We start from the raw sequence: 57,671 nt of genomic DNA on the forward strand, positions 1-57,671 counted from the left end.
TGCAACAGGGCTACAATTTCATTTTCCCAACTGGGCAACACGACTCGCTCTGCCATGAAATCGCAAAAGTCTGCAGTCAAAACCGTGAAAACCAAGCCCGCCACGGCGGAAACCCAGCTTGTCCCGGCAACTGGTTTCTCGCTGGAACCGGTGTACACGGCCTTGCGCAAGCGATACCCCGCGGCCGGGCAGGCCGAGGCAGTAGCGTTCGCCGCCGACTTCTACAAGCGCATGGAAGCGGACGAGTTCCCGCACCACAGCGTGGAAGAATGGGCCGCGCTGGCCGCTGACACGCTGGAGTTCGCGCGCAACCGCAAGATCGGCAAGGCCAACGTGCGCGTGTTCAACCCCACCGCCAAGGGCAATGGCTGGGAATCGCCGCATACCGTGCTGCAGATCGTCAACGACGACATGCCGTTCCTGGTGGACACGGTGACCATGGCGCTGGCCGAGCAGGGCATCGGCGTGCATGTGCTGGGCCACCCGGTGATCCGCTTCAGCCGTGACAAGGCCGGCAAGCTGGCCAAGGTCGGCGAGGGCGAGATCGAATCGGTGATGCTGCTGGAGATGGACCGCCAGAGCCCGGAAGCAATGGCCGAAGTCGAGCAGGGCATCGTCAGGGCGCTGGAAGAAGTGCGTTCGATCGTGCGCGACTGGCAGCCGATGCGCGACAAGGCGCTGGCCGTGGCCGACGACCTGGGCAGCCGCCAGCTGCCGGTCGACGATGCCTCGCGCAAGGAGGCGCAGGAGTTCCTGCGCTGGGCCGCCGACAACCACTTCACCTTCTTCGGCTACCGCGAATACCGCGTGCAGAAGGACGGCAAAGAGGACGTGCTGGCGCCGCTCAACGACACCGGCCTGGGCCTGATGAAGGGGCGCGACAAGTCCGCCGCGCGCCCGGTCAAGACGCTCGCCGCGCAGGGCCTGAACACCACCACGGGCCTGAAGGATGCGCTGATCCTGACCAAGACCAACGCGCGTTCGCGCGTGCACCGCGCCGGCTACATGGATTACATCGGCGTGCTGGAATTCGACGCCAAGGGCAACATCATCGGCGAACAGCGCTTCCTCGGCTTGTTCACCTCCAGCGCCTACAACCGCCGCCCGTGGGAAATCCCGCTGGTGCGCCAGCGCTATGAACACGTGATGCAGCGCTCGGGCCTGTCGTTGTCCAGCCACAGCGGCAAGGCACTGCGCCACATCCTGGAAACGCTGCCGCGCGAAGAACTGTTCCAGTCCAGCGAAGACGAACTGTTCCGCACCGCGATGGGCGTGCTGGGCCTGCAGGAGCGGGTCCGCAGCCGTCTGTTCCTGCGCCGCGACAAGTATTCCCGCTTCATTTCCGCGCTGGCCTTCCTGCCGCGCGAACGCTTCAACACCGACGTGCGCCTGCGCATCGAAGCGATGCTGCGTGACGCCCTGCACGGCGAGCACGTGGACAGTTCGGTGGTGCTGGGCGAATCGCCGCTGGCCCAGGTGCACCTGATCGTGCGTCCGAAGGCCGGCCCGGTGGTCGACGTGGACACCAACGCGCTGGAACAGAACCTGGCCCACCTGCTGCGCAACTGGCAGGACGACCTGCGTGAAACGCTGGTATCCCGCCACGGCGAGACCGAAGGCCTGCGCATCGCCTCGCGCATCGGCAAGGCACTGCCGGCCGGCTACATCGAAGACAACAGCACCGCCGTGGCGGCCAGCGATGTCAGCCAGCTCGATGCGCTGACCGGTCCGGACGACCTGCGCCTGAGCCTGCAGGCGGTGCCGCGCGAAAACGGTGATGGCCTGCGCCTGAAGCTGTATCGCCAGCTGGATGACATCCCGCTGTCGGACGCGCTGCCGATGATGGAAAACATGGGCCTGCGCGTGATCTCCGAGCGTCCCTACCGCCTGACGGTGGATGATGCCCCGGTGTACGTGCAGGACTTCGAGGTCGAATCGGTGGCCGGTGCCATCGACGCGGCCAGTGTCGATGAAGCATTCGGCGAGACCTTCGCCCGCGTGTGGCACGGCGATGCCGAGAACGATGGCTTCAACCGCCTGGTGCTGGCCGCGGGCCTGCACTGGCGCCAGGTCGCGATGCTGCGTGGTTACTGCAAGTACCTGCTGCAGACCGGCGTGCCGTTCTCGCAGGCGTATGTGGAAGGCACCTTCACCCGCTATCCGCTGCTGGCCCGCCTGCTGGTGGAACTGTTCGAAGCGCGCTTCGACCCGGCGACCGGCAACGAGAGCAAGGACGACATCGCACACGGCCAGGCCACGCTGAAGGCGCACCTGGACGTACTGGCCGCCGGCGACGAGGCGACCCTGAAGGTGCTCAAGACCGTGGTCGACGCGCGCAGGGGGCATCGCGACGGTCAGATGCAGGCCGCGCGCGATGCACTGTTGAAGCTGATGGACCGCGTCTCCAGCCTTGACGAAGACCGCATCCTGCGCAGCTTCATGGGTGTGATCGATGCCACGCTGCGCACCAGCTACTACCAGACCGACGCCAACGGGCGTCCGGGCCATGTCATCAGCTTCAAGTTCGATGCCGCCCTGGTGCCGGACCTGCCCAAGCCGCGTCCGTATCGCGAGATCTTCGTCTACGGTCCGCGCGTGGAAGGCGTGCACCTGCGTTTCGGTGCGGTGGCCCGTGGTGGGCTGCGCTGGTCGGACCGTCGCGAAGACTTCCGTACCGAAGTGCTGGGTCTGGTCAAGGCGCAGATGGTCAAGAACACGGTGATCGTCCCGGTCGGCGCGAAGGGCGGTTTCTTCGCCAAGACCCCGCCGGCCAGCGGTGACCGCGATGCGGTGTTCGCCAACGGCGTGGCCTGCTACAAGCTGTTCATCCAGGGTCTGCTGGACATCACCGACAACATCGTCAACAACAAGATCGTGCCGCCCATCGACGTGGTCCGCCACGACATGGACGACCCGTACCTGGTGGTGGCCGCCGACAAGGGCACCGCGACCTTCTCCGACATCGCCAACGGGCTGGCCGTGGCGCACGGTTTCTGGATGGGCGATGCGTTCGCCTCCGGTGGCTCGGTCGGCTACGACCACAAGGGCATGGGCATCACCGCACGCGGTGCGTGGGAATCGGTCAAGCGCCATTTCCGTGCGCTGGGCCATGACAGCCAGAGCCAGGACTTCACCGCCGCAGGCGTGGGTGACATGTCCGGCGATGTGTTCGGCAATGGCATGCTGCTGTCGCGCCACATCCGCCTGGTGGCTGCGTTCGACCACCGCCACATCTTCCTGGATCCGAATCCGGATGCGGCCAGCTCGTTCGTCGAACGCGAGCGCATGTTCACCGTGCCGCGTTCCAGCTGGGCCGACTACGATGCCAAGCTGATCAGCAAGGGCGGTGGCATTTTCCCGCGTACGCTGAAATCGATCGAGATCACCCCGCAGGTGCGTGAGGCGCTTGGCCTGGAAGATACGGTCAAGGCGCTGTCGCCGAACGACCTGATGAGCGCGATCCTGAAGGCTCCGGTCGACCTGCTGTGGAACGGCGGCATCGGTACCTACGTCAAGGCCACCAGCGAGCAGCACAGCGATGTCGGCGACCGCGCCAACAACGCGCTGCGCGTCAACGGCAGCGAACTGCGCTGCAAGGTGGTGGGCGAGGGCGGCAACCTCGGCATGACCCAGTTGGGACGCATCGAAGCGGCCCAGGCCGGCGTGCTGCTCAACACCGACTTCATCGACAACTCCGCCGGCGTGGACACCTCCGATCACGAGGTGAACATCAAGATCCTGCTCAACGACGTGGTGCGTGCCAAGAAGCTCACCGTCGATCAGCGCAACAAGCTGCTGGCGTCGATGACCGACGAAGTGGCCGCGCTGGTGCTCAATGACAACTACCGCCAGAACCAGGCCCTGAGCCTGATGGAGCGGATGGCGGTCAAGCGCCTGGGCTCCAAGCAGCACTTCATCCGCACCCTGGAACAGCAGGGCCTGCTGGACCGGCAGATCGAGTTCCTGCCGTCCGATGCCGAGCTGTCCCAGCGCAAGGCGCGCGGCCAGGGCCTGACCCGTCCGGAGCTGTCGGTGCTGCTGTCCTACTCCAAGCTGGTGGCCTTCCAGCAGCTGCTGGAATCGGACATCCCGGAAGATCCGTACCTGTCCAAGGAGCTGCAGCGTTACTTCCCGCAGCCGCTGCAGAAGAAGTATGCCGATGCCATGGAACGCCACCGCCTGAAGCGCGAAATCATCGCCACGGCAGTGACCAACCAGACCATCAACCGGATGGGTGCCACCTTCCTGATGCGCATGCAGGAAGACACCGGCCGTTCCATCGCCGAGGTCGCCAAGGCCTATACCATCAGCCGCGAAACGCTGGATGCGCGCGCGCTGTGGGCGCAGATCGACGCACTGGACGGACAGGTGCCCGAATCGGTGCAGGTCGATGCGCTGGAAGTGATCTGGAAACTGCAGCGTGCCTTCGTGCGCTGGCTGCTGTTCCGCCCCGGCCCGATGCCGGGCATCACCGAGGCGGTCAACCGCTACCAGGGTCCGTTCAACGACATCCGCGTGGCTTCCGGCGTGCTGCCTGATGCGCAGCGTCCGACCTACGAAGCGCTGGTGCAGCAGTGGGTCGAAAAGGGCCTGCCGGCCGGCCTGGCGCAGCAGCTGTCCGAGCTGCACTTCCTGGCCCCGGCGTTCGACATCATCGAACTGGCACGTACCCGCAAGCTCAAGCCGGTGGATGTGTCCAAAATCCACTTCCGTCTGGGCGAGGCGTTGAGCCTGCCGTGGCTGTTCGAGCAGGTCGATGCGCTGGAGGTCAACGGCCGTTGGCATGCGGTGGCACGCGGCGTGCTGCGTGACGAGCTGGCGGCCCACCACCGCAACCTGGCCGGCCAGGTGCTGGCCACCAAGGGCGGCACCGCCGAAGCCAAGGTGGCTGCGTGGGTCGGTCGTGACGACAACAGCCTGCGCTTTACCCTGGCCATGCTGGGCGAACTGGCCGAGCAGAAGACCCTGGACTACCCGACCGTCTCGGTCGCGGTGCAGCGCCTGGGCCAGCTGGCCTCGCACGGGGGGTAAGCCCCCCGGTGACCTGGCTCAAGGTGGGCGACGACCGTTGGTCGTCACCGCCCCGCATCAGCCAACGTGGCGCGGATTCCGCGCCACGTCCGGTTATGCTCTACCGGTACCCGCGCACCACCGGACATCCTGCATGAGCGATTCCCCCCGCATTGCCTTCCTGGCCAGCAACACCGAGCCGGCACGGCTTGCCCTCGCCGCCATGGTGGCGCGCCACGGCGAGCATGCGCCCGACGCGGCGGACGTGCTGTGTCCGCTGGGCGGCGATGGCTTCATGCTGCAGACCCTGCACCGGTATGGCCACCTCGGCCGGCCGGTGTTCGGCATGAAACTGGGCACGGTGGGCTTCCTGATGAACCAGTACCGTGACGCGGACGACGTGGCCGCGCGCATCGCACTGGCCGAGCCGGCCCACCTGCGGCCGCTGCAGATGACCGCGCTGACCGAATCGGGGACCTCGACCGGATCGCTGGCCTACAACGATGTCTCGCTGCTGCGCCAGACCCGGCAGGCCGCGCACATCGGCGTGGACCTCAACGGCCAGGAACGGGTGGCTGAACTGATCGGTGATGGCGTGCTGGTGGCCACCCCGGCCGGCAGCACTGCCTACAACTATTCCGCGCATGGCCCGGTACTTCCGTTGGGCTCGGCCACCATCGCGCTGACCCCGTTGGCGCCGTATCGGCCCCGCCGCTGGCGTGGGGCGATCCTGAAGGCCGATACCGAAGTACGCTTCCGCGTGCTCGATCCTTACAAGCGCCCAGTCAGTGTCACCGCCGACTCGCACGAGACCCGCGACGTGGTGGAAGTGACCATCCGCGAGTGCCGCGACCGCCAGGTGACCCTGCTGTTCGACCCGGAGCACAACCTCGAAGACAGGATCCTGTCCGAACAGTTCGTGTTCTGAGCGACAATAGGCCGCCGGCAACCGCCGGTTGCTGCAAGGAATTCCCCGATGGGCGACAACACTCCCCGATTGCTGACCGTCGCGGTGACCTCGCGCGCCCTGTTCGACCTGGAAGAGAGCCACGCGCTGTTCGAAAGCGATGGCGTGGATGCCTACGCCAAGTACCAGCGCGAGCACGAAGACGACGTGCTGGGCCCCGGCGTGGCGTTCCCGGTGGTGCGCAAACTGCTGGCGCTGAACCAGGGTGCCGGCCCGGAGAATCCGCGCGTCGAGGTGATCCTGTTGTCGCGCAATTCGGCCGATACGGGCCTGCGCATCTTCAATTCGATCCAGCACTACGGGCTGGGCATCATCCGCGCCACGTTCACTGCCGGCGAGCCGACCTGGCCCTACGTGAAGCCCTTCGGCACGGATCTGTTCCTGTCGGCCAATCCCGAATCGGTACGCAGCGCGCTGCGCCACGGCATCGCCGCGGCCACCATCCTGCCCAAGCCGCCGGGCGAGACCGCGGCCGCCGCCGCCGACCAGGTAGTGGATACCCGGCGCCCGGCCGGGCAACTGCGGATCGCTTTCGATGGAGATGCGGTGATCTTCGGCGATGAAAGCGAGCGTATTTCGCGCGAGCAGGGGGTCGAAGCCTTCGGCCGGCATGAGCGCGAGCGCGCCCGCGAAGCCTTGAGCGGGGGCCCGTTCCGCGGCTTCCTGTCGGCGCTGCATACGTTGCAGGAAGTGTTCCCGTCGGGAGAAGACGCGCCGATCCGCACCGCGCTGGTGACCGCGCGCTCGGCGCCTGCGCATGAGCGGGTGATCCGCACGCTGCGCGAATGGGGCGTGCGCCTGGATGAAGCGCTGTTCCTCGGCGGCCGCCACAAAGGCCCGTTCCTGCAGGCCTTCGGCGCGGACATCTTCTTCGACGATTCGCAGCACAACATCGACAGTGCCCGCGAACACGTCGCGGCCGGCCACGTGCCGCACGGCGTCGCCAACGAAACCTGACCGGACGGTTCATGGTAGCGCCGAGCCATGCTCGGCGAGCGCGCAGCGCGGGTGTCGCAGCCGCCGACCGTGGGTCGGCGCTACCCGTTTATTGCGGCACCGCGTTGCGCAGGTCGACGACCTGCCAGCGCAGGCCCTGCGGCTCCAGTACAACCTGCAACGGTGGCTGTCCGGGTCCACGGTCGACGTCCACCACGAAGCGGTCCAGCCGCTCGAAGCGACCCTTGGCCTGCTTCAACGGCTGCGCAGGCTGGGTCGGTGCCCACGAGTCGTTCCCCTGCAGTTCGTTGCGGCCGCGTTTGTACAGCGCGTGGCCCTGCAGCAGCGCACCGATCCCCATCGGGGTGATCATCGTATCCACCGCAGCGCCGCCCAGCTGGTCGCCGAGGCCATACAGCAGCGCGCCGAACGGACTGCCGGCCACGTCCGGACCGGCCTGGCGCACCATGTAGTCACTGACCTGCGCGCGCAGGCTGAGGCGCACGCGCGGGAAGTCCACGTAGCGCTCCAGCCGCGTCGTGTCGCGCTGTTCTATCGCCTGGGCGAGTCCATGCACGGTGAGGTAGGGGCCACTGAACCACCAGCCGGCCAGTGCCAGCAGCAGGACCAGCACGAAAGCGACGAATTTCTTCATGGCAGCAGGGGGTTTAGGGACAGGCCCACAGCGTGCCGCATCACGCGCGGACGTGGGTTAAGCCTCAGTGACTGGGTGAGCCGCTGCCATCCCCAAACGCCGCGACCAGGCGCGCGCGATCGGCCTCGCCCAAGCGCTCCGGCAAGGTGTGCAGCACCTCGTCCAGGCTGCCCACGCGGGTGGTGCCGAGGATGCCCGCGGCTACCCCGGGATGCTGCAGCACATAAGCGAACGCGGTCTGTGCCGGACGCTGTGAACGGATCGAGGCCACTGCCGCGCGCATCGCGCGGGCACTGCGCATCAGCCGCCGGCTGCTCGGCTTCAGCCACGCCCGCGCGAGATACCAGGCATCGGCGGGCCGTGGCAGCCGCGGTCGCGTCGGCAGCAAGTGGCCCTGGGCCAGCACGGTGCCTGCCAGCACGCCGATGCCGGCCGCATGCAGGCGGCTGATGTGTGATGCGCGATCCTGCTGCAGGGCGTTGTAGTCCAGCAGCACCACGTCGAAGGCCTGCGGTCGCGCCAGCATCCAGTCCAGCGTCACCGCCGAATGGGTATTGATGCCGGTGCTGCGGATCAGTCCGCGCTGGCGCAGCTGTTGCAACGCGTGCAGCAGCTCCTCGGTGACCTCTTCGCCCGCGATGCCGTGCAGCTGGTACACGTCCAGATAGTCCAGGCCGAGGTTGCGCAGCGAGGCTTCGCAGCTGGCGGTGATCGCCCCGGGTGAGAAATCGCGCTGCTCGGCGCCGCTGAGGCCGGCCTGGCCGGTCAACGTTCCGCCTTTGCTGGAGATCACCAGCGAGTCACGCGGGAAGCGCGACAGCAGCGGCTTGAGGATGCGCCCGAGTCGCGGTTCGGCGTTGAACGCGGAATAGTTGTGGCCGGTGTCCAGCAGGTTGACTCCCTGCTCCAGCGCATGCGCCACCACCCGTGCCGCGTCGGATTCGGGAAAGCGACGATGGCCCCAGAAGCCGGAGCAGCCCAGCCCGATCGGCGACACCTGCAGTCCGCTGCGTCCCAGCGTGCGGCGCTGTTGCGGCAGCGGCGTTGCCATCCGGGTCAGAACTCCAGATCCAGCGCCGCGCACAGGTAATCCACGAACGGACCCAGCGCGACCAGGTCCTTGCCCAGTGTGGACAGCAGGCGCGGCCCGGTCATGGTGGCGTCGTCCAGCTGGCGCCACATCACCCAGTTGCGGTGCTTGAGATCGTCGATGAACTCGAAATCCGCCGGGAAGCCGCGCGGCGGGCGCACCAGCTTTTCGGTCTGCTCCATCTCGAAGCGACGGCGCAGCGCCGGGGCATGCGCGGCCTGCTTCCAGCTGCCGGGATTGTCCAGGATGAAGTGGCGGATGCGGCGCTGGGTATCCGGCTCGGGATGCCACACACCCGCACCAACGAAGCTCGCACCGGGCTGCAGGTGCACGTAGAACGAGGGCGCGGCGACTTCACGACGGCGCTCATGGAACAGCCGCGCGCCCTGCCAGTTCTTGTACGGCGATTTGTCGTTGGAAAAGCGCGCATCGCGGTAGATGCGGAACAACGAACCGCCCACGGTGCGCGTATCGGCACGGAACTTCGGGCTGACCTCGGCCAGCGCGGGTTGCAGGTCGGCGAGCATGCGCAGGAACGGCTGCCGCACGTGGTCTTCGTACTGCTGCTTGTGGTCAGCGAACCACGCCTTGTCGTTGTGCAGTGCCAATGCTTTCAGGAACTTGAAGCTGGCATCGGAAAAATACGCGGTCACAGGCTGTCCTCCAGCTGCTTGCCCCAATCGCGCAGCGCCTGCAGCAGCGCCGGGCGGCGCAGGTCGTCGGACGGCTCGGCGGCAAGCGTATCGATCTGTTCGTTGTACTCGGCCAGGTTCACTTCGCCGAGCTTTTCATCACCGCGCAGGCGCCGCTGGCGGTAGGCCTGCCAACGCGCGCGGGCGGCGGCATCCAGGCTGCCAGGATGGTTGCGCGCGCGATAGCGCAGCAGCAGTTCGGGCAGGCGGGGATCGTTGAACTCACCTTCCAGCGCGCCCAGCGCTTCCGGCGGAGTGGTGCGGACGCGTGCCAGCAGGGGCTTGTCGCCGGCGCCGAGGAAGCCATCGTAGATCGAGGCGTCGACATCGGATGGGCCGCCTTCGCGTGGCCGGGCGTAGATCTGGCGCGCCTTTTCGGCCAGCTGCGCGGCATGCGGACGCAGCTGTTCGACCTTGGCTTCGATGGCAGCGATGTCCAGCCCAAGGCGCTGGTGGTCATCGGGCCGCAGGTGGTTCCAGGCCACCAGCGCGGGCACCTTGTTGGCGTGTACTTCCTTCAACGGAATGCGCTGCACGCCTTCAGGCAGTTCACTGGCGCGCAGGTACAGGCGCTCGGCGATGGTCTCGGCCGGCAACTGCAGCAGCGCATCAACATCGCCGTCCAGATCGAACACGATGTAGCGGTTGGCGATGTGCGGATGCACGGTCAACGGCAGCACCGGCGCGGCGCACAGGCGGCTGGCCGGGTAGCGCATCGAGATGTGCAGCAATGGCCGCAGGGCGGTGACATCCAGCAGGCTGGTGACAAAGCGCTTGTCACGCAGGCGCAGCGCATAGTCCCACAGGCGCGGCTGCGCATCGCGGAACAGCCGGGCCATGCCGATGGTCGCACGCACGTCGGACAGCGCCTCGTGCGCATCGCCATCGCGCACGCCGTTTGCATCGGCCAGGTGCTCCAGCTTGAACGAGGTGGCGCCATCTTCGCGCTTGGGCCAGGTGATGCCATCCGGACGCAGCGCATGCATCAGGCGCAGCATGTCCAGCAGGTCCCAGCGCGAATTGCCGTTGCGCCACTCGCGCTCGTACGGGTCGAAGAAGTTGCGGAACAGCCCATGGCGGATGAACTCGTCATCGAAGCGCAGCGTGTTGTAGCCCAGCGCGCAGGTCCCGGGGCGGCTCATCAGGTCATTGATCCGCGCCAGCGCCTCGGCCTCGCTGATGCCTTCGGCCAGCGCATGCTGCGGGGTAATGCCGGTGACCATCGTGGCATAGGGCGAAGGCAGCAGGTCATCGGCCGGGCGCACGTAGAAGCTGACCGGCGTGTCGATCTCGTTGAGCTGTGCATCGGTGCGGATGGCGGCGAACTGGGCGATGCGGGTGCGGCGCGGATCCTGGCCGAAGGTTTCCAGATCGTAGAACAGGAAGCTGTCGGCCATCAGTGCGCGCCCTCCAGCACCGCCAGCTTGGCGTGGACTTCGGCTTCCAGCGCGCGCCAGTCCACCTGCTGCAGGGAATCCAGGCCTTCGGTGGCGTTGCGCAGGATGCGGCGCTGTATCCGCGTGCGCTCCAGCGCGACGGCGTAGGGCGTGTGCAGGAAAGTAACCATGGTGTAGTGTGGCACGAACCGCGTGGGCCACCGCTGCTGCAGCGCCAGCTCCAGTTCACGCTGCAGCAGGAACCCCGGGTCAGCCACCTGGTCGCGCATCTCCGTGTAGTTTTCCAGCGCCATCTGCTGGATCGCCCAGGCATTGGGCGAACGCTCGATCTCAAACGCCGAATACGCGCTGCGCAGGTCGCTGGCGGTTTCCAGGTGCCGGGCCAGCGCGACGCAGTCTTCAAAAGCACAGTTCATGCCCTGGCCGTGGAAAGGCACCATGGCGTGCGCGGCATCGCCGATCAGCACGGCCTTGCCATCGGTATGCCAGCGCTCCAGGTACAGGGTGCCGAGAAGTCCGGGCGGATGCGCATCCCAGTCAGCGCGCAGGTCCGGTATCAGCGCCAGGGCATCGGGGAATTCGCGGGCGAACAGGGCTTCGGCCTGTTCGCCGGTGGTGACCGTGTTGAACCCCGGATCGCCCTTGTTGGGCAGGAACAGGGTGACGGTGAACGTGCCTTCGTGGTTCGGCAGGGCGATGCACATGAAGCGACCGCGCGGCCAGATGTGCAGCGCGTTGGGGTCGATGCTGAATGCACCACCCGGGCCCGGCGGGATCTCCAGCTCCTTGTAGGAGTGGTCCAGGAATTCGATGCGCTCACCCAGTGGCTGGCGGCGGTTCATCGCCGCGCGAAGCGCCGATCCGGCGCCGTCCGCGCCCACCAGCGTGACGAAGCGGATGTCATGCGGGGTGTCATCGCGGTCATCGATGAAGCGCGCATGCTGCGCGTCGAAGTCCACGGTATGCAGGCGCCGGTGGAAATGCACGACGGCGCCGGCCTCTTCGGCCAGCTCCAGCAGGGTGACGTTGAGCTCACGGCGATGGATCGACCAGATCACTTCGCTGTCGTCGCGGCCGTAGCGCTGCAGCGCGGGGGCGGCGTCGTCGCGCAGGTGGACCATCCGCCCGCGCATCATCACGGCGCGTTCCATCACGGCCGCCTCGACGTGTGCGCCGGCCTGGCGCAGCGCGTTGCGCCCACGTTCGGCCAGTGCCAGGTTGATCGAGCGGCCGCTTTCATAGCCACTGACGCGCGGGTCCCCACGGCGCTCGTACACCGTGATGTTCCAGCCCTGCCGCGACAGCAGGATGGCCAGCAGCGAGCCGGCCAGTCCCGCGCCGACGATGGTCAGCGAACGCGGGGCGGCAGTGTTCAGCGATGTGTCCTGCACGGCGTCAGTGCCCGGCCCAGGCATCGACTGCATCAACGAAGTGGTGCAGGTCCTGGTAGCGGTTGTACAGCGGGGTCGGCGAGATCCGGATCACGTCCGGTTCGCGCCAGTCACCGAGCACGCCGACCGCGCGCAGGTGCTCGAACAGGGCCCGGCCGCGCTCGCGCCCGCCGATCACCCGCAAGGACAGCTGGCAGCCGCGGCGCTCGCTGTCGGCCGGTGTGATGCGTTCCAGCACGTGCGGCAGGCGGCTGCGCACCAGCGCATCCAGCATCCCGGTGAGGGCCAGGGACTTGTCCCGCAGTGCGGCCATGCCGGCGCGTTCGAACAGGTCCAACGACGCCCGCAGCGGCGCCAGGCCGAGGATCGGGGGGTTGCTGAGCTGCCAGCCTTCGGCGCCGACGGACGGCACGAACTGCGGCGCCATCTGGAAGCGGGTCGCTTCTTCATGGCCCCACCAGCCGGCGAAGCGCGGCAGGGTGGTGTCGCGATGGTGGCGTTCGTGCACGAAGGCCCCGGCAACCGCGCCCGGGCCACTGTTGAGGTACTTGTAGTGGCACCACACCGCGAAGTCCGGCGCCACCTCATGCAGCTGCAGCGGCAGGTTGCCGACCGAATGCGCGAGATCGAAGCCGATGTTGGCGCCCTGGGCGCGTGCCAGCGTGGTGATCGCCTGCAGGTCGAACGCCTGGCCGGTGCGGTACTGCACGCCGGGCCACAGCACCAGCGCAAGGCGCGCGCCGTGGCGGGCGATGGCCTGCTCGATGGCCTGCAGCGAGATCGTGCCCTCTGCTTCATCCGGCTGCACTTCGACCAGGCACTCGGCGGGATCGAACCCGTGGAAGCGGATCTGCGCTTCCACCGCATGGCGATCGGTCGGGAAGGCGCCGGCTTCCATCAGGATCACCGGGCGCTGCGCGGTGGGACGGTAGAAGCTCACCATCATCAGGTGCAGGTTCACGCTGAGCGTGTTCATCGCCACGACTTCGCTGGGCAATGCGCCGACCACCTGCGCCAGTTGTTCGCTGACCAGACGGTGGTAGCCCAGCCATTGGGTCGGGCCGGTGAAGTGGCCCTCCACGGCCAGCGTGGCCCATTGCCCCATGACCTCCTGCACCGCGGCCTGCGCACCACGTGGCTGCAGGCCCAGTGAGTTGCCGACGAAATAGGTCTGCTCGCCGCCTTCGTGGCGGGGGATCAGGAATTCGCCGCGCAGGTCGCGGAGCGGATCATTGGCATCCAGGGCCAACGCGTGGGCACGGCTGAGCGGTTCGGACATAGTGAAAGCGACACGATTTGACGTGTTCGAAGTGTACCGCGCGCCATGCCTGCACCGGGGCAGAGCGTGACGACCAACGGTCGTCCCCCACCAGGGCAGCACGCCCTCCGGTAGCGCCGAGCCATGCTCGGCGTGTCTCTGTCAGGGCGAGGCTCAGCCGCCGGGCAGCGGATCCACGTGACCGCAGTTACTGCAGGTGCGCAGCTGCAGGTCGCCCTGGTAACGGGCAAACATCTTCGGCAGGTCGGTTTCGATGTTCTGCAGGGTGAACCACTCTTCGTGCAGCTTGTGATTGCAGCGCTCGCAGTGCCAGACCACGCCATCGCGTTCGTGCGGCAGGCGCTTGCGTTCCACCACCAGCCCGATGCCGCCCGGCGGGCGGCGCGGTGAGTGAGGCACGTTGCCTGGCAGCAGGAAGATCTCGCCCGCACGGATGGGAATGTCCCGTACCTGGCCGTCTTCCTGCACCTTCAGCACCATCTCGCCTTCGAGCTGGTAGAACCACTCCGGGCCTTCGTCGATGTGGAAATCGGTGCGCGAATTCGGGCCGCCGACCACCATCACGATGAAGTCGCCGTCCTCGATCATCTTGTTGCCGACCGGCGGCTTCAACAGGTGCCGGTGTTCTTCGACCCAGCCCATCAGGTTGATCGGTGAAGCAAGCATGCGGACGCTCCGGTTGACGCTCAGTCGCGCTTGCCCTTGCGCGGGACGAAGGACAGCGCTTTCTCATAACCCGGCTGCAGCGCTTCCGGGCTGTCGACGTCGATGCCCATCTCGCGCACGCGCCCATCGCGCAGGCTGTAGACCCAGCCATGCACGGTCAGCTTCTGCCCACGTGCCCAGGCATCGCGCACGATGGTGGATTGGCAGGCGTTGGCGACCTGCTCGATCACGTTCAGTTCGCACAGCCGTGCGTGGCGCAGGTCCGGATCATCGATCGCATCGAGGATGGCGGAATGCTTCTGGGCCACGTCGCCGACATGCCGCAGCCAGTTGTCGGCCAGGCCGACGCGGACGTTGTTGAGGCTGGCATGCACGCCGCCGCAGCCGTAGTGGCCGACGATCAGGATGTGCTTCACCTTCAGCTGGTCCACCGCGTACTGGATCACGCTCAGGCAGTTGAGGTCGGTGTGCGCCACCACGTTGGCCACGTTGCGATGCACGAAGACCTCGCCCGGGGCCATGCCGATGATCTGGTTGGCCGGTACGCGCGAATCGGAACAGCCGATCCACAGGTATTCGGGATGCTGCTGCGTGGACAGCCGGTCGAAGAACGCGGGGTCTTCCTGCTGGATCCGGTCGGCCCAGTCGCGGTTGTTCTGCAGCAGCTTTTCAACATCTTTCATGTGGGGTCCCTGACGTGGTGGGGGGCAAGGCGCGGCGGGCAGAGCCGCGTCGTCGCGGGAATCAACGGAATATTTCAGTCGCGCGCGGTGTCCGCCGCGTCCAGGAAACGGCGCATCCACTGCGCCAGCTCGTGCGAGGCGGGGGAGGGCAGCCGTTCCAGTTCGGTGATGACCGCCTGCTGGTTGGCCACCGAGTGGTTCTGGCTGAGCTTCATTTTCAGCTGCACGGTGTCCGCCACGAAGCGGAAGCCGATGATGCCGCGCAACTGGCTGCGGTGGTCATCGCGCTGCGCCTCGAACTGCCAGTCACGGCCTACCTTCGCTTCGTACAGATCGCCGGTATCGGCGACCACCGCCGCCAGCGCGTCGGTGTCCTCGAAGCGGTGCAGCTGGCCGCGCAGTTCAGCGGCGGCATAGTTCCAGGTCGGCACCCGTGCCATGGCGTCTTTGTCCGGATACCAGGAGGCGGAGACATACCCGTGCGGGCCGTCCACCAGCACCTTGGCGGGCCCGTCGCGGCGCGATTGCGGATTGGCCCTGGCCCAGTGCCCGCGCAGCTCGATCACCCGCCCTTGGCGGCGGTACAGCACCGGCAGCCGGGTCAGCTCTGGCAGGCCATCGTCACCAGTGGTGAGCAGGGTGATGAACGCATCGCGGGCAAACAGCGCGTCCAGCCACTGCAGGTCGGTTTCAGCGAAGGCGCGCGGGGTGAACATGCAGCTAGACCGTGCGGCCCAGCGACTGCACCATCAGGCCACGCAGCCCTTCATCCGAGCTGGCCCGGGGCGGCTGCACCTCATGCAGCGAGAAGCCACGCACCAGCGCGTCTTCTTCGTCCAGCCCGTCGTATTCCACGAACTCGGCGTCGAACAGCTGCGCGCGCGCGGTGTCTACACCGTCGTAGCTCAGCGTGTTGCCATCGCTGTCCAGCACTTCGGCGGTGCCGGCCGGGCGGATGCGCAGGCGTGCCCAGATCAGCGTGTTGCCCAGGCTGGCCAGCCACCAGGTGTCCTGCGGAAGGGAGTCGTCATTCATTTCGTGATTACCAGATCGACGCCAGCCAGAGCAGGGCGGCCATGCCCAGTCCGGCCAGCAGGGTCAGCAGCGATACCCAGGCCGGTGTCGCCAGCCCGGACAGCGAGCGGTCCGGCTGCGCGCGATAGTCGCGGCGCAACAGCCAGGCCAGTGCTTCGGGCTTGAGGAAGGCACCGCTGCCAAAGCGCTGCGACAACGCCGGATGGCGGTCGCGCAGGTGCACCAGGGTCAGCGGCCAGAAGATCACGAAGGCACTGAACCCGGCGATCGCCACGCCGAAGAAACACAGCGCGAAGAACAGGGTCATGGGGTCGGTACCTCCGTGGATGGAAGGGGATCAGAAGTCGGCGTTGCCCGGCGCGCGCGGGTAGGCGATGGCATCGCGGATGTTGGACAGCCCGCAGACGTACACCACCAGCCGCTCGAAGCCGAGCCCGAAGCCGGCGTGCGGCACCGAACCATAGCGGCGGAAGTCGCGGTACCAGCCGTAGTGCTCGCGGTCCAGGCCGAACTGCGCCATGCGCGCATCCAGCACGTCCAGGCGCTCTTCGCGCTGGCTGCCGCCGATGATCTCGCCGATGCCCGGGGCGAGCACGTCCATCGCCGCGACGGTCTTGCCGTCGTCGTTCAGGCGCATGTAGAAGGCCTTGATGTGCTCGGGGTAGTTGGTCACCACCACCGGGCGGCCGATGTGTTCTTCGGTCAGCCAGCGCTCGTGCTCGGTCTGCAGGTCCAGGCCCCATTCCACCGGGAAATCGAACTTCCGGCCGGAGTTCTGCAGCAGCTTCACCGCTTCGGTGTAGTCGATCTGCTCGAAGGGCGCATTGATGAAGTTCTCCAGCTTGCTGATCGCGTTCTTGTCCACGCGTTCGGCCAGGAAGGCGAGGTCGTCGCCGCGCTCGTCCAGCACCGCGCGGAACAGGTACTTCAGGAATTCCTCGGCCAGCCGCGCATCTTCGGCCAGGTCGGCGAAGGCGATTTCCGGTTCGATCATCCAGAACTCGGCCAGGTGGCGGGTCGTGTTGCTGTTCTCGGCGCGGAAGGTCGGGCCGAAGGTGTAGACCTTGCTCAGTGCCAGGCAGTACGCCTCCACGTTGAGCTGGCCGGACACGGTCAGGAAGGTTTCCTTGCCGAAGAAGTCGCGGCTGAAGTCGACCTCGCCACGCTCGGTGCGCGGCAGATTGACCATGTCCAGCGTGGAGACACGGAACATCTGGCCAGCACCTTCGGCGTCGGAGGTGGTGATGATCGGGGTGCTGATCCAGTTGAAACCGTTCTGGTGGAAAAACCGGTGCACGGCCTGGGACAGGCAGTTGCGGATGCGGGTGACCGCGCCGAACAGGTTGGTGCGCGGGCGCAGGTGCGCCACTTCACGCAGGAACTCCGGCGACATCGGCTTGGGCTGGATCGGGTAGGTCAGGGGGTCTTCGACCCAGCCGACCACTTCCACGGTGCTGGCCTGGATTTCGAAGGACTGGCCCTTGCCCTGCGACTTCACCAGGGTGCCCTTGGCGATCAGCGAACAGCCGCTGGTCAGGCGCTTGACCTCGTCGAAGTTGGCCAGCGATTCAGCTGCCACCACCTGGATCGGGGCGAAGCAGGAGCCGTCGGTGACGTTGATGAAGGCAAGATTCGCCGAGCCACGCACCGTGCGCACCCAGCCGCGTACCGTGACTTCGCCGCCTTCCGGGATCTTCCCGGCAAGCGCATGTTCAACGCTGACCACCGTCATGACTTGAATCCTCTGCTGATCGACTCGATCTGTGAATTCGAAGTTTACCGGTTGCAGCGTTCTGCTTGCGAGGCATTTCTACTGCCCCGGTGGCCTTTATACTCGTCTCGTACCTTCGTGGAGCTCCATCATGGCCGTCAGCCTGACCCCAGTAGCCTTTGAGCGCGTCCAGCGCTTCGTCGCCCAGACCCCTGGTGCCCTGGGGCTGCGCTTTGGCGTGACCCGCACCGGTTGCTCGGGCTGGGGCCACGTGACCGATCTGGCACGTGACGAGCGCGAGGGCGACCGTGTTTTCGACCAGGACGGGGTGCGCATCTACGTGGACGCGCAGAGCCTGCCGCTGGTGGATGGCACGGTCATTGATTTCGGCAAGCAGGGCTTGAGCGAGACGTTCACGTTCAAGAACCCGAATGCAGCGGCCGAATGCGGCTGCGGCGAGAGTTTCACCACGGATGAGTCCCACCGCTGAGGGTGGGGTTTCCGGCCTGCGGCCGGCTTGCTGTAGCAGCAACGTCAACGGCGACGTCAAGAGCCTGCAGGGCTGTGGGTTGGCGGGGCGGGGTGGCTGTGCAGGACACGCCGTGAATCCATCCATGGAGGCTCGCTTTTCGCATCCATGCGAAAAGACGGTCCTGAACAGCCACCCCGCCCCACCTTCGACAGGTCCATGGGGGCCATGGGTTGGGCATTGGGGAGGGGAAGGAGATGGGGTCAGAGTCCTTTCGCGCAGCGAAAGGACTCTGACCCCATTTTTCATTACGCGGCGGGCCGCCACCGGAACCTGTCAAGGGCCGGGTGGGGAGGCTGTGCGGGGCCTTGAGCGGCAGGAGCCGCGAAGAGCTACATGGACGTACTTGCGCGTGCCCCGCACAGCCTTCCCGCCCGGCCAACCCTCAGATGCAGTTCGAAAGCAGCCCGCCGCGAGGGGGTTTCACCCGTTCGACGCACCCGCTGCGAGCGAGCCAGCGCCACGCCGGCGCTCGATCACCACCGACACCCCCCATAACAGCAGGCCGGCCGCCGCCGTCGCGGCACCTACGTACCCGGTGGAGGCATAACCGAAGCCGCCGCCGATGGCCATGCCCCCCAGCCACGGACCCAACGCATTGGCGGTATTGAAGGCGGCATGGTTGGACGCGGCGGCCAGGGTCTGGGCCTCGCCGGCGGCGTCCATCAGGCGGGTCTGCAGCGCCACGGCCAGCGCGCCCATGGTGCCCACGGCGATGATCGCCGGCACCATCGCCCAGGCCGAATGCGCGGCGAGCGGGAACAGCAGCAGGACCACCACCGACCACGCCAGCAACACGCCGGCGGCGCGGAACTGCAGGCGATCCACCAGCCAGCCCCCCAGCATGTTGCCGATGATCGCGCCCACGCCGAACAGGCCGACGGCCGCAGGCATCCAGCGTTCGTTGATGCCGGTGACGTTGACCAGCGTCGGTGCCAGATAGGTGAACACGCAGAACATGCCGGCAAAGCCGATCGAGCCGATCGCCAGCGCCAGCCACACCTGGGTGGTGTTGAACGCACGCAGCTCACGCATCGGGCTGGTACGTACCTCGTTCGGGTCCGGTGCAAGGTGGCGCGAGACCATCACCACGGTGGCCAGCGCCAGCAGGCTGACCAGCGCGAAGGCAGTGCGCCAGGTGAACTGCTGGCCGAGCCAGGTGGTGAGTGGATTGCCGACCAGGATCGCGATCGACAGGCCCAGCAGCACCTTGGACACCGCTGCGCCGCGCTGTGCGGGCGGGCTGATCGAGGCCGCCACCAGCATCGCCACGCCGAAATAGGCGCCGTGCGGCAGGCCGGCAACGAAGCGCGCCAGCAGCATGGTGTGGTAGTTGGGGGCCAGCGCGCTGGCCAGGTTGCCGATCGCGTAGAAGCCCATCAGCCCCAGCAGCAGGCTGCGCCGGCTGATACCGGCGCCGGCGAAAGCCAGCACTGGCGCACCCACCACCACGCCGATGGCGTAGGCGCTGATCAGGTGCCCGACCTGCGCCTCGGTGATCGACAGCCCGCGGCTGATGTCCAGCATCAGACCCATGCTGGCGAACTCGCTGGTGCCGATGGCGAAACCGCCCAACGACAGGGCCAGCAGGATGAAGGTGCGCTGGCGGGGCGACAGCACGGCGGCCAGCGTGGACGTGGCAACCGGGGGAGCGGACGGGTTCACAGGAAAAATCCGGGGCATTTGTACGAGCACGGATTGTACTGCTGCAGCGCAGCACAGTCGCCCGCTTTGGGTCCTGCCGGCTGAACGCTGTATTTCTGCCTGCGTCATGGCGCGTTCGGGGGCAGCGCCCGCCGAGCATGGCTCGGCGCTACCGCTCCGGCGGCGCCCGGAATCTGTCAGGGGTCGGGCGATAGGGCTGGGCGGAGGCGTTGAGCGCCATGGATGGCGCGAAACGAGGCCCGCATGGGTGAGGGCGCTCTGCTTGCGAAGCACCGCTTCGCAAGCGCCCGAACGCACAGCCGCCCAGCGGCTGGGCCGGACCCCGGAGGGGCGGCTTCTGCCGTCCCCCGCCCAGCGGCACCGCCCGACCCACTTGCAGGCAACCGGACTTCGGCTTGCCTAGGCCAGGACCAGCAGGCATAATTGCCGGCTTCCTGCGCCCAGCGTAGGAACCCTTGCCCCACCGCTGTCACCACCGCGGGGGGCTGTCCGGCCGAAATGGCCACATCCGAAAGGTATATAAACATGAGTCGTCATTACGAAATCGTGTTCCTGGTCCACCCGGATCAGAGCGAGCAGGTCCCGGCAATGATCGAGCGCTACAAGTCGCTCGTCGAGAACGGCAACGGCACCATCCACCGTCTGGAAGACTGGGGCCGCCGTCAGCTGGCGTACCCGATCCAGAACCTGGTGAAGGCCCACTACGTCATGCTCAACATCGAAGTTGACCAGGCCGTGCTGAGCGAGCTGGTGGAAAGCTTCCGCTTCAACGACGCCGTGCTGCGCAACCTGGTCGTCAAGCGCGATGGCCCGGATACCGAGCAGTCGCTGATCATGAAGAGCAAGGATGAGAAGGGTGACAAGCCCGAGCGTGGCGAGCGTCGTCGTCGTGACGACGAAGAAGGTGAGACCACCACCCCCGCCGCTGACAACGATGCCGGCGACGACGCCGCTTCGGCCGCTTAAGGAGCACTGACATGTCCAAGTTCTTCCGTCGCCGCAAGTTCTGCAAGTTCACCGCCGAAGGCGTGAAAGAGATCGATTACAAGGATCTCAACACCCTGCGCCAGTACCTGACCGAGAACGGCAAGATCGTGCCGAGCCGCGTCACCGGTACCAAGTCGAAGTACCAGCGCCAGCTGGCAACGGCCGTCAAGCGCGCCCGTTTCCTGGCCCTGATCCCGTACACCGACAACCACGACATCTGATGCCGGCGGGCGGCCTCGTGCCGCCCTTCTGCACTGATATTCGGACAGCCATCCGCTGCGGGGCATCGCCTCGCTAACGAATACATTCTGGAGTAACACCATGCAGCTGATCCTTCTGCAGAAAGTCACCAACCTGGGCAACCTCGGCGACCTGGTCGACGTGAAGCCGGGCTACGGCCGTAACTTCCTCGTGCCGCAGGGCAAGGCCGTGCCGGCCACCGAGAGCAACAAGGCCGAGTTCGAAGCCAAGCGCGCCGAGTACGAAGCCAAGGCCGAGTCGATCCATTCCGACGCCGAAGCCCGCAAGGCCAAGCTGGAAGGCAAGTCCGTGACCATCGCGGCCAACGCTTCCACCGAAGGCAAGCTGTACGGCTCGGTCGGCGCGCGCGAAATCGCCGATGCCTTCACCGCTGCTGGCCTGCCGGTCAACAAGAGCGAAGTCATCCTGGGCGAAGGCGCCTTCCGCAACATTGGCGAGTACGACGTCCTGGTGCACCTGCACGCCGACGTTGAAACCACCGTCAAGGTCGTGGTCGAAGCCGAAAAGGCCTGATCCCACGCCGAAAGGCATGGAATCACCAGAACGGGCGCCCGCAGGGGCGCCCGTTTTGTTTTGGGGAGCGCGCCGGCCCCTGCGTAGAACGCGGCCACATCGGTATACTCGGTGCATTACGCCCGGCCGATGGCCCTGATCCCAGCCGGATCAAGGGGTTGGCGGGTAAATGCAGGCCTCACAACGGCCCCGGCCCGGAAACCCTATGCGTCTTTCCACGATCAAGCTGTCCGGCTTCAAGTCCTTCGTCGATCCCACAACGCTGCATCTGCCGACCAACATGACCGGCGTGGTCGGACCGAACGGCTGTGGAAAGTCCAACATCATCGATGCGGTGCGCTGGGTGATGGGCGAAAGTTCGGCCAGCCGCCTGCGTGGTGACTCGCTGACCGATGTGATCTTTTCCGGCTCGGCCGCGCGCAAGCCGGTATCGCAGGCCACCGTAGAGCTGATCTTCGATAACAGCGACCACACCATTTCCGGTGAGTACGCCTCGTTCAACGAGATATCGGTCAAGCGCACCGTCAGCCGCGATGGCAGCAGCAACTATTACCTCAACGGCACCAAGTGCCGTCGCCGCGACATCACCGACCTGTTCCTGGGTACCGGCCTGGGCCCGCGCAGCTATTCGATCATCGAACAGGGGATGATCAGCCAGATCATCGAAGCCCGCCCTGAAGACCTGCGTGTCTACCTGGAAGAAGCCGCCGGCATCTCCAAGTACAAGGAGCGCCGCAAGGAAACCGAAACCCGCATCCGGCATACGCGCGAGAACCTGGACCGGCTGGGCGACCTGCGCGATGAAATCGGCAAGCAGCTTGAACACCTCAAGCGACAGGCGCGCCAGGCCGAGCAATACCAGACGTTGCAGGAGGAGCGCCGGGTCAAGGATGCCGAATGGAAAGCGCTGGAGTTCCGCGGCCTGGATGGCCGGCTCGGCAAGCTGCGCGAAGGGCTGTCACAGGAGGAGACGCGCCTGCAGCAGTTGATCGCCGAACAACGCGACGCGGAATCGCAGATCGAAACTTCGCGCGTGCGTCGCGAGGAGTCGGCCGAGGCGCTCAACGCCGCACAGGCCGAGGTCTACCAGGTGGGCAGCATGCTGGCCCGGCTGGAACAGCAGATCCAGCACCAGCGCGAGCTGTCCCAGCGCCTGCACAAGGCGCGCGATGAAACGCAGCAGGCACTGGCCGAACTTGGCCAGCACATCAGTGGCGACGAGGCCCGGCTGGGGGTGCTGCGCGAGGCGGTGGATGCGGCCACGCCGCAGCTGGAACAGCTGCAGGAAGAGAACGAGATCAAGCAGGAGAGCCTGCGCGAAGCCGAAGCCCGGCTGGGTGACTGGCAGGCGCGCTGGGAACAGCACAGCAGCCAGAGTTCTGAAGCATCGCGTTCCGGTGATGTCGAACGCACCCGCGTGGACTACCTGGACCGGCAGGTGCTGGAAGCCGAACGGCGACGCGAGACGCTGCAGTCCGAGCGCGCCGGCCTGGACGTGGATGCGCTGGAGGCAGCGTTCGAGCAACTGCACATCCAGCACGACACCCAGAAGACCGCGCTGGACGAGCTGGGCGAACAGGTTGAACTGCGCAAGCAGGAGGTCACGGCCGTGCAGGAGCGCCAGCGCGGCGCACAGAACGAACTGGCCGAACTGCGCAAGCAGGCCAATGGCGTGCGCGGCCGGTTGTCGTCGCTGGAAACCCTGCAGCAGGCCGCACTTGGCCAGGAGCAGGGCGCGGCGGTTGCCTGGTTGAAGGCGCGCGGGCTGGATTCGGCAAGCCGCGTCGGCGAGCGGTTGAAGGTTGAAGCGGGCTGGGAAAACGCGGTTGAAAGCGCGCTGGGTCAGTTGATCGAGGGCGTGCTGGTGGATGCGCCGGAACAGCTGGTGGATGCGCTGGGCGAGCTGGGTGATGGCCGCATCGCGCTGGTGGCCGACGACGAAGCGCCGTTGCAGGTGGCGCCCACCTCGCTGGCAGCCAAGGTACAGGGGCCGGCGGCCATCCGTCGCCTGCTGGCGCGCCTGCATGCGGCCGAAGACCTGGAACAGGCGCGCGCACTGCAGGCCACGCTGGGCGAGGGCGACTCGGTGATCACCCGCGGCGGCGAGCGGCTCGGTACGGGTTGGGTGAGGGTATCGCGCTCGGGCGCGGCCAAGCAGGGCGCGCTGCTGCGCGAGCGCGAAATCAACACGCTGCGCGAACAGATCGAACAGCTGCAGCAGCGCGAAGCCGAACTGGAGCAGTTGCTCGGCGGCTTCCGTGACCAGCTGCTTGCCGCCGAACAGCAGCGCGAAGACGTGCAGCGCGCCGTGTACCAGGCACACCGCGGCGTGTCCGAGCTGGCCGGCCAGCTGCAGGGCCAGCAGGGCAAGCTGGAATCGGCGCGCAGCCGCATCGACCGCATCGAAGGCGAGCTGGTGCAGCTGATGGAAACCCTGGAGCTGAACCGCGAGCAGGTGCGCGAGGCACGCGGCCGGCTGGATGACGCGGTCAGCAGCATGGGCGACCTGGAGTCGACCCGGCAGGCGCTGGAGAATGAACGCCGGCAGTTGACCGAGGCCCGTGACCGCGCCCGCGATGCGGCCCGCAGTGTGCGCGAAGCCGCCCATTCGCTGGCGCTGACACTGGAATCGCAGCGTGCCCAGGTGGCGTCGCTGAGCCAGGCGCTGGAACGCATGAGCAACCAGCGCGGCCAGCTGGATTCGCGCCTCGGCGAGCTGCACGCACAACTGGACGAAGGCGATACCCCGGTGGAATCGCTGCAGGCCGAACACCAGCATGCGCTGGAAGAGCGCGTCCGCGCCGATGGCATGCTGTCGCAAGCGCGCTCACTGCTGGATGGTATCGACGTGGAGCTGCGCGAGCTGGAGCAGACCCGGCACAAACGTGACGAGCAGGCGCTGGCCCAGCGCGAGCGCATTTCGCAGCGCCGGCTCGACCAGCAGGCGCTGGTACTCAATGCCGAGCAGCTGCAGGCGGCGGTGGAGAAGGCCGGCTTCGTCTTGCAGGAGGTCATCGCAACGCTGCCCGAGGACGCCCGCCTGGCCGACTGGGAGCAGACCGTGCAGCAGATCGATGCGCGCATGCGCCGGCTGGAACCGGTCAACCTGGCGGCGATCCAGGAATACGGCGAAGCTTCGCAGCGCTCGGAATACCTGGACGCGCAGAACCTGGACCTGAATACCGCGCTGGAGACGCTGGAAGATGCGATCCGCAAGATCGACCGCGAGACCCGCGGCCGCTTCAAGGACACCTTCGACCGGGTCAACGCCGGCGTGCAGGCGCTCTATCCGCGTCTGTTCGGCGGTGGCCATGCCTACCTGGAACTGACCGGCGAGGACCTGCTGGACACCGGCGTGACCATCATGGCGCGGCCACCGGGCAAGCGCGTTTCCAGCATTTCCCTGCTGTCCGGCGGTGAGAAGGCGATGACCGCGGTGGCGCTCGTCTTTGCGATCTTCCAGCTCAATCCGGCCCCGTTCTGCCTGCTCGACGAGGTGGACGCGCCGCTGGACGAAGCCAACGTCGGCCGCCTGGCCAACATGGTCAAGGAGATGAGCGAGAAGGTGCAGTTCCTGTTCGTCAGCCACAACAAGGCGACGATGGAGGCGGCGCACCAGCTCTCCGGCGTCACCATGCGCGAGCCCGGGGTCAGTCGCCTGGTCAGCGTCGACCTGGAAGAGGCGGCGCGGCTGGCCGGCGCGGCCTGATACGCCGCGTGCACGGGGGATTGGTGCATTATTCGCGCCACCCCCGGTGCAAGACGACCTGCATCGTGCCATTCTTGTCTGAACGTATTTAGCCGGAGACCCAACCGAATGTCCGACACCGCACTGCTGCGCATCGGCATCCTTACCGCCGGCCTGCTGTTGATCGCTGCGATCCTGTTGTTCGGCCGGCCGAAGAAGAAGACCCAAGGACGCCGTGTCGAAGGTGACCCCGGCGCCGATGGCGCACAGCGCCGCGAGCCGGTGCTGGGCGGCGGCGTCGACGCGGCGGGCGAGGAGCCGCGCGATCCCGCCCTCGACGGCGAGCAGGCCGAACTGGGGCTGTCAGACAGCGAAGCCAACGCCAATAGTGACCTCGGCAAGCGGGCCAGCCAGGATTTCGACAAGATCGTGTCGTTGTTCGTGGCCGCGCGCGCCGGCGAGCAGCTGCGTGGCGAAGACATCGTGGTGGCTGCGGAAAAGACCGGGCTGGTGTTCGGCCACATGAACGTGTTCCACCGGCTGGTCGAAGGCCACCCGGAGCGCGGTCCGATCTTTTCGATGGCGAGCATCATGAAGCCGGGCAGTTTCGACATGGGCACCATCCGTGAGATGGAAACCCCGGCGATCGCGTTCTTCCTGACCCTTCCGGCGCCGCTGACGGCGCTCGATTCCTGGGAAAAAATGCTGCCGACCGTGCAGCGCATGGCCGAACTGCTGGATGCCGTGGTGCTGGATGACAGCCGCAACGCGCTGGGTCGCCAGCGTATCGCGCACATCCGCGATGATCTGCGCGCCTACGACCGCCAGCACCAGGCGCCACCGCTGACCAAGACGCCACGCTGGTAGGCGGGATGTTTCCGGCACGCAGGCCGGTGCCCGTGCGGAAGACCTCGCCGAAGCGTTCCGTTTCCGCTTCGCCGTGACGCGCCGCCGCGGCCTGCGCACGCCATGGACGTTAGAATCGCGGTCTGTACAGGAATCACCGGACCCGGCATGAACGTTACTCCCGCCCAGCGTATCGATACGCTTCGCCGTCAGCTTGCCAGCGCGAACGCGGCCTACAACGAGCGTGATGAGCTGCTGATCCCGGATGCCGATTACGACGCGCTGATGCGCGAGCTGGAGGCACTGGAGCAGGCGCATCCGGAACTTTCGACAGTGGACTCGCCCACGGCGAAGGTCGGCGCACGGCCGTCTTCGCGCTTCGCCGAAGTCACCCATGCGGTGCCGATGTTGTCGCTCGGCAATGCGTTCAGCGATGAGGAAGTCGCCGATTTCGTGCGTCGCATCAGCGAGCGGCTGCGGCGTCCGGCGCTCGCGTTCTCCGCCGAGCCGAAGCTGGATGGCCTGGCGATCAGCCTGCGCTACGAGGGCGGGCAGTTCGTGCAGGGCGCCACGCGCGGCGACGGCAGCAAGGGTGAAGACGTAACGGCCAACCTGCGGCAGATTCGCGATATCCCGGAAAGCTTGCACGGCACTGGCTGGCCCGACGTGCTGGAAGTCCGCGGTGAGGTCTACATGGCACGCGCCGACTTCGAAGCGTTCAACGAGCGCGCGCGGCAGCAGGGCGGCAAGGTACTGGCCAATCCGCGCAACGCAGCGGCCGGGTCGCTGCGCCAGCTGGACCCGAAGATCAGCGCGCAGCGCCGGCTCAGCTTCTTCGCCTATGGCACCGGCGAAGTGGAGGGCGGCGAGCTGCCCGATACCCATTCCCGGACCCTGCAGCAGCTGCGCGGATGGGGCTTCCCGGTCAGCGAACTGTGCACGGTGGTGACCGGTACCGACGGCCTGCTGGCCTATTACCGCGACATCGGTGAACGCCGTGACGGCCTGGCGTTCGATATCGATGGCGTGGTCTACAAGCTGGATGACCGCGAAGGGCAACAGGCGATGGGCTTCGTCGCGCGGGCGCCGCGCTGGGCCATCGCGCACAAGTTCCCGGCGCAGGAGCAGAGCACCACGGTGGAGGCCATCGAGATCCAGATCGGGCGCACCGGTGCGGCCACGCCGGTGGCGCGCCTGGCGCCGGTTGCGGTGGCTGGGGTGATCGTCTCCAACGCCACCCTGCACAACGCCGACCAGATCGCGCGGCTGGATGTGCGCGTGGGCGACAGCGTGATCGTGCGGCGCGCCGGCGATGTGATTCCGGAGGTGGTCAGCGTGATCGCTGACCGCCGGCCTGCCGGCACCACGCCATGGACGATGCCGACCCACTGCCCGGTATGCGGGGCGGAAATCGTGCAGGAAGAAGGGGCGATTGCGTGGCGCTGTTCCGGCGAGCTGAGCTGCCCGGCGCAGCGCAAGGAGGCGATCAGCCATTTCGCTTCGCGTCGTGCAATGGACATCGACGGCCTGGGCGGAAAGTACATCGAGACCCTGGTGGATGCGGGCATCGTGCGCGGCGTGGCCGACCTGTACCGGCTGACCCGTGACACCCTGCTGCAGTTGAAACTGGTGCTGGATGCCGAGGATCCCTCCGCGCTGGCCGCCAGCTTCACCCCGCACCTGCCGCCCGATGGCAGTGGCGCAGTGCTCAACGGCGTGCTGAAGCTGGAGGCGAGCGATGACGGCTGGCGTGCGAAGGCGCTGGCCCAACCGATCACGTTCAGCTGGAACACGAAGAAGATCGCCACCCGCTGGGCCGACAACCTGGTTGCCGCCATCGAGGCCAGCCGCGAGGCGACGCTGGAGCGGCTGTTGTTCGCGCTCGGCATCGAGCACGTCGGCGAAAGCACGGCCAAAGCGCTGGCGCAGTGGTTCGGCGAGCTGGAACTGATCCGCCACCTGCCGTGGCCGCTGTTCAAGCGGGTACCGGACATCGGCGGTGAAGTGGCACGATCGCTGGGTCATTTCTTTGAACAGCAGGGCAACCAGCAGGCCATCGACGATCTGCTGCAGGTCGGCCAGGTGCGCATCACCGATGAGCACCCGCCCAGCGGCAAACTGCGCGGAGGACTGGATCTTGCACAGCTGCTGGTGGAGGCCGAGATACCCGGCATCACCCGCCTGCGCGCGGAAAAGCTTGCCGCCGCGCTGAGCAGTGCGCAGTCGATACTGGATGCCGAACACGGCCAGTTCGTCAATGCCGGGCTGCCTGACGACACCGCGCGCGGCCTGGCGGGGTGGCTGGACAGCGAAGGCCACGGCGAGCTGCTGCTGCAGGCAGAAGCGAAGATGAAGGAGATCCTGCAGCGGGCGCCGCAGCAGGCAGAGCAGGCCGGCGGACCGTTGGAGGGCCAGACCGCCGTGCTGACCGGCACGCTGTCCGCGCTGACCCGCGATGCGGCCAAGGAGCGTCTGGAAGCGCTGGGCGCCAAGGTTGCCGGCAGCGTGTCGAAGAAGACCAGCTTCGTGGTCGCCGGCACCGAAGCCGGTTCCAAGCTGGACAAGGCGCAGTCGCTGGGCGTGCCGGTATGGGACGAAGACCAGCTGCTGGCCTTCCTCGCCGCCCACGAATGAAACGCATCAAAGCCGGGTGCCCGCCCGGCGGTACCCCTTGAAGGAGAGTTGCATGCAGACCGCACCGCTGGATTTCCGCATGGCCACCCGCGCCGATGAAGCGCAGTTGATCGCCCTGATGCGCGCGTTCTACATCGAAGACCAGATCGCGTTCGACGAGGCGCGCGTGCGCCGCGGCGTCGATGCACTGCTGGCCGACCCGCGCAACGGCGAGGTGCTGATGCTGCTGGACGAGAACGGCGCGGTCGGCGGTTACGTGGTGATCGCAATGGGCTTCAGCCTGGAGCAGGGCGGGCATTTCGCGCTGCTGGACGAGCTGTACCTGGCGCCGGGTGTACGCGGGCGTGGCCGTGGCCGGCAGGCGCTGGCGATCGTCGAGCAGCGTGCACGCGCACGCGGTGTTGAACGCCTGCGGCTTGAAGTGAACCGCCACAACGAACTGGCGCGCCGGCTGTACACCGCCACCGGCTACATCGACGATACCCGCGACCTGATGACGCTGCCGCTGGACCATCCGCGCGACGGCCTGCTGTGAGCGCGCTGCTGCAGGCGCTGCGCCAGCGCGCCGCGCTCAACGCGATGCTGCGCCGCTTCTTCGCCCAGCGCGAGGTGCTGGAAGTGGAGACCCCGATCCTGTCGGCGGCAGGCAATACCGAGCCGAACATCGACAGTTTCCATACCGATTTCAGCGGCCATCGCGATGCCGGTGCGCGTCGTCGCTGGCTGCGTACCTCGCCGGAATTCCCGCTCAAGCGATTGCTCGCTGCCGGCGTGGGTGACTGTTACGAGCTCGGCCGGGTGTTCCGCAACGGCGAAGCAGGCGGCCGCCACAACCCGGAGTTCACCATGCTGGAGTGGTACCGGGTGGGCTGGGACCATCACCGGCTGATCGACGAAACCGCCTCGCTGGTGCAGCAGGCGCTGGCGTTGGTCGGGCGGGTGGCCACCCTGCAGGTGATCGACTACCGCACGCTGTACCTGCAGCGGGTCGGCGTGGATCCGTTCGAGGCCAGCATCGCCGAACTGCGGCTGCCACTGGCGGGCATCCAGATCGATGCGGCGGGCCTGGGGCGGGATGACTGGCTGGACCTGTTGATGACCCACTGCATCCAGCCGCACTTCGATGACACAGTGATGACCGTGGTACATGACTGGCCGGCCTCGCAGGCGGCGCTGGCGCGGATCCGCGACGATACGCCGCCGCGCGCGGAGCGCTTCGAGCTGTACCTGGGGCCGGTCGAGCTGGCCAATGGCTACCACGAACTCGGCGATGCGCAGGAGCAGCGCGCACGCTTCGAAGCCGACCATGTGCGTCGGCAGGCGCGCGGGGATGTGTTGCCGCCGCTGGACGAAGCGCTGCTGGCGGCGTTGCCGGCGATGCCGTCCTGTGCCGGCGTCGCGGTAGGCGTGGATCGGCTGCTGATGGCCATGGGGCGTACCGCGCGGATCGCCGACGTGCTCGCATTTGATTTCAGTCGTGCCTGAACGTCGTAACCGGCGCTTGCGGGGCATTGGCGATGATGCTCTTATCACGCCGGTTGCCGCATGGTGGCAAACGAACCACGATGACAGGGCGGATGAGTCGTTGAACAAGTTGTTGGCAAGCACGGGGGCCTCGTTGGGCGCGCTGCTGCTCTGGACCGTGCTGCTGCCATCGGCGGCCGCGCAGGGGCAGGGCGGCTATGCCGGTGAGGTGGTGCGTTGCCAGTCGCGCGACCTCGGATGGGTGCACTGCAACATGGACGTGGAGGGCGGCGTGGAACTGGTCCGCCAGTTGTCCGACAACGCCTGCGTGCGGGGCAGTGAGTGGGGCACCGACCGTTCCGGCGTGTGGGTCACGCTGGGGTGCCGTGCTGAATTCCGCGCGCGCGGTAGCGCTGGCGCCGCAGCATCGGGTGCACCGGCCAAGGTCGTCAGGCGCGTGGTGCGCTGCGAATCCAATGGCCGCCCGCAGAGCTGTCCGGTGCGCCTGGAAGGTGCCCCGGTGCGCCTGCTGCGGCAGAACTCGCGCATGCCCTGCCGTGAAGGCCACAGCTGGGGTTATCGGCGCAACGAAATCTGGACCACGCGCGGTTGCGAGGGTGATTTCGAGATCGGCGCGGCGGACGGCAGTGGCTTCGTCGATGCACCGCGCCGGCTCACCTGTGAATCCAAGGATCGGCGCCGGCGTTTCTGCGGGGCATCCATCACTACCGGCGTCAACCTGCTCAAGCAGCTGTCCGGGCGTGCCTGCGAAGAAGGGCGCAACTGGGGCTGGGACAAGCGTGGGATCTGGGTGGACGACGGGTGCCGCGCCGAGTTCTCGGTGAACTGAGCGCGCATTACAATGGGCGCATGAACACGCCCACCGATATCGACTACGCCCGCTACGACCACATCCGCCCGATCCTGTGGACCGGCGATGCCCTGCAACTGCTGGACCAGCGCAAGCTGCCCTTCGTGGTGGAGCACGTGGCCTGCACCACCAGTGACGAGGTGGCCACCGCCATCCACGCGCTGACCGTGCGCGGCGCGCCGGCCATCGGCATCGCCGCCGCCTGGGGCGTGGTGCTGGCCGCCCGCGAGGTGCAGGCCGACGACGGCCCGCAGGCCCTGCAGAAGCTGGAACCCGCGCTGCAGCGCCTGAATGCCTCGCGGCCGACGGCGGTGAACCTGGCCTGGGCGCTGGCGCGCATGCGTCGGGCGCTGGGCGCGGCAGGCAATGACTGGCAGCAGGTGCTGGAACGCGAGGCCGAAGCCATCGCCACCGAAGACCTGGCGGCCAATCGGCACATGGGCGCACTGGGTGCCGGCCTGATCGACGCCGGCAGCGGCGTGCTGACCCACTGCAACACCGGGTCGCTGGCCACCGCCGGCTTCGGTACCGCACTGGGTGTGATCCGCGCCGGCATGGCCCAGCAGCGCATCGCCAAGGTGTTCGCCGGGGAGACCCGCCCGTGGCTGCAGGGCGCACGCCTGACCGTGTGGGAGCTGCAGCAGGATGGCATCGATGCCACCTTGATCGCCGATTCGGCCGCCTCGCACCTGATGAAGACCGGCGCGGTGCAGTGGGTGATCGTCGGCGCCGACCGCATCTGCGCCAACGGGGACACCGCCAACAAGATCGGCACTTACCAGTTGGCCATCGCCGCACGCCACCATGGGGTGAAGTTCATGGTGGTGGCGCCGTCCTCGACCGTGGACATGGATACCGCCGACGGCGGCCAGATCGAGATCGAACAGCGTGATCCCGGCGAGTTGTACGGGGTCGGCGGCAGCCGCACCGTAGCCGACGGCATCGCCGCCTGGAACCCGGTGTTCGACGTGACCCCAGGGGAGCTGATCGACGCCATCGTGACCGAGCGCGGGGTCATCCTGACGCCGACCGTGGCCAGCATGCGGGCCGCCTTCGGCTGATCCCGGGCGGGGCGGCGAAGCGGATAACCGGTCCCTAAGTTGCTGATTTCTTCCGGTAAAAAGCCGCTGAACAGGGGAGAAAATTCCCGTGCTGTGGTAGACTCCGCCAGTTAATCGAGATTCCGCCGCTGCCGCCCTGAAAAGGGAGTGGCGCGACGGACTGGACCGCTACCAGACAACGGAACCCGAATGGCAGAATCCGCCAAGGAAATCATCCAGGTCAACCTGGAAGACGAGATGCGCAAGAGTTACCTCGATTACGCGATGAGCGTGATCGTGGGACGCGCGTTGCCTGATGCGCGCGACGGCCTCAAGCCTGTGCATCGCCGTGTGCTGTTCGCGATGAGCGAGCTCAACGCACACGCCAACAAGCCTTATTTCAAGTCGGCGCGTATCGTCGGCGACGTCATCGGCAAGTACCACCCGCATGGCGACCAGTCGGTGTATGACACCCTGGTCCGCCTGGCGCAGCCGTTCGCGCTGCGCTACATGCTGGTCGATGGCCAGGGTAACTTCGGTTCCGTCGATGGCGACTCCGCCGCGGCCATGCGTTACACCGAAGCGCGCATGTCGCGCCTCGCGCATGAGCTGATGGCCGACATCGACAAGGAAACCGTCGATTTCCAGCTGAACTACGACGAAAAGGAAAGCGAGCCGACGGTCATGCCGACCCGGTTCCCGAACCTGCTGGTCAACGGTTCGGCCGGTATCGCGGTGGGCATGGCGACCAACATCCCGCCGCACAACCTGACCGAATCGATCAACGCCTGCATCGCCTTGATCGACAATCCGCAGATCGATGTCGATGGCCTGATGGAGTACATCCCGGGTCCTGATTTCCCGACCGCGGGCATCATCAACGGCACCGCCGGCATCATCGCCGGCTACCGCACCGGCCGTGGCCGCGTGCGCATCCGTGCCAAGGCGGACGTGGAAGTGGCCGACAACGGCCGCGAGTCGATCATCGTCACCGAAATTCCGTACCAGGTGAACAAGGCGCGTCTGATCGAGAAGATCGCCGAACTGGTCAAGGAAAAGAAACTCGAAGGCATCAGCGAACTGCGCGATGAGTCCGACAAGGACGGCATGCGCATCTACATCGAAATCAAGCGCGGCGAGTCGGCGGAAGTTGTCCTCAACAACCTCTACCAGCAGACGCAGATGGAGTCGGTGTTCGGCATCAACATGGTGGCGCTGGTCGACGGCCGTCCGCAGTTGCTGAACCTCAAGCAGATGCTGGAGGCGTTCGTCCGCCACCGTCGCGAAGTGGTGACCCGCCGCACCGTGTTCGAGCTGCGCAAGGCGCGCGCCCGTGCCCACGTGCTGGAAGGCCTGACCGTCGCGCTGGCCAACATCGACGAGATGATCGAGCTGATCAAGAGCTCGGCCAACCCGAACGAAGCCCGCGAGCGCATGCTGACGCGCGTGTGGGATCCGGGCTTGGTCGGTTCGCTGCTCGGCGCCGCCGGTGCCGAAGCGTCGCGTCCGGAAGACCTGCCCAAGGGCGTGGGCCTGATCGAAGGCGGCTACCAGCTGACCGAAGTGCAGGCCACGCAGATCCTGGAAATGCGCCTGCACCGCCTGACCGGGCTGGAGCAGGACAGGCTGACCGACGAATACAAGCAGCTGCTGGAAGTCATCGCCGGGCTGATCTACATCCTGGAAAACCCGGACCGCCTGCTCGAAGTGATCCGCGAGGAGTTGATCAACGTACGCGAGGAATTCGGCGACGCACGTCGTACCGAAATCCGCCACAGCGAAGAAGATCTGGACATCCTCGACCTGATCGCCCCGGAAGACGTGGTGGTCACCCTGTCGCATTCCGGCTATGCCAAGCGCCAGCCGGTCAGTGCGTACCGCGCGCAGCGTCGTGGCGGTCGTGGCCGCAGCGCGGCGTCGACCAAGGAAGAGGATTTCATCGAGCAGCTGTGGCTGGTCAACACGCATGACACACTGCTGACCTTCACCAGCGCCGGCAAGGTGTTCTGGCTGCCGGTGCACCAATTGCCCGAGGCCGGTTCCAATGCGCGCGGGCGCCCGATCATCAACTGGATTCCGCTGGAACCGGGTGAGCGGGTGCAGGCGGTGCTGCCGGTGCGCGAGTATGCCGAAGGGCAGTTCGTGTTCTTCGCCACCCGCAACGGCACGGTCAAGAAGACGCCGCTGGGTGAGTTCGCCTTCCGCCTGGCGCGTGGCAAGATCGCCATCAACCTGGACGACGGCGATGCCCTGGTGGGCGTCGGCCTGACCGATGGTGCACAGGACATCCTGCTGTTCGCCTCCAACGGCAAGACCGTGCGCTTCGGCGAAGACAAGGTCCGTTCGATGGGCCGTACCGCCACCGGCGTGCGCGGCATCAAGATGGCCAAGGGCGAAGAAGTGGTCAGCCTGATCGTCGCTGAAAGCGCCGGCGGGATCGAGGACGAGAACGAGGACGATACGGGCGTCGAGGACACCAGCGTGGACAACGGTGATGCCGTGGTCGAGGTCGGTGACGAGGCGGGCATGAAGTTCATCCTGACCGCGACCGAAAACGGCTACGGCAAGCGCACCCCGCTGCCGGAGTACCCGCGCAAAGGACGTGGCACGCAGGGCGTGATCGGCATCCAGACCACCGAACGCAACGGCAAGCTGGTCGCTGCGGTGCTGATGGGTCCGGCCGACGAAGTGCTGCTGATCTCCGACGGCGGGACCCTGGTGCGGACGCGTGGCTCGGAAATCAGCCGGGTCGGCCGCAACACCCAGGGCGTCACCCTGATCCGCCTGTCCAAGGAAGAGAAGCTGCAGGCCGTGGAGCGGATGGATGCCTTCATCGAAGCCGATGAGGAGCCGGATGGGGTGGTCGACGCTGCGGCGATCGAGCCGGCGGCTGCTACCCCGGCCGCAACGGACGAGACACCCTCGCAGGACTGATCGCGCTCTTTGTGGTCAACGGAAGACGCCGGCCCCGTGCCGGCGTTTTTCGTTACGGAGGATCGGTAGTGTCGAGCTTGCTCGACACCGCGGTATTGCCCCACATTGCGGTGCGCGCCTTCCGGCACCTGGCCATGGCTTTCGCCGCGCATGCTGGAGCCATGTCCAGTCAGCTTCGCATCGGCCGGGTTTCGCTCACGGGGAACTACTACTCCATCACCACTGTCACGGCGTAACGGTCGCCTTGCTTCGTGGATCCCACGCTGGCCGCGCTGATGATGGAACAGCTTGGGCAATGCGATCGGTCTGGCCTGACGCGCTCCTTCGCTCGAGTGGTCATGCCAGACCATCTGCATTGGGTGATGCAACTGAAAGAGGGCACGCTGTCGCGGTGCGTGCAGTCATTGAAATCCCGGTCCGCGATCGCCATCAATTCAGCGCGCGTGGGCGAAGGAACGGTATGGCAACGGGGCTACTACGATCATCTCATCCGGGACGGCAACAACGTTCGGGCGCAGGCCCTGTATGTCATGGCCAACCCGGTCCGGGCGGGATTGGCTGAACGGATCGGCGCGTATCCTTGGGCCTGGTGCCGATGGCCGCTGTCGTAGTGTCGAGCTTGCTCGACACCCGGCGATCGAGCAAGCCCGACGCCTACAACACCGGTGCCGGGCATGACGCCAATGCGCGCGCAGCGCGCTCCGCGACGCGGTAATCTTGCGGTCCGCTGTTGAAGGAATTCCCTGTGCGTACCGTGCACGCTCTGCGTTATGTCACTCCGCTCCGCGAAGGCGGGTCGTTGCCGGCGATCGTCGAAACCGACGATGACGGCATGGTCGTGCTCAAGTTCCGTGGTGCGGGCCAAGGGCCGAAGGCGCTGATCGCCGAGCTGATCGCCGGGGAGATGGCACGCACGCTGCAGCTTCCGCTGCCGGAGATCGTGTTCGTCGAACTGGATGCCGAGTTCGCCCGCACCGAGCCCGATCCGGAAATCCAGGAGCTGATCCGCGCCAGCGAAGGCCTCAACCTGGGCAGTGATTACCTGCCCGGTGCGATCAACTACGACCCGGCCGCGATGCCGGTGGATGCGGAGCTGGCCTCGCGGATCGTCTGGTTCGATGCGCTGACCAGCAACGTGGACCGCACCGCGCGCAACCCGAACCTGATGGTGTGGCACCGCAAGCTGTACCTGATCGACCACGGTGCGGCGATGTACTTCCACCACGATTGGGCGACCGCCGGGCAGGCCTGCGAAAAACCGTTCGTGCTGATCCGCGATCACGTCCTGCTGCCGTTCGCCAGCCGGATCGCCGAGGTCGACGCCGGACTGGCAGCGCGCCTGCCGGATCACGAAATCGAACGCATCGTCAGCCTGGTGCCGGACGCCTGGCTGGTCGACGAGCCTGCGTTTGACACGCCGGCCGCGTACCGCCAAGCGTATATCGACTACTTCATCCATCGCCTGCGCGTGCGCGCCGTCTTCGTCCAGGAGGCCGTCCGTGCCCACGCTGCATACGTATGATTACGCGGTGATCCGGGTCGTTCCCCGGGTCGAGCGCGAAGAGTTCATCAATGTTGGAGTCATCGTCTCCTGCCCGGGGGCAAGGCACCTGGAAGCGGCTATCGAGATCGATCCGGCGCGCCTGCATGCCTTTGCCCCCAGCCTGGACCTGGAGGCGTTGCGGCCTTGGCTGGATGCCATCGTGGCGATCTGCCGCGGCGATGCCGGCGCCGGCCCGATCGCGCAGTTGCCGGCGCGTGCGCGCTTCCACTTCCTCACCGCCAAGCGCAGCTCGGTGGTACAGATGTCGAGCACGCATGTCGGGCGCACGGCAGACCCGGCGGGCGTGGTGGAACACCTGCTGACGAAGATGGTGCGCGTGCCGAAGGGGTGAGCCCACTCGGCCCGCTGCGCTCGCCGACCATGGGTCGGCGGTACCGGGCTTGCGGGTGGTAGCGCCGAGCCGTGCTCGGCGGAATCCCTCCGTGCACGGCCCGCTGCGCTCGCCGACCATGGGTCGGCGCTACCGGGCTTGCAGGGGTAGGGTCAGGTCCTGCGTGCATACCAGGATGGCCGGGAACGCCGAGGGCAGCACGGAGCCGATGAACACCGCCAGCACCCCGGTCCAGGCCCAGTACTTCCGTTGATCATGGCGCGTGCGCGCGCACGTGCTCGATCAGCGCGCGCAGCTTGGCCGGTTGGTTGTGCCGGTTCGGGAAATACAGGAAAAAGCCTGGGAAAGGCGGCAGGTAGTCGTCCAGCATGGTGACCAGTTCGCCACGCGCCAGGTAGGGCGCGAAGGTCTCCTGCATGCCGAAGGTGATGCCGCCGCCGGCCAGTGCGGAGCGCACCATCAGCAGCATGTCATTGGTGGTCAGCTGCGGCGCCACGGTCACGTCGAATTCGCGGCCGTCTTCAACGAACTCCCACCGGTATGGGGCCACCTCCGGTGAGGGACGCCAGCCGATGCAGCGGTGCCGGGCAAGTTCACGTGGGTGGGCCGGCGTACCGTGCTCGGCCAGGTAGGCCGGCGTGGCCACCACGACTTCGCGCTGCGGTCCGGTCAGGGGAATGGCCACCATGTCCTGTTCGATCACCTGTCCCAGCCGCACGCCGGCATCGAACCCGGCCGCTACGATGTCCGATTCATCATCGGTCACGGTGACGTCCAGGGTGATGCCGGGATACCGACGCAGGAAGTCGGCGATCAGCGGCCCGGACAGGAAGCGTTCGGCGATGGAGGTCACCGCGACCCGCAGCAGGCCGTGCGGCTGGCCGTCGCTGGCGGTGTCTTCGATGGCCGCGGCGACCATGCTCAGCGGGCCGGCAATCTGGCGGTGCAGCTGTTCACCGGCTTCGGTCAGCCGCACGCTGCGGGTGGAGCGCTGTACCAGCGCGATGCCCAGGCTGTCTTCGAGGCGCCGGATGCCCTGGCTTACCGCAGACCGGGTCACCCCCAGGCGATCGGCCGCCATGCGGAAGTTGTGGCCTTCGGCGACGGCCAGGAACAGGCGCAGGAGGTTGAGGTCGGTGTCCATTGGTTACCGATACTAACCATTCTGTCCAGCGTACAGGGAATACCGTGGACGCCCAGCTCCTCATAGGCTGGCAGCTCCTTCGAACAGACAGCTTCCAGGAGCCTGCCATGAACCTCATCCAGGACAAGATCATCGTCATCACCGGTGCCAGCAGCGGTATCGGCGAAGCCACCGCGCGGCTGCTCGCGCGCAGCGGCGCCACGGTGGTGCTGGGCGCCCGCCGCATCGAGCGCCTGCAGCAGCTGGTGGCCGAGATCCAGGCCGAGGGCGGCACGGCGGTCGCGCACGCGCTGGATGTCACCGCGCGTGAACAGGTCCAGGACATCATCGACCGCACGGTTGCCGGCTACGGACGGGTCGACGTGATCATCAACAACGCGGGCGTGATGCCGCTGTCACCGCTGGCCGCGTTGAAGGTGGACGAGTGGGACCGGATGATCGATGTCAACATCCGTGGCGTGCTGCACGGCATCGCCGCAGTGCTGCCGCAGATGCAGGCGCAGGGCCACGGCCAGGTGATCAACATCGCCTCGATCGGTGCGCATGCGGTGTCGCCCACCGCAGCAGTCTACTGCGCTACCAAGTACGCAGTCTGGGCGATCTCCGAAGGCCTGCGCCAGGAGAGTCCTGCGATCCGGGTGACCACGATCAGCCCGGGCGTCACCACCTCCGAACTGGCCGAGAGCATCTCCGATGCGCAGGGGCGCGAGGAAATGCGCAGCTTCCGCGCCACCGCCATTCCCGCAGAGGCGGTGGCGCGCGCGATCGGGTTTGCCATCGCGCAGCCGGCCGATGTGGATACCAGCGAGATCATCATCCGGCCTACGGCCAGCCCGTACTGAGTCCGACGCGCGCGCTCAGGCCGGAACCGGGGCGTCCACCGCGATCAGCTTGAGCTGCTTCAGCTCGGCCCAGAAATCGACCGGGATCGCGATCGCCATCGACTCCACGTTGGCACGCACCTGCTCCGGCGTACGCGCGCCGGGGATGATCGAAGACACCACCTGCGGGGCATCGGCAAACTGGAGGGCGGCGGTGCGGATGTCGATGCCGTGGCGCTCGCAGACTTCGGCGATCTTCGCGCGCTTGGCGGGTGCCCATTCCGGGATCGGACCGCCATACAGATAGCGCTCGCGTCCGGTGAGGTAGCCGGCCAGCAACGGTGAACCGACCATCACCGACACGCCCCTTTCCGCCAGCCTGGGGAAGGTGTCGTGCAGGGTGGTTTCGTGATCCAGCAGCGAGTACTGGCAGGCCAGAAGCATGATGTCCGGATCGGCTTCTGCTACCGCGCGCAGCGCCGGCTGGGGCCGGTTCACGCCGAAGCCCCAGCCCTTGATCAGGCCTTCTTCGCGCATCTTCGTCAGTTCGGGCATGGCGCCGCGCAGGGCCTCGGAAAAACGCTGTTCCCACGGCATGCCGAGGTCTTTTTCGTTCTCTGGCGACAGGTCATGGATGTAGACAATGTCCAGCTGGGAGACGCCAAGCCGGTTGAGGCTGTCTTCGACCGAACGCCGCGCGCCGTCCGCGGAGTAGTCATAGCGATAGCGGAACGGGGCAGGATCATGCCAGTTGGTTTTCTGCAGCGGGCCGGCGGTGCCGGTGAGCAGGCGGCCGACCTTGGTGCTCAGCGTGTACTGGTCCGCCGGGTGGGTATGCAGCTCATGGCCCATCCGCCGTTCGCTCAGGCCCAGCCCGTACCACGGCGAGGTATCGAACAGGCGCACGCCCGCCGCCCACGCCGCCGCCATCGTGGCATCGGCCGCCTCGCGGGTGGTCGGTGCCAGGCTGCCGCCAAGCGGCGCGCCGCCCAGTCCCAGCCGAGTGGGTGGACGGTAGCGGCTGCCCTTGGGCGTGACCTGCGGGGCGGTCTGGTTGCGACGGCGCGGCGTGCCGCGGGTGGGCAGCACGCTGCCCGGTGCCGGCGATTGGCCGAACAGCGGAGAGGCGGCCATCATCGCCGCGCTGGCCGCGGCAATCGAAAGGAACTGACGACGTGAGTTCACTGGTGTCTCCTGTGGAGGAAGGCCTTCAGGGCGCTCGCAAGCCGTTCGACGATAGCGTGGGGGCGTGTCAACGCGGTGGGAATGGGATAGCGCAGGCATGGGTAGTGACGGCCGCCGGCCGTCAGCTCTTGCCGTCGGTGGGTGACGCCCGTTGGTCGTCACGCTCTTGGCTTTCCGCTGCGCTCGCCGAGCGTGGCTCGGCGCTACCAGGGCGCGTGCGGTTGCGGCGTCAGCGCGCCAGCAGCCGGGCGTACAACGCGGCGCCGTAATGCGGCGCATGCAGGGGCGCGCGCAGGACGAAGTCCGGGCTTGCCGCGTGCAGCGCGGCGGCGAAGGGGCGCATCAACGCGTCACCGGCACTGAATGCACCGCCGGACCAGGACAGCGGCACCGGCTCGCCGGGCTGGAAGCCCAGGGTGACCCGCAAGGCCTCGCCGATGGCCGCCAGTTCCTGCCCGGCACGCTCGAAGATCGACGCCGCCACCGCATCACCGGCCAGCGCGGCCTGCGATACCAGCGGCGAGAGCTGCGCCAGTTCGCCACGCGAGCCATGGCCTTCACCATATACATGCGCGCAGATGTCCAGGTCGTGCTCGCCCAGCTTGAAATGTTCACGCAGGATCGCGTGCAACGGGCCGCGCGGCAGCCGCCCGTCACTCATCCGCGAGAACGCGTTCAGGCCCTGCACGGCAATCCAGTACGCAGAACCCTCATCAGAAAACGCTTCGCCCCAGCCGCCAGCACGCGCCGACGCATCGCCGCGGCGACCGTAGCCCATGGAGCCGGTGCCGGCGATGATGTTGATGCCGTCGGCGCAGGCCAGCGAGCCGGCCCAGCCGCAGACCATGTCGTTGTCGCAGGCATAGCGCGCATGCCCCAGCACCTGGCCGGGAATCGCCTGCAGCAGGGCAGTGGCGCGACTGTCTTCGCCGTATGCCGGAAGCCCGAAGAACGCCTGGGTGATATCGGCGTTGTTCGCCTGGACCTGCGCCAGCACCGCCGCGATACCTTCGTCGAGGATCGCGTGCACGCCGTCCAGCCCCACCTGCGGATGGTAGGTGGTGCCCAGCTGCGCTTCGGAGAGCAGGTCGGCCTGCGCGTCGATCAGCGCAAACCGGGTCTTGGTGCCGCCGCCGTCCACGCCCAGGTAGAGCGGGCCGGTCATGCGTCCAGCGCGTACAACTGCACGCCCTGTACCACGCGGTTGACGATGCCGGCCGGGTTCGGATTATCCGGCGTCACGCCGCGCTGCAGAGAATGCAGCAGCGCGTAGATCTGCGCGGCGGCGACATACGGCCACAGCAGGTCCACGTCTTCGGCGCGCTCCATTCCGTGCACGGCCAGGGTGTCGTTGAGCGCTCCGGCGCGCGGCTGGGCGCTGATCTCGACCACCCGCGCCGCACAGCCATCGCGGCGCAGTTCGTCGATCAGGTCATGGTCGTAGCGGCGGGTATACGGATCGTTGGACACGAACACGATCACCAGGGTGGTGTCGGTGACAAAGGTCTTCGGACCGTGGCGGAAGCCGAGCGGCGAATCGAAACAGGTCACTACCGCGCCATTGGTCAGCTCGCCCAGCTTGAGCGTGGCTTCGCGCGCCAGCCCCTGCAGCAGTCCGCTGCCGAGATAGACCACGCGGTCGTGACAGGCTGCGGCGAGTTCCTGCAGCAGCGGCATCGCGCCTTCGATCACGCCGTCTGTGGCGGTGGAGATCGCTCCGATGCGGCCATCCAGCGCCGCAGCCGGCGACAGCGCGGCAAGGGTTGCATACATCATGCAGCTGAAGCTGGAGGTCATCGCGAAGCTGGTGTCGTGGGTCTGCTCGGGCAGCAGCAGCGTCATCGCCTGCGCGACCGGGATGCGCGCCAGCGCACCGGCCGGGTTGCAGGTCACCACCAGATGGCGGATGTCGCTCACCAGCGCTTCGGCCAGTTCCACCGCAGCCAGGCTTTCCGGACTGTTGCCGGAGCGGCCGAAGGACACCAGCAGCAGCGGTTGGCCCGGATCCAGGTACAGCTGCGGGGCGCAGACGATGTCGGTGGTGGGCACCGCCTCCACGCGCGCGGCGAGCTGGCGGTCCAGCAGCGGTGCCAGGCATTGGCCGATATAGGCCGAGGTGCCGGCACCGGTCAGGATCACGCGCGCCTTGGGATCCTCCACCAGCGGGGCGATGAAGGCACGCAGCTGCGCGGCCAGCGAGGCCACCAGCGCATGGGTGGCCTGCAGCATGGCCGGCTGCTGGGCGATCTCGCGCGCCGTCCACAGTGCGCCCTTCGCCTCCAGCAGTGGTTCTGGGAAGCCGAGGATGTCAGGAGAGGTCATGGTCTTGGCATGCATGGTGGTAGTCATCGAGGACAGCGCTGATATGGGCCATGGCCAGGGACTGCGGATCGAACGTAGCAGTTCCATCGCGCACTGCGTGCAGGGCATGGGGTAGGTATTGGCTGATGAGCGGCAGCGGCGGCGGATCGGCACGCAGGTTGTCGAACAGCTGCACGCGCGCAGCTTCAATGGCGGTGTCCGGCCAGTAGTAGCGGATGCGGTCGCTGAGGCTGTACTGCAGGTCGGTGGACAGCGCACGTCCAGCGCCATGGTAGTAGCGCTGCCAGTAGCCCGGCGCCTCCTGCATGCGGCGCAGGGTGACTTCGCGCAGGCGCGCGCGCTTGCCATCCTCGATCCACTCGCGTTCGATCGCATCCAGTGCCCACAGCGCTTCACGCAGGGCGAAGGTCAGGCCCGGGCCGACCTTCAGGATCGCGAAGTGGTCGCGCACCAATGCGGTCAGCGCGTCGCGGGTCTGGTAGTCGGTCGAATGCGCTTCGAACACCAGCCGCGGCACGGTGGTGACCGAGTGGCTGAGCGGCTGCGCCTTGTCGCTGTCGTAGTCGATGACATCGTGGTGGTCGAACTCCACGCCCGGCTGCACCACCGAGGCCAGCACGCGCTGCCAGGCGGCGTCCAGTCCGGCTTCGGCGAAGGCCACCCGGTGCGCCTCGATGGTGGTCAGCGCCGCTGCCGGAGTGGTCAGGGCGAGGCCATCGATGGCCTCAGTGGCGCCGCCCGGCACCGGTACCTCAGTGCCGATCACATACACCGGCGCCTCGCCACCCACGCGGGCCCAGGCGTCTTCGGCGGCGCGGCACAGGCGCACCGCGCGGCGCACGATCTCCGCTTCGGGCAGCGGCTCCGGATCGCCCTTGCAGGCCATCGAACAATCCAGGTGGATCTTGCGGAAGCCGGCAGCCACGTACTCGGCCACCATCGCCTCGGCCTTGTCCATCGCCGCGCCTGCATCGAGTGACGTCCACGGATTCGGGCCGAGATGGTCGCCGCCAAGGATCAGCCGCTCGATATCGAAACCCACCTGCGCGGCGATGCCATGCACGAAGCGCACGAAATCGGCCGGGCGCATCCCGGTGTAGCCGCCGTCCTGGTTGACCTGGTTGCAGGTTGCTTCGAACAGCAGCAACGCCTGGCCGCTGCGCTGGGCGTGGCGCAGGCTGGCTTCGATGACGAGGGGATGGGCCGAGCAGATCGAGGTCACGCCGATGGCGTGGCCCTGCCGATGCCGCGCGACCAGGTCGAGCAGTGCGTGCATGGGGGAATCCTTCAGGAAAGGGGGCGTTGTGCCGGTTCGCGCTCGGGTTCGAGCACCAGCAGCAGCGAGGCGACCAGCGCCAGCACCAGGCCGACGGTCTTCAATGGACCGGGCACCACGCTGGCGAACAGCAGCGACAGCACGGCGGTGACCAGCGGCGCGCCGGCATTGCTCAGCGGCGCCACCACCATCGCCTTGCCATGGCGGAACGCATACACCAGGGTCAGTGCGCCGACCGCGTTGAGGATCTGGATGCCGGCGGTCATCCACGGGCCATCCAGGCCCCAGTTGATCGGCTGGCTGAAGTCGGTCATCGCCAGCGCCACCGGTGCCAGCAGCAGCGCGCCGACGGTCATGTAGGCGAAGATGCTTTCCGCCCGCACGCTGTCGTTGGCCAGCTTCATGAAGAAGGCCTGCAGGCCCCAGGCCAGCATGATCAACAGCGACTGCAGGAACCAGCCGAGGCCGGCTTCGCCGCTGCCGAAAGAGAAATCCAGCAGCGGCAGTGCGACCAGCGCCAGCACGATGCCCAGCGTGCCCTGCCAGCCGGTACGCTCGCGCAGCAGCAGGAAGGACAGGGCGATGGTGACCACCGGCGACAGCGAGATCACCGGGAACACGAAGTACGCCGGGCCGATGGTCAGCGTATGGAACAGCAGCATCTGCCCGCCTGCACCCAGCAGGCCGATGACCAGCCCGTAGCCGATGGCGCGCGGCGAACGCTCCAGCTGCCAACCGCCGCGCCACAGGATGTACAACGCCGGCGGCAACATGGTCAGCGCCCATACGCAGTACACCAGCGTATCCGGGAAGCCATGCGCGGCCGACAACGGTGACAGCGCACCCCATACGCCCCACAACGCGACGGTTGCCAGCGCGTAGCCGAGCCACGGGCGGCGTCGCGGAGTCACGGACACGGCCACGGCGTCGGCGTTCATGCCGCACTTCCGGCCGGGGTGGCCTGCAGGAACAGGAAGCGTTCGAAGCGCGCGGGCAAGGTGGCCACCGCACCGCCGTCGACCACGCCCAGGTCGGTTTCGTTGAAAAGGTCGCGGACCTGCCAGCGGCCGGCCGGCAGGCCGCGCAGCTCGACCTTGCCGTCCCAGCGCGGGGCATAGAAGGTGTAGTACTGCGCACCGTCCTTGCGGATGGCGTGGGCTTCGGGCTTGTCGAAGCCGATGTCATACAGGGTGCCGAGGTACTCGCCCTTGGGCAGCATGTGCGTGTTGTACAGGCCTACCCAGCGGCGCCACAGCGCCTCGCGTTCGTCGTTCAGCACGAAGCCGCCCGGAGGCAGTGGTACCGAAGGTCGATCCGTATCCTTGGGCCAGGTGAACTTGCTGGAAATCACCGCGCCGATGCCCACGCTTGAAGCAAAGTCATCGCGGTTGTCGGACAGCTCCACGTGGTCGCCGGCGTAGCTGCTGCGCTCACCGATCAGCGCCTTGATCGACTTGCCCTTGCTGCGCACCTGCCACGATGACAGCGGGTCAGAGGAGGGGAATTGATCGGTGGCCGGCAGGTTGTGGAAGGCGAACGCGGTGCCGCACGGGCACAGCTCCACCACCGCCTCGGGATTGGCGTCATGGGCGGCGCGGTAGATCGCGTTCCAGAACGTGGCCAGTCCGGTGACCGAGTCGTCCGGGCTGGCGTGTCTGTGCGCCGGATTGTGGCAGGGCGCCACGGCGTTGAGGTGCTGGCCGTCCAGCTTGATGCCCTCGAAACCCCAGTCGCCGATCGCTTTCTTGACCAGCTCGACATAGAAATCGATGGTCGGCTGGTAGGCCGGACACTGGGTGAGCGCGTTCCACCAGGTCACGGTCTGGAAAGCGCCTTCCTTGTCCAGCAGCAGCATGTCCACATGGTCGTGCAGCACGTCGCTGCCCGGATCGGCCGCGAGCGGGGCCAGCCACAGCCGCGGGCGCATGCCGTGCCGGCGGACTTCGGCGGTGAACGCGCGCATGTCCGCATCGCCGCGCGGGAACTTGCGCCGGTCGATCTTCCAGTCGCCTTCATTGGTCTGCCAGCCATCGTCCAGCACCGCCCACTCAAAGCCGAGCTCCTTGGCCTTGGGCAGGGTCGCGTAGATCTGTTCGACGCGGAAATCACGTTCATAGCCCCACGCGCACCAGATCGGGGCGAACGCTGAATTCGGTGGGCGCGGGCCTTCGATGCCCTCGCCGCGCATGAACACCTGGTACTGCTGCAGCGGCGCGTAGAAATCGCCTTCATGCACGGCCAGCAGGGTGCGTTCGGTGACCAGTTCCTGCCCCGGCGCGAGGGTCAGCGCCTTGGGTGACTCAACCGCGATGGACGCGCCCTTTGCGGTGCGCTTGACCGGCATGTCCAGCGGACGCGGCACTGGTTCGACATGGCCGACCGCCAGCCCACCATCGCGGCGCCAGATGTTGGCCACCGGCGTGCCGCCGCCGTAGTCCGATGAATCCATCGCCAGGGTGTTGCGCTGGTCGAAGTCGGCCGCCAGGGGCTGTACCCAGTCGCGGCGATCGGTGTGGGTGGCGCCGGAGAAACTCCAGAAGCCACCGGGCGCGTCGTCGAGCTGGTAGGCGCTGCTGCGCCAGCCGGTCACTTCAAGCGGCACATCGCCGAGGTTGCGGTAGCGCACCTGCAACAGCGCCAGCCCGGGCTGGGCGTCGAAGCTGCTGACCGAGACCTGTTTCTCCACCCCCGCCGCGCGCGAGCGACCGGTGAATACCGCCTGCCTGCCTGCTCCGTGGCGGGGGTCATCCAGCACATGCGCGGTCTGCTCGACCAGCGCAAAGTCGGTGACATCCCCGCTGGCCAGCAGCAGGGCTTCGCTGGGCTGCCAACCGGTGAGCGGCTTACCGCGGCGCCAGACACGCGTATGCATGCGCTTGTCGAAGCCGATGGAGAGCACCGCATCACCTGCACGGCCATCGGGGGCGGGTGCAGCGGTGGCAGCGCGCACCCAGGGGGCGGCACTCCAGGCCATGCTGCCTGCCACGCTTCCGGCAATCAGCTTCAAGGCGGTACGGCGTCCGATCGGTGGCATAAGCGTCAACCCGGTGGAGATGGCTAGCATTCTGCGCACGCACCGCAGATTGATGCAAGCGTTTTGTTGCGATATGGTTCTATGAAGTTTCGTTATGTATAAGCGAGGGCGTCATGCGGTGGAACCTGCGTAGCTGGAACGGGTGTGCGGTGGTGGCAATGGTCGTGCTGGCGGCCTGTACGCCGGAGAAAACGCCGCCAGGAGAGCCGAGTACGACAGCCAAGACAGAGGGACAGGGTGGGCCGTCCTACGCGATGGCGGACTTTTCCACGGTGCGCAAATTCGACGCGCACGTGCATGCCAACGACCGTGGCACGGCGCTGCTGGAGCAGGCTCGCGCGGACAACTTCGGGCTTCTCTCCATCAATGTGGATTACCCCGACTTCCCCAGCCTGCTGGAGCAGCACGCCATCGCTGTAGCGCAGGCACGGCAGGATCCGGGGCACTTCCATTGGGCGACCACGTTTTCAATGAAGGGCTATGGAAGTGAAGGCTGGGCCGGCCAGGTCAACGCTGCGCTGGACCGTGACGTGGCCGACGGCGCGCGTGCGGTGAAGGTGTGGAAGAACATCGGCATGGTGGAAAAGGATGCGCAGGGCAGGGCGATCATGCTGGAGGATCCGGGCCTTTCCCCGGTGGCCGAGCACGTGCGCGCGCTGGACGTGCCGCTGATCGCGCACCAGGGCGAGCCGTACAACTGCTGGCTGCCGCTGGACAAGATGACCACCAACAACGATCGCGAGTACTTCGCCAAGCATCCGCAGTACCACATGTTCCTGCATCCCGAACAGCCTTCGCATGCCGAGCTGATGGCGGTGCGCGACCGCTTCCTCGCCGCTCATCCGCAGCTGCGCGTGGTGGGTGCGCACATGGCCAGCCTGGAGTACGACGTGGATGTGCTGGCCGCCTTCCTGGATCGTTTTCCGCAGGCCACGGTGGACCTGGCCGCGCGCATGAGCCAAGTGCAGTACCAGTCCAACGCCGATCGCACGAAGGTGCGGGACTTCTTCATCCGTTACCAGGACAGGCTGCTGTACGGCACCGACCTGACCCAGTCGCCCGGCGCGGATCCGGCGCAGTTCAAGGCGGAAACGCACGCGGTATGGCAGTCGGACTGGCGCTATCTGGCGACCGGCGAGAGCCAGCGGATCGAGGTGCTGGAGGCGGACGTGGCAGGGCTTGCGCTGCCGCGCGCGGTAATCGACAAGGTGTATTACGGCAACGCAGCGCGCGAGTTCAAACTGTAGAAATGCGGGTAGCGCCGAGCCATGCTCGGCGAGCGCAGCGGGAAGGGCCAGAAGCGTGACGACCAACGGTCGTCACCCACCCAGAGCAAAGGCAGACGGCCAGCGGCCGTCACTACCGGGCGGGCGATCAGGCCAGTTGCAGGTCCACGCCCAGCGCACGACAGGCATCGGCGACCTCGCCGGGTGCGCCGGTGTCGGTGATCAGCGCGTCCAGCCCGGATACCGGAATGATCCGGTGCAGGCAGACCTTGCCGAACTTGGAGCTGTCGGTGATCGCCACCACCGAACGCGCGGCTTCCACCATCTTGCGGTTGAGCATCGCTTCGGGTTCGTAATGCGTCGTGATGCCGCGCTCCAGGTCGAAGCCATCCACGCCCAGGAACAGCAGGTCGACGTGCAGCGCATCCAGCGCTTCCACTGTCAGCCCACCGTAGAAGGCCATGTTCTTGCGGCGCAGCTCGCCGCCCAGCATCACCAGGTTGATCCGGGTCTTCGGGCTGAGCACGGTCAACACGCCGAAATCGTTGGTGACCACGGTCAGGTCGATGTCCGGAAGCGCCTCGGCCAGCTGCATCGAGGTGGTGCCCGAGTCGATGGCGATGGTGTCGCCTGGCTGCACCATTGCCGCTGCGCGCGCCCCGATCCGGCGTTTTTCATCCAGGTAAGCAGTGCGCTTGGCTTCGTAATGGGGTTCTGCCGCCGGGGCCGGACCCACCGCGCCACTGTCAATGCCGCCGCCGTAGGCGCGCGCCATCACCCCGCGTTCGGACAGATAGCGCAGGTCCTTGCGCACGGTCTGCAGGCTGACGCCGAACTGCTGGGCCAGGGAGGACACCTGCACGCTGCCGTGCTGGCGTACCAGTTCACTGATCTGTTGACGGCGATGGCTGGTGTCCCGGGTGGCGACCATGCAGAAAGCTCCTTTCAAACGTTCCAGAGTATGGCGGTTTTCGTTACATTTCGCTATTGATGCAAAACGAAACCTCATATACGCTCGGTTTCGTTGTTTCACCAGCCAGGCCCCCACAGCCCGCCGTCCTATGCTTCATGCCTCAGGAGAGAGAGCCCGTGAACGCCGTCCGTCCGAACCGCCACTGTCTTTACCATGGAATCGCCCTGGCCCTGCTGCTGCCCGCTACCGCGTGGTCGCAGCAGGCCACCGAACCTGTCCCCGCCAGCACCTCGACCGGGCAGGCCGCTGCAGCCGCAGGCGAGGGCCCGATCGACCTGCAGACGGTCCAGGTCAGCGGCGTACGCGCCGCGCTGGCGCGTTCCACCGAGCTCAAGCGCGATGCGTCCACCGTGCAGGATTCGATCAGCGCGCTGGAGCTGGGCCGGTTCCCGGATGACAACGTGGCCGATTCGCTCAGCCATATCACCGGCGTGTCGATCACCCGCACCGCCGGTGGCGAAGGCCAGAAAGTCAGCGTGCGCGGACTGGGCCCGGAATACACCCTGACCACCTTCAACAACCGCATCCTGGCCACCGATGGGGCCGGACGTGATTTCGCCTACGACGTGCTGCCCTCCGATGTGATCAGTGGGGCCGACGTGGTCAAGGGCGCCCAGGCCGCGTTGACCGAAGGTGCGATCGGCGGCCTGATCAACCTGCGTTCGGCCAGCCCGTTCGACAACAAGGGCCAGCACGCCATCATGCGTGCCGAGGGCGACCACAACCAGATGTCCGAGTTGAACGGCCGCAAGTTCTCCGCGACCTACAGCAACACCTTCGCCGATGACACCATGGGCCTGCTGATCGGCGCGGTGTACGCCGAGCGCAAGGACCGCACCGATATCGCCGGCAACGACGGCGGCTGGACCCGCAACCCGGACCCGGCCGACCCCAGCTGGGGCGGCAATGCCTGGGGTGGCAACATCGACCCGAACGGCAACGGCGAACTGGATCCGGAAGAATACGGGCTGATCGCCCCGGGCCAGTTCCGCGTCGGTACGGTGCAGGAAGACAAGAAGCGCAAGGCGTTTTCCGGCAAGTTCGAATGGCGTCCCAACGATGACGTACGGATCGTGGTGGACGGCCTGAAGACCCGGCTGGATTCGCCGCAGGTGTCCTACCAGCAGTCGTTCTATCCGCTGTTCGCGCCGGGCCGCTGGTCGGACATCAACGTGCAGAACGGCATCGTCACCGGCTTCACCATGGACAATCCGGATCCGGAGCAGCGGATGAACCCGGAACTGCTCAACCAGACCGAACACCGGGTGGTGGACACGGACCTGTTCGGCATCAACGGCAGCTGGAGGGTCAATGACAGCCTGACCATGACCGGGGATGTGTACCGCTCCACCTCCGAACGCAAGTCCGGCGGCCAGGATACCTACGTGGTGCTGCGCATGAACCAGCCCAACGTCACCCGCATCGATCTGGCCCGCGATGCGGTGCCGAACGTGACCACCACCTTCGATGATGGTCGCGACCTGTCCACCGGTCTGGCCAACGGGCAGTTCAACGACAGCGACTTCAACACGCACTACATGGAACTGCGCGGGGACAACATCAAGGATGAAATCACCGGCGGCACCATCGCCGGCAAGTTGTACGTGGGCGAGTGGGGCATCGACAGCCTCAACTTCGGCATGACCCGCACCGAACGCAGCAAGCGTCGCGACCTGGTCAACAACACCCTCAACGGCGGTGCCGACTACTACTCGGTAGACAACGCGATCAACGTCGGCGACCTCGGCGGTGGCGTGCTGGATCGCACCCTGTCGCTGCCTAACTTCATGAACAAGGTCGGCACCCGCTTCCCGCGCAGCTTCCTGGGCTTTGACGTGCCGAACTACCTGCGCAGCCTGGAAGCCTACAACGGCAACCCGCGCCCGGACGGCACGGTCTACGATTACGCCAACGCTGCCCCGCAGTGGAACCCGCTGGAAAGCTATCGGGTGGAGGAGAAGACCAACGCGTTCTACGTGCAGGCCGATCTGTCCGGCGATCGCTGGAGCGCGGACGTGGGCGTGCGCGTGGTCAGCACCCAGACCCGCGCCGAAGCGTGGGATGCGAAGATCATCAGCATCACCGAGAACGGCGCCTTCAACTACACCGCCCGTTATGCCGATCCCACCCCGGTACAACAGGACGGCAGCTACCGCTACATCCTGCCGTCGGGCAACTTCACCTGGCGCTTCACCGATGAGCTGCTGCTGCGCCTGGGCGCGGCCAAGACCATGGCCCGCCCGCCAGTGGACAAGCTGGCCCCGACCAACACCACTGCCAGTGTGTCGTGGGGCGAGTTCACCCAGATCTACGGTGGCAACGTCGACCTCAAGCCGTATACCGCCAAGCAGGGTGACGTCTCGCTGGAGTGGTACTTCGCCGAACAGTCCATCGCCAACATGGCGGTGTTCTACAAGCGTATTTCCAACCAGATCACCACCAGCTGGGAGCCGGGCCAGGACATCGGCGTGCCGGGATACCTGTTCAACGTGATGCGCCCGATCAACGGCGACTACGCCAAGGTGCACGGCTTGGAAGCCGGCCTGCAGCACTTCTGGGAGAACGGACTGGGCTTCCGCGCCCAGTACACCCGCAATTGGTCCAAGAGCTTCGTGGCTGGGGAAGAACGTCCGTTGGAAGGCATCGCCCCGTCGGTCTACTCGCTGGGCCTGATGTATGAGAAGGGCCCGTGGTCGATCAGCACCACGGCCGACTACAGCGATGGTTTCGTGACCGCCACCAACGTGCTCGGTGCGGGCTACAACGAACAGGCCGATGAGATCACCTGGCTCACCGCCAGCATCTCCTACGAGATCAACGACATGTTCAGCGTCAGCCTGCAGGGCCAGAACCTGCTGGACGAAGCGCAGACCCACAGCATCAACGGCAATCCGCTGCTTTCGCAGGGCTACTACCGTTACGGCCGTTCATTCACGCTCGGCTTCAGCGCGCGCTTCTGATCTCGATGGCGTGCCGGTTGGTCGGCCGGCACGCCATGCGCAACGCTGGGCAGATGGTCATCATCGGCCATTACACTATCCCGTCTTTGTCACGGGGCCCCCGATCATGAAACTGCATGCTGCAGGCCTGTGCTGCCTGCTCCTCACCAGCGCGCCCGCATGGGCCGACGCGGTCACCGTCAGTGGACGGGTCTACCAGGAACGTGATGGCAAGTCCGGTCGCGGGCCGACCGATCCGGGCATGGGCGGCGTACAGGTCTCCAACGGCCGCAGCATCGTGCGTACCAGTGCCGATGGCAGCTATCGCCTGCCGGTCGAGGCCGGCGATACGGTGTTCGTCATCAAGCCCGACGGCTACCGCATTCCGGGCGCCGCCGATGGATTGCCCGCGTTCTGGCGCCATTACGTCCCGCAGGGATCGCCCGCGTTGAAGTACCGCGGCATCGCGCCGACCACCACACCGGCCACTGCCTACGATTTCGCGCTCGTCCCGGAAAGACACGACAACCGCCGCGGCTTCCAGATGCTGGTGTTCACTGATCCGCAGACTGCAACGCTCGCCGATATCGGCTATTACCAGCAGTCCATCGTCGGACCGCTGGCGGGGAAGACCAAGGCGCGGCTGGGCACCACGCTGGGCGACATCGTCAACGACGACCTGTCGCTGTACCCGGCCATCAACAAGGTGACCACCCAGCTCGGTGTCCCGTGGTTCCATGTCCCCGGCAACCACGACCTGGATTTCGACGCTGGCCACGACGCGCACTCGCTGGACAGCTGGCGTGCGGTGTACGGACCGGACACCTATGCAGTGGAGGAGGGCGGGGCGAGCTTCGTTTTCCTGGACGATGTGGTCTACGATCCGGCAGCCCGACCGACCTACATCGGCGGCCTGCGCGAGGATCAGTTCGCCTTCCTCGGCCAGTACCTGAAGGGCCTGCCGCACGACCGCCTGTTGGTGCTCGGGATGCATATCCCGCTGTTCGACGCCGCGCCGGGCCGCGAAACCTTCCGCCATGCCGACCGCCAGCGCCTGTTCGAGATGCTCAAACCTTTCAGCAACGTGCTGGTGTTGACCGGCCACAGCCATACCCAGCAGCACTACTACCATGGCGCGGCCGATGGCTGGCACGGCGACAGGCCGCTGCACGAGTACAACGTCGGCGCCAACTGCGGCGCGTTCTGGTCCGGGGTCAAGGATCGCCATGGCGTGCCGGACAGCACCATGAGTGATGGCACGCCCAAGGGCTATGCGCTGCTGGACGTGGCCGGCAACGGGGCGTACCGACTGCAGTACCGCGTGGCCGGCGCGGCTGACAGCGAACAGATCGGCCTGCATGCGCCGAAGGTGCTGCGGCAGGGCGCTTACCCGGCGTGGGGCGTGTTCGCCAACGTGTACATGGGCGAGGATGCCACGCGCGTGGAGTTCCGCATCGACGGCGGCCCCTGGCAGCCGATGAAGCAGGTACGCCAGGGCGATCCACGCCTGCTGGTGGAGAACGTGGCCGACGACCTGGCCCCGGCCCTGCGCGGGTATGACCGTTCGCCGGAAGCCACCCCGTCGCCGCACCTGTGGCGCGGCGCGCTGGCTACCGACCTGGCGCTTGGCGAGCACAAGGTGGACGTGCGCGCGACCCAGCCGGATGGTTCGGTATTCACCGCGAGCACCCGTTACGCGTTGCAGGGAGCCCAGCGCTGAGCAGCAGGCGAGGGTAGCGCCGACCCATGGTCGGCGAGCGCAGCGGCAGCAGAAGAAAAGAACGGCAGCCGCCCATCAAGGCGCGGCTGCCGCGGAGAGAACGGACCCCGCCGCGAGGCGGGGTTTTTTCAGGTCAGAACTTGTAATTCAGGCCGAAGTACAGCTGGCGGCCACTGTAGATGTTGGAGATCAGGCGGGCCTTGGTGTCGCCCCCCAGGTGCATGCGCTGTTCGGACTTGGTGGCATTGAGCACCGAAGCGGTGAGCGTCAGCGCCTCGGTCAGGTTGTAGGCCGCATTGAGGTCCAGCTGGTCGTAGGGCTCGGTGAACACGGTCATGCCGTTGTTGAGCCCACCGACCACTTCGCCGCGGCGGTTGTAGGACGCGCGCGCGAGGAACTTGTCGTTCTCGTAGAACAGGGTCACGTTGGCCTGGTTCTTCGCACTGCCGACCAGCGGCGAGGCGCCGATGTTTTCTCCGTCCAGCACGATCGAGGCCAGGTTGGTGTCGTTGTAGGTGTAGTTGGCCTGCACGCCGAAGCCCATGTCGAAGGTGTACTGGCCATACAGCTCCACACCCTGCGAAACACCATCGCGGCCGTTGGCTTCGGTGGAATAGTTCTGCACCGTCACCATCTCACCGCCCACGTCCATCTGCTGGTCGGTCACCACCGGCACGGTGAAGTTGTCCACGTCCTTGCGGAACAGGGCCACGCCGGCCACGGCGCCCGGCTTGAAGTAGTACTCCAGGCCGAGGTCGTACTGCAGGGCCTCGAACGGCTCCAGCTGCTTGTTGCTGCCCGACCCGTACCAGCCCGGGGTGGTGGTGCCACCGGCGACGCGGCGGTCGTTGCTGTATTCCTCGCTGATGTAGTCCAGGCCGCCCGGGTAGGCGATGCTGGTGTACCCCGGGCGGGCGATCACCTTGGAGGCCGCACCGCGCAGCACCAGGTTTTCAGTGATGTCCCAGGCGATGTTGAAGCTGGGCAGGACGTCGGTGTAAGTCTTGCTCAGGCTGGACTGTTCATAGGTCTTCTCGCGCACGTCGCGGCGCACGAAACCGGATTCGCAGACCGTGCCGGCCGGCGGCGTGCCGGTCGGGCAGGCCAGCGGATTGCCATCGGCACCATCGACGAAGTAATCCATGAAGCGTTCGACCGAATCACTCGACGAAGCCATCTGCTTGGTCTGCACCAGGCGCACGCCCAGGTTGCCGCGCACGCGTTCGGTGCGGAAGTTGGCCTGGAAATAGGTCGAGTAGATCTTCTCGTTGACGTCGTAGACGAAGTCCGGCTCGATCCGCTTCTGCATGCCGCCGTAGCGTTCGTTGAGGTAGGCCAGGTAAGCCGGGTAATTGATGCCCGGCATCACGTTGGCATTGAAGCCGCCGGCGATGTCATCGATCGGGTTGGACAGGAAGAAGCCCGGCTGGGCCACGCTCTTTTCCGGATCGGCACAGTTGCCGGCCTGGTAGCGCGCCTCGTAGTCGTTCGGATCAGCGCCCTGGCAGGCCCAGTAGGTGTTGCCGGTGTTGCGATGGACCTTGCCGTCGCGGTACTTCACGCCGAACTGGAACGAATCGATGAAGCCGCTTTCGAACAGGCGGGTGAAGTCGGCCTGGAAGTAGTTCTGTTCGATGCTGGTCTCGCGCCACGACGAATCGGTCGAGCCGGTGTCGATCTCGGCGATGCCAGCCATCAACTGGTCCTGTAGGTCCGGCGAGAACGTGGCCGACGGGGTGCCGGTCAGGTCATACGCGCTGTAGCTGTTGCCGGACTGCCACACGCCATCGACCTGGCGGCGCGGCTTGGCCGACATGCGGAAGTTGATCGACGGTCCGCCTTCGGACCAGGTGCGGCCGCCCTTGAAGGTCACCTTGGACAGCGGGCTGATTTCCCAGTCCACGGTCAGGTCACCGGTCTGCGACAGCGCCTTTTCGCGGCTGTAGGCACCACTCAGCTGCGGGGTGGGGATGGTGCAGTCATCCGGGCCCCAGCCACCCGGCGCCATGCCGGCGGCGGCGGCCTGTGCTTCGCTGCAGTAGTACGCCTTGCCCGGCAGCTTCTCGAACTGCGCGCCGGTGACGATGCTGCCGCTGGAATCGAAGTCCATGCCATTGAGCAGGCGGCCGCCGGCCCAGTTGCCGTCGCCGTTGTAGCGGGCGATGTTCCACTCCGGGATCTTGGCCTGGTTCAGCGTGTAATCGCCGGACAGCTCGAAGCGGAAGTAGTTGGCGGTGACGGTCAGGTTGTCGACCGGCTTGAACTGGAAGGTGAACTGGCCGCCGGTGCGCTCGCGCTCTTCTTCGCGCACGCCGAAGTTGACCGAGGTCGGCATGAAGAATTCGCTGTAGTTGCCACCGGTCTGGTTGTTGAAGCCGGACTCGCCCCACCAGTAATGGATGCCATCCTGCGGCAGCGGATTGCCGTAGGCATCCTTGGCTTCGGTGCCGGCGCCGTACCACTGGTAGTCATCTACGGTGACTTCCATGCTGCGGTTGGTGCGCTTCTGCTTGGTCGCCCCGATCAGCACGCCGAAACGCTCGTCCTTGCTGTGCCAGGCGTACATCGCCGACAGGTTCGGATCCACGCTGTCGCTGGTATCGGAGGTGACGCCTTCGATGTTGACGAAGCCGGAGTCGGCTTCCATCTCCAGTGGGCGGCGGGTATGCAGGATCACTGTGCCGCCGATGCCGCCTTCGTCGATGCGCGCTTCGGGCGACTTGAACAGCTCCGCGCTCTCCAGCATGTTCGACGGCAGCAGGGTGTAGTTGAACGAACGCGAAGCCTCGTTGTTGGTTTCCGAGGTGGCGATGTAGTTGCCGTTCAACTGGGTCAGGGTCAGGTCGGCATCCAGGCCGCGCACGCTGACATTCTTGCCTTCGCCGCCGTCACGTGTGATGACCACGCCGGGCACGCGCTGCAGCGCATCGGCGACGTTCTTGTCGGGGAACTTGCCGACGTCTTCTGCGGTGATGACTTCGACCACCGCGTTGGCGTCACGCTTCTGCTGCAGGCTCTTTTCGATGGCGTAGCGGTAGCCGGTGACATTGACGCTGTCCAGCGTGGTGGCGCTGGGCGAGGCGGCGGGGGTGGCGGGTGCTGCGTCCTGGGCGAACGCCGGCGCCGCAGTGGCCGCCAAGGCGAATGCGATGGCGGCCGACAGGGCGTGGCAACCGTGCTTGTGTGACATGTAATTCATTCTCTCCCTCTCCTGGATCGAACCGTTGGCTGATACGAAATACTTGAATCGATCTTATGTTTTGACGCGAGACCGCAAGCGTGGGGCGGGAGAGACAGGGCACCGGGTGGCGTTGCTGTCGGATTCCGAACCCGGCAATCGTGACCGTTTGAAGTTGGATCGATCTAAACGATTGCCGCGCATTTTTTAACACGGCCTGACTGAAGTCGCATGCTGCTGCGCAATATGAAAACGTTTGCAGCTCCACCCCTCGCCACCGCATGGTCCGCCATGTTGCGCTGCAGGATGCGCGAGGGCGGACGTTCATGTTTACTTCAATCGATCTAAATCGACCGAACAGGTATCCAGCCGGCATCCCGCGACGCGGACCCGTCGGCGCGGATCCCCACCTGCCAACGCCCGCCAAGGAGCCCGTGAACGTGACCTTCCGACGTTGTTTCCCCCTGCGTGCCGTCACGCCCATCGCCTCGCTGGCATGCGTGATCGCGCTGTCCGCCGCGCCCGCCCTGCAGGCTGCGCCGGCCGCGCTGGAGCGCGAAGTGAACACCTTCATCGGCAGCAAGGATGATGGCAACACCTTCCCGGGCGCCTCGGCCCCGTTCGGCCTGATCCAGGTCAGCCCGATCGGCAGCCATTACGCCGGCTGGCGCTACGATGACGAAAAAATCCGCGGCTTCGGCCATTCGTTCCTGTCCGGCGCAGGGTGCTGGGAGCAGGGCGGGCAGGTCTCGGTGCTGCCGGTCACCGGCACCATCGGCGCCGGCGGCGATTTCGATACGTCCAATCCCAAGGCCTTCGACCACAAGGCCTATGCGTCTCCCTATGAGCATGCCGGTGAAGTCGGCCAGGCCGGCTACTACCGCGTCCGCTTGACCGGCTACGGCGGCATCGATGCCGAAGCCACCGCGCGTACCCGCGCCGCCGCCGAACGCTACACCTTCGCCGCCGGACAGAAAGAAGGCCACGTGCTGGTGAATGTCGGCCAGGCCAACG

At 66.5% G+C, this 57,671-nt stretch carries 45 protein-coding genes and 1 pseudogene (1 of these 46 only partly in view); 24 read left to right on the forward strand and 22 right to left on the reverse strand.

Features of this window, described 5'->3' with window-relative positions; translation table 11 throughout:
• Positions 1–54 precede the first annotated feature (54 nt).
• The 3 genes from SOM47_RS13520 to SOM47_RS13530 all read left to right on the forward strand — a co-directional run bounded on the left by SOM47_RS13520 (position 55) and on the right by SOM47_RS13530 (position 6,934).
• Positions 55–5,031, forward strand: coding sequence for an NAD-glutamate dehydrogenase (locus tag SOM47_RS13520; protein WP_192083382.1), 4,977 nt, complete (start codon positions 55–57; stop codon positions 5,029–5,031).
• Between the two features lie 133 nt (positions 5,032–5,164).
• Positions 5,165–5,938: an NAD kinase gene (locus SOM47_RS13525; RefSeq protein WP_057507938.1), complete on the forward strand. Its 774-nt coding sequence runs from the start codon at positions 5,165–5,167 to the stop codon at positions 5,936–5,938.
• Positions 5,939–5,986: 48 nt separating this feature from the next.
• The gene (locus SOM47_RS13530) at positions 5,987–6,934 is read left to right on the forward strand and encodes a 5'-nucleotidase (protein WP_042614885.1); all 948 of its coding nucleotides are present in this window, start codon (positions 5,987–5,989) and stop codon (positions 6,932–6,934) included.
• 88 nt (positions 6,935–7,022) lie between these two features.
• On the opposite strand, the gene SOM47_RS13535 is transcribed toward SOM47_RS13530, so the two are convergent.
• From SOM47_RS13535 to asnS, 12 genes are all read right to left on the reverse strand, one after another.
• Positions 7,023–7,568, reverse strand: a complete 546-nt coding sequence (locus SOM47_RS13535) for a DUF2939 domain-containing protein (RefSeq protein ID WP_042614886.1) — start codon at positions 7,566–7,568, stop codon at positions 7,023–7,025.
• Between the two features lie 64 nt (positions 7,569–7,632).
• Positions 7,633–8,619 carry an aldo/keto reductase gene (locus tag SOM47_RS13540; RefSeq protein ID WP_320505862.1) on the reverse strand — a complete coding sequence of 329 codons (987 nt, stop codon included), beginning with the start codon at positions 8,617–8,619 and terminating at the stop codon, positions 7,633–7,635.
• Between the two features lie 5 nt (positions 8,620–8,624).
• Positions 8,625–9,311 carry a DUF2461 domain-containing protein gene (locus SOM47_RS13545; protein ID WP_320505863.1) on the reverse strand — a complete coding sequence of 229 codons (687 nt, stop codon included), beginning with the start codon at positions 9,309–9,311 and terminating at the stop codon, positions 8,625–8,627.
• Positions 9,308–10,747, reverse strand: a complete 1,440-nt coding sequence (sbcB, locus tag SOM47_RS13550; protein WP_320505864.1) for an exodeoxyribonuclease I — start codon at positions 10,745–10,747, stop codon at positions 9,308–9,310. Before sbcB ends, SOM47_RS13545 begins: the two co-directional genes overlap by 4 nt.
• The gene (locus SOM47_RS13555) at positions 10,747–12,162 is read right to left on the reverse strand and encodes an FAD-dependent oxidoreductase (protein WP_414715811.1); all 1,416 of its coding nucleotides are present in this window, start codon (positions 12,160–12,162) and stop codon (positions 10,747–10,749) included. The genes sbcB and SOM47_RS13555 overlap by 1 nt, the downstream gene beginning before the upstream one ends.
• Complete coding sequence (gene kynU / locus SOM47_RS13560) at positions 12,143–13,417, reverse strand: kynureninase (RefSeq protein WP_320505865.1); 1,275 nt, start codon at positions 13,415–13,417, stop codon at positions 12,143–12,145. The genes SOM47_RS13555 and kynU overlap by 20 nt, the downstream gene beginning before the upstream one ends.
• Positions 13,418–13,570: 153 nt before the next feature.
• Positions 13,571–14,083, reverse strand: coding sequence for a 3-hydroxyanthranilate 3,4-dioxygenase (locus tag SOM47_RS13565; RefSeq protein ID WP_320505866.1), 513 nt, complete (start codon positions 14,081–14,083; stop codon positions 13,571–13,573).
• 20 nt (positions 14,084–14,103) lie between these two features.
• A complete protein-coding gene (can, locus tag SOM47_RS13570) occupies positions 14,104–14,766 on the reverse strand; it encodes a carbonate dehydratase (protein WP_042614893.1) in 663 nt (220 codons plus the stop codon).
• A gap of 74 nt (positions 14,767–14,840) precedes the next feature.
• The gene (locus tag SOM47_RS13575; RefSeq protein WP_320505867.1) at positions 14,841–15,482 is read right to left on the reverse strand and encodes an FMN-binding negative transcriptional regulator; all 642 of its coding nucleotides are present in this window, start codon (positions 15,480–15,482) and stop codon (positions 14,841–14,843) included.
• 4 nt (positions 15,483–15,486) lie between these two features.
• Positions 15,487–15,801, reverse strand: a complete 315-nt coding sequence (locus SOM47_RS13580; RefSeq protein WP_320505868.1) for a hypothetical protein — start codon at positions 15,799–15,801, stop codon at positions 15,487–15,489.
• 7 nt (positions 15,802–15,808) lie between these two features.
• On the reverse strand, positions 15,809–16,108 hold the full coding sequence (locus SOM47_RS13585) for a hypothetical protein (RefSeq protein WP_042614896.1): 300 nt from the start codon (positions 16,106–16,108) through the stop codon (positions 15,809–15,811).
• 30 nt (positions 16,109–16,138) lie between these two features.
• Entirely contained in the window at positions 16,139–17,533 is a 1,395-nt protein-coding gene (gene asnS / locus SOM47_RS13590; protein ID WP_320505869.1) for an asparagine--tRNA ligase, read from the reverse strand.
• A 130-nt stretch (positions 17,534–17,663) separates the two neighbouring features.
• Here asnS and SOM47_RS13595 point away from each other — a divergent pair, with 130 nt between their 5' ends.
• The gene (locus SOM47_RS13595; protein ID WP_101100562.1) at positions 17,664–18,002 is read left to right on the forward strand and encodes a HesB/IscA family protein; all 339 of its coding nucleotides are present in this window, start codon (positions 17,664–17,666) and stop codon (positions 18,000–18,002) included.
• 462 nt (positions 18,003–18,464) lie between these two features.
• Here SOM47_RS13595 and SOM47_RS13600 read toward each other — a convergent pair whose 3' ends face one another.
• Positions 18,465–19,724, reverse strand: a complete 1,260-nt coding sequence (locus SOM47_RS13600) for an MFS transporter (protein ID WP_414715805.1) — start codon at positions 19,722–19,724, stop codon at positions 18,465–18,467.
• 507 nt (positions 19,725–20,231) lie between these two features.
• On the opposite strand from SOM47_RS13600, the gene rpsF reads away from it, so the two are divergent.
• From rpsF to SOM47_RS13675, 15 genes and pseudogenes are all read left to right on the forward strand, one after another.
• Positions 20,232–20,672: a 30S ribosomal protein S6 gene (gene rpsF, locus SOM47_RS13605; protein ID WP_042613984.1), complete on the forward strand. Its 441-nt coding sequence runs from the start codon at positions 20,232–20,234 to the stop codon at positions 20,670–20,672.
• Between the two features lie 11 nt (positions 20,673–20,683).
• Positions 20,684–20,914 (forward strand): 30S ribosomal protein S18, encoded by a 231-nt coding sequence (gene rpsR, locus SOM47_RS13610; RefSeq protein ID WP_005926280.1) that lies wholly within the window; start codon positions 20,684–20,686, stop codon positions 20,912–20,914.
• 100 nt (positions 20,915–21,014) lie between these two features.
• Positions 21,015–21,467, forward strand: coding sequence for a 50S ribosomal protein L9 (gene rplI, locus SOM47_RS13615; RefSeq protein ID WP_042613983.1), 453 nt, complete (start codon positions 21,015–21,017; stop codon positions 21,465–21,467).
• A gap of 205 nt (positions 21,468–21,672) precedes the next feature.
• A complete protein-coding gene (gene smc, locus SOM47_RS13620; protein ID WP_320505870.1) occupies positions 21,673–25,176 on the forward strand; it encodes a chromosome segregation protein SMC in 3,504 nt (1,167 codons plus the stop codon).
• A gap of 108 nt (positions 25,177–25,284) precedes the next feature.
• Positions 25,285–26,022 (forward strand): cell division protein ZipA, encoded by a 738-nt coding sequence (gene zipA / locus SOM47_RS13625; RefSeq protein ID WP_320505871.1) that lies wholly within the window; start codon positions 25,285–25,287, stop codon positions 26,020–26,022.
• A gap of 147 nt (positions 26,023–26,169) precedes the next feature.
• Complete coding sequence (gene ligA, locus SOM47_RS13630) at positions 26,170–28,635, forward strand: NAD-dependent DNA ligase LigA (RefSeq protein WP_320505872.1); 2,466 nt, start codon at positions 26,170–26,172, stop codon at positions 28,633–28,635.
• Between the two features lie 52 nt (positions 28,636–28,687).
• On the forward strand, positions 28,688–29,170 hold the full coding sequence (locus SOM47_RS13635; protein WP_042613979.1) for a GNAT family N-acetyltransferase: 483 nt from the start codon (positions 28,688–28,690) through the stop codon (positions 29,168–29,170).
• Positions 29,167–30,120 (forward strand): EF-P lysine aminoacylase EpmA, encoded by a 954-nt coding sequence (gene epmA / locus SOM47_RS13640; protein ID WP_320505873.1) that lies wholly within the window; start codon positions 29,167–29,169, stop codon positions 30,118–30,120. Before SOM47_RS13635 ends, epmA begins: the two co-directional genes overlap by 4 nt.
• 133 nt (positions 30,121–30,253) lie before the next feature.
• Entirely contained in the window at positions 30,254–30,949 is a 696-nt protein-coding gene (locus tag SOM47_RS13645) for a DUF3011 domain-containing protein (RefSeq protein ID WP_414715812.1), read from the forward strand.
• 20 nt (positions 30,950–30,969) lie between these two features.
• Positions 30,970–32,031, forward strand: coding sequence for an S-methyl-5-thioribose-1-phosphate isomerase (gene mtnA / locus SOM47_RS13650; protein ID WP_320505874.1), 1,062 nt, complete (start codon positions 30,970–30,972; stop codon positions 32,029–32,031).
• A 189-nt stretch (positions 32,032–32,220) separates the two neighbouring features.
• Positions 32,221–34,944: a DNA gyrase subunit A gene (gyrA, locus tag SOM47_RS13655; protein ID WP_320505875.1), complete on the forward strand. Its 2,724-nt coding sequence runs from the start codon at positions 32,221–32,223 to the stop codon at positions 34,942–34,944.
• Positions 34,945–35,012: 68 nt separating this feature from the next.
• On the forward strand, positions 35,013–35,180 hold the full coding sequence (locus tag SOM47_RS13660) for a hypothetical protein (RefSeq protein ID WP_320505876.1): 168 nt from the start codon (positions 35,013–35,015) through the stop codon (positions 35,178–35,180).
• Between the two features lie 12 nt (positions 35,181–35,192).
• Positions 35,193–35,555, forward strand: a pseudogene (locus SOM47_RS13665) (REP-associated tyrosine transposase); the annotation flags it as partial.
• Between the two features lie 134 nt (positions 35,556–35,689).
• Positions 35,690–36,466, forward strand: coding sequence for a HipA family kinase (locus SOM47_RS13670; RefSeq protein ID WP_320505878.1), 777 nt, complete (start codon positions 35,690–35,692; stop codon positions 36,464–36,466).
• Positions 36,444–36,839, forward strand: coding sequence for a DUF3037 domain-containing protein (locus SOM47_RS13675; protein WP_192083395.1), 396 nt, complete (start codon positions 36,444–36,446; stop codon positions 36,837–36,839). Before SOM47_RS13670 ends, SOM47_RS13675 begins: the two co-directional genes overlap by 23 nt.
• Positions 36,840–37,092: 253 nt before the next feature.
• Here the strand turns inward: SOM47_RS13675 and SOM47_RS13680 are convergent, their stop codons facing one another.
• Positions 37,093–37,983 carry a LysR family transcriptional regulator gene (locus SOM47_RS13680; protein WP_320505879.1) on the reverse strand — a complete coding sequence of 297 codons (891 nt, stop codon included), beginning with the start codon at positions 37,981–37,983 and terminating at the stop codon, positions 37,093–37,095.
• Between the two features lie 107 nt (positions 37,984–38,090).
• Here SOM47_RS13680 and SOM47_RS13685 point away from each other — a divergent pair, with 107 nt between their 5' ends.
• Positions 38,091–38,825: an SDR family oxidoreductase gene (locus SOM47_RS13685; RefSeq protein ID WP_320505880.1), complete on the forward strand. Its 735-nt coding sequence runs from the start codon at positions 38,091–38,093 to the stop codon at positions 38,823–38,825.
• A 15-nt stretch (positions 38,826–38,840) separates the two neighbouring features.
• Here SOM47_RS13685 and SOM47_RS13690 read toward each other — a convergent pair whose 3' ends face one another.
• The 6 genes from SOM47_RS13690 to SOM47_RS13715 form a co-directional block, all read right to left on the reverse strand.
• A complete protein-coding gene (locus SOM47_RS13690; protein WP_320505881.1) occupies positions 38,841–39,989 on the reverse strand; it encodes an aldo/keto reductase in 1,149 nt (382 codons plus the stop codon).
• Between the two features lie 229 nt (positions 39,990–40,218).
• The gene (locus SOM47_RS13695) at positions 40,219–41,154 is read right to left on the reverse strand and encodes an N-acetylglucosamine kinase (RefSeq protein ID WP_320505882.1); all 936 of its coding nucleotides are present in this window, start codon (positions 41,152–41,154) and stop codon (positions 40,219–40,221) included.
• The gene (locus tag SOM47_RS13700; protein ID WP_320505883.1) at positions 41,151–42,311 is read right to left on the reverse strand and encodes an SIS domain-containing protein; all 1,161 of its coding nucleotides are present in this window, start codon (positions 42,309–42,311) and stop codon (positions 41,151–41,153) included. The genes SOM47_RS13695 and SOM47_RS13700 overlap by 4 nt, the downstream gene beginning before the upstream one ends.
• A complete protein-coding gene (locus SOM47_RS13705) occupies positions 42,298–43,587 on the reverse strand; it encodes a D-tagatose-bisphosphate aldolase, class II, non-catalytic subunit (protein WP_042613969.1) in 1,290 nt (429 codons plus the stop codon). The genes SOM47_RS13700 and SOM47_RS13705 overlap by 14 nt, the downstream gene beginning before the upstream one ends.
• A gap of 11 nt (positions 43,588–43,598) precedes the next feature.
• A complete protein-coding gene (locus tag SOM47_RS13710) occupies positions 43,599–44,525 on the reverse strand; it encodes an EamA family transporter (RefSeq protein WP_320505884.1) in 927 nt (308 codons plus the stop codon).
• Complete coding sequence (locus tag SOM47_RS13715; protein WP_320505885.1) at positions 44,522–46,594, reverse strand: glycoside hydrolase family 36 protein; 2,073 nt, start codon at positions 46,592–46,594, stop codon at positions 44,522–44,524. The genes SOM47_RS13710 and SOM47_RS13715 overlap by 4 nt, the downstream gene beginning before the upstream one ends.
• 140 nt (positions 46,595–46,734) lie before the next feature.
• Here SOM47_RS13715 and SOM47_RS13720 point away from each other — a divergent pair, with 140 nt between their 5' ends.
• Entirely contained in the window at positions 46,735–47,868 is a 1,134-nt protein-coding gene (locus tag SOM47_RS13720; RefSeq protein WP_320505886.1) for an amidohydrolase family protein, read from the forward strand.
• A 127-nt stretch (positions 47,869–47,995) separates the two neighbouring features.
• On the opposite strand, the gene SOM47_RS13725 is transcribed toward SOM47_RS13720, so the two are convergent.
• Positions 47,996–48,778, reverse strand: coding sequence for a DeoR/GlpR family DNA-binding transcription regulator (locus tag SOM47_RS13725; protein ID WP_320505887.1), 783 nt, complete (start codon positions 48,776–48,778; stop codon positions 47,996–47,998).
• 158 nt (positions 48,779–48,936) lie between these two features.
• Here SOM47_RS13725 and SOM47_RS13730 point away from each other — a divergent pair, with 158 nt between their 5' ends.
• The gene (locus tag SOM47_RS13730) at positions 48,937–51,780 is read left to right on the forward strand and encodes a TonB-dependent receptor (RefSeq protein ID WP_320505888.1); all 2,844 of its coding nucleotides are present in this window, start codon (positions 48,937–48,939) and stop codon (positions 51,778–51,780) included.
• A 106-nt stretch (positions 51,781–51,886) separates the two neighbouring features.
• Positions 51,887–53,479: a calcineurin-like phosphoesterase C-terminal domain-containing protein gene (locus SOM47_RS13735; RefSeq protein ID WP_320505889.1), complete on the forward strand. Its 1,593-nt coding sequence runs from the start codon at positions 51,887–51,889 to the stop codon at positions 53,477–53,479.
• A gap of 133 nt (positions 53,480–53,612) precedes the next feature.
• Here the strand turns inward: SOM47_RS13735 and SOM47_RS13740 are convergent, their stop codons facing one another.
• Complete coding sequence (locus SOM47_RS13740; protein ID WP_320505890.1) at positions 53,613–56,678, reverse strand: TonB-dependent receptor; 3,066 nt, start codon at positions 56,676–56,678, stop codon at positions 53,613–53,615.
• 479 nt (positions 56,679–57,157) lie between these two features.
• Between SOM47_RS13740 and SOM47_RS13745 the strand changes: the two genes are divergently transcribed.
• A protein-coding gene (locus tag SOM47_RS13745; RefSeq protein ID WP_320505926.1) for a GH92 family glycosyl hydrolase crosses the window boundary here: on the forward strand, positions 57,158–57,671 show its beginning. It continues 1,883 nt past the right edge of the window; 514 of the gene's 2,397 nt are visible here — the first part of the coding sequence; its start codon is at positions 57,158–57,160; the stop codon falls past the right edge of the window.

Origin of the sequence: Stenotrophomonas sp. CFBP8980 (assembly GCF_034046095.1) — a bacterium.
In the GTDB taxonomy this organism is placed as follows: Bacteria; Pseudomonadota; Gammaproteobacteria; order Xanthomonadales; family Xanthomonadaceae; genus Stenotrophomonas; species Stenotrophomonas lacuserhaii.

Bases quoted from the DNA above. Each gene is read 5' to 3' on its own strand.
- SOM47_RS13520 (WP_192083382.1), top strand. From the start codon at position 55: ATGAAATCGCAAAAGTCTGCAGTCAAAACCGTGAAAACCAAGCCCGCC.
- SOM47_RS13525 (WP_057507938.1), top strand. From the start codon at position 5,165: ATGAGCGATTCCCCCCGCATTGCCTTCCTGGCCAGCAACACCGAGCCG.
- SOM47_RS13530 (WP_042614885.1), top strand. From the start codon at position 5,987: ATGGGCGACAACACTCCCCGATTGCTGACCGTCGCGGTGACCTCGCGC.
- SOM47_RS13535 (WP_042614886.1), bottom strand. From the start codon at position 7,568: ATGAAGAAATTCGTCGCTTTCGTGCTGGTCCTGCTGCTGGCACTGGCC.
- SOM47_RS13540 (WP_320505862.1), bottom strand. From the start codon at position 8,619: ATGGCAACGCCGCTGCCGCAACAGCGCCGCACGCTGGGACGCAGCGGA.
- sbcB (WP_320505864.1), bottom strand. From the start codon at position 10,747: ATGGCCGACAGCTTCCTGTTCTACGATCTGGAAACCTTCGGCCAGGAT.
- SOM47_RS13555 (WP_414715811.1), bottom strand. From the start codon at position 12,162: ATGCCTGGGCCGGGCACTGACGCCGTGCAGGACACATCGCTGAACACT.
- kynU (WP_320505865.1), bottom strand. From the start codon at position 13,417: ATGTCCGAACCGCTCAGCCGTGCCCACGCGTTGGCCCTGGATGCCAAT.
- SOM47_RS13565 (WP_320505866.1), bottom strand. From the start codon at position 14,083: ATGCTTGCTTCACCGATCAACCTGATGGGCTGGGTCGAAGAACACCGG.
- can (WP_042614893.1), bottom strand. From the start codon at position 14,766: ATGAAAGATGTTGAAAAGCTGCTGCAGAACAACCGCGACTGGGCCGAC.
- SOM47_RS13575 (WP_320505867.1), bottom strand. From the start codon at position 15,482: ATGTTCACCCCGCGCGCCTTCGCTGAAACCGACCTGCAGTGGCTGGAC.
- SOM47_RS13580 (WP_320505868.1), bottom strand. From the start codon at position 15,801: ATGAATGACGACTCCCTTCCGCAGGACACCTGGTGGCTGGCCAGCCTG.
- SOM47_RS13585 (WP_042614896.1), bottom strand. From the start codon at position 16,108: ATGACCCTGTTCTTCGCGCTGTGTTTCTTCGGCGTGGCGATCGCCGGG.
- asnS (WP_320505869.1), bottom strand. From the start codon at position 17,533: ATGACGGTGGTCAGCGTTGAACATGCGCTTGCCGGGAAGATCCCGGAA.
- SOM47_RS13595 (WP_101100562.1), top strand. From the start codon at position 17,664: ATGGCCGTCAGCCTGACCCCAGTAGCCTTTGAGCGCGTCCAGCGCTTC.
- SOM47_RS13600 (WP_414715805.1), bottom strand. From the start codon at position 19,724: ATGCCCCGGATTTTTCCTGTGAACCCGTCCGCTCCCCCGGTTGCCACG.
- rpsF (WP_042613984.1), top strand. From the start codon at position 20,232: ATGAGTCGTCATTACGAAATCGTGTTCCTGGTCCACCCGGATCAGAGC.
- rpsR (WP_005926280.1), top strand. From the start codon at position 20,684: ATGTCCAAGTTCTTCCGTCGCCGCAAGTTCTGCAAGTTCACCGCCGAA.
- rplI (WP_042613983.1), top strand. From the start codon at position 21,015: ATGCAGCTGATCCTTCTGCAGAAAGTCACCAACCTGGGCAACCTCGGC.
- smc (WP_320505870.1), top strand. From the start codon at position 21,673: ATGCGTCTTTCCACGATCAAGCTGTCCGGCTTCAAGTCCTTCGTCGAT.
- zipA (WP_320505871.1), top strand. From the start codon at position 25,285: ATGTCCGACACCGCACTGCTGCGCATCGGCATCCTTACCGCCGGCCTG.
- ligA (WP_320505872.1), top strand. From the start codon at position 26,170: ATGAACGTTACTCCCGCCCAGCGTATCGATACGCTTCGCCGTCAGCTT.
- SOM47_RS13635 (WP_042613979.1), top strand. From the start codon at position 28,688: ATGCAGACCGCACCGCTGGATTTCCGCATGGCCACCCGCGCCGATGAA.
- mtnA (WP_320505874.1), top strand. From the start codon at position 30,970: ATGAACACGCCCACCGATATCGACTACGCCCGCTACGACCACATCCGC.
- gyrA (WP_320505875.1), top strand. From the start codon at position 32,221: ATGGCAGAATCCGCCAAGGAAATCATCCAGGTCAACCTGGAAGACGAG.
- SOM47_RS13680 (WP_320505879.1), bottom strand. From the start codon at position 37,983: ATGGACACCGACCTCAACCTCCTGCGCCTGTTCCTGGCCGTCGCCGAA.
- SOM47_RS13685 (WP_320505880.1), top strand. From the start codon at position 38,091: ATGAACCTCATCCAGGACAAGATCATCGTCATCACCGGTGCCAGCAGC.
- SOM47_RS13695 (WP_320505882.1), bottom strand. From the start codon at position 41,154: ATGACCGGCCCGCTCTACCTGGGCGTGGACGGCGGCGGCACCAAGACC.
- SOM47_RS13700 (WP_320505883.1), bottom strand. From the start codon at position 42,311: ATGACCTCTCCTGACATCCTCGGCTTCCCAGAACCACTGCTGGAGGCG.
- SOM47_RS13705 (WP_042613969.1), bottom strand. From the start codon at position 43,587: ATGCACGCACTGCTCGACCTGGTCGCGCGGCATCGGCAGGGCCACGCC.
- SOM47_RS13710 (WP_320505884.1), bottom strand. From the start codon at position 44,525: ATGAACGCCGACGCCGTGGCCGTGTCCGTGACTCCGCGACGCCGCCCG.
- SOM47_RS13720 (WP_320505886.1), top strand. From the start codon at position 46,735: ATGCGGTGGAACCTGCGTAGCTGGAACGGGTGTGCGGTGGTGGCAATG.
- SOM47_RS13725 (WP_320505887.1), bottom strand. From the start codon at position 48,778: ATGGTCGCCACCCGGGACACCAGCCATCGCCGTCAACAGATCAGTGAA.
- SOM47_RS13735 (WP_320505889.1), top strand. From the start codon at position 51,887: ATGAAACTGCATGCTGCAGGCCTGTGCTGCCTGCTCCTCACCAGCGCG.
- SOM47_RS13740 (WP_320505890.1), bottom strand. From the start codon at position 56,678: ATGAATTACATGTCACACAAGCACGGTTGCCACGCCCTGTCGGCCGCC.